Source organism: Mesorhizobium sp. M0018 (genome assembly GCF_040323955.1).
Lineage (GTDB): Bacteria > Pseudomonadota > Alphaproteobacteria > Rhizobiales > Rhizobiaceae > Mesorhizobium.
On the sequence record NZ_JAMYVL010000001.1, the window covers coordinates 55,301 to 111,965 of the forward strand.

Below are 56,665 nucleotides of genomic sequence, written 5' to 3' on the forward strand. Positions count from 1 at the left end.
GGTTTTTTCCGCGCCCCCGTCCTGCTTTCCGGCGCCACCGAGGCGCTGCTGATCGACGGCGGCTTCACCTATCCGGACGGCCGCGCGCTGGCCGAAGAGATCAAGGCCAGCGGCAAGAAACTGACCACGATCTATGTCAGCCAGTCGGACCCGGACTACTATTTCGGCCTGAAGCCGGTGCGTGAGGCATTCCCCGAGGCCAAGGTCGTCGCCGCCTCGGACACGGTTGCCGCGATCAAGGCGTCGGTCAAGAAGAAGCTCGATGTATGGGGACCCCAACTGAAGGAGAACGGTCCGCAGACGCTGGCCGACATCGTCCTGCCCGATGCGTTTGACGGTCCGTCACTGACTGTGGATGGTGAGACGGTGGAGTTCGTCGCCGCCGAGGGCCTCGCTAATCGCCGCTATCTCTGGGCGCCCTCGCTGAACGCGGTGTTTGGCGGCGTCCTGGTCTTCGCCGGCGTTCATGTTTGGACCGCCGACACCCCGACCAGGGAATCACGCGCGGTCTGGATTGCCAATCTCGACAAGATCGCAGCGCGCAAACCGACCGTCGTCGTGCCGGGGCACATGACGCCTGAGTCGCCGGTCGACATCTCCGCTGTCGAATACACCAAGACCTATCTTCTGGCCTTCGAGCAGGAACTCGCCAAGGCCGCGGACGCCGCGGCGCTGAAGAGCGCGATGGAGGCCCGCTTCCCAGGCCTCGGCATGGGCGTCGCCCTCGACATCGGCTCGAAGGTCGCGAAGGGCGAGATGAAGTGGGGCTGAGATGAGCGCCAATTCGATCTGATCCGGAGGACCTATGAAGGGTCCTCCGAGGAGAACGGCGGCGATCTGCTGGCCGTGCTCGCGCGTCCGAAGTCGAATAGACCGAGGCGGAACGCCTTCCCTGTGCCGGCATGGACGCCCTGATGAATGTGTCTTCCAGTGCTTGGCCACCGAGCGGACCGGCTATCGCGCCGACGTGCACGGCTATCTCGCCGACGGCGACCGGGTACCGGCCTTTGAAACGGCTCGACCGCAAGATCGGGCCTTTCCGCACGGCAGCGGCATGGGGCCCTTCAGTAACGCGGACACCAGGATGCCGGCCGACTTCGTCCGGCGCGGCGTGAAGCACCTCCGCCGTTGCGGCAAAGATGCTTATCATGTTAAGGATGACGTGGCGCTGCCGCTGCGTCACAATCCCGCGACAAGACGGGAACAACGAGAATGTGGAGGAGACTATGATCGCCCACCACGTGAGCGTCGCCGACGGCGAGGCTTTCCTATCTGCGTCGCGGATGCTGTTCGGCCCGATCACCCAGCGTTTCTCACGCGGCGAGGCGCCGTCGCTGCCGAAGCTCGTTTCCGTGCATCTCGGCTCCTGCCGGCTTTCCGAGATCAAGGCCAAGTCGCATCTGGTCGTCAGCGACCGTACCTTCTGGCGCAGCTTCGATCCCGACGCGATCAAGATCCTGATGCAGCTCAGCGGTCACAGCCGCTTCGAGCAGCAGGAGGTCGCGGTCGATCTCGGCCCACGCGCTGCGATCATCTATGATCCAATGCGCAGCTATTCGCTGCAAAACCTGTCGGATGTTGACCAGCTCATCCTGCAGGTGCCGCGCTCGACCTTCGGCGACGGGACGCTGGCGCGGCTCTCGGCGCCGGTGCCGTTGCCCGGCAACGACGACAGCCTCACCCATATCGTTTCCGGTCTGATGCAGATGGCGATCGGCACCGCTCACAAGCTCGACGAGGCCGGCTGCCGCCGTGTCGGAGAAAGCTTGATACAACTCGTCAACGGACTGATCCAGGCAAAGCCGACGGCGCCGGACTTCCGCCGCTCGCCGCTGGAAGCGCTGCGCGAACGCATCGTCGCCTATATCGACGCCAACCTGGCGCGCTCAAACCTGTCGGCCGAGGACATAGCCCGCCACATGGGCTGCTCCCGCCGCTATCTGCACCGCGCCTTCGAAGGCGAAGGCACCACACTGGAGCGGTTCGTGTGGGATAGGCGGCTGGAGCGCAGCAAGCAGGAGCTGCTGTCGCCCGCCCGCGCCTCAGCCTCCATCTCGGAAATCGCGTTTGCCTGCGGGTTCAATTCGAGCGCACATTTTTCGCGGGCGTTCAGAAGCAAGTATGACGTGGCGCCGAGAGATTTGCGGGAGCGAGTGCGTATGGTGGTGCATTAGGAAGGTGCTGTTAGCCGTACCTTTATCGGATACAGCAAATTGTTTTGCGCCCGTATGAGGCACATTGTATCCTCACCTTCCATAATTTTTCGAGGGCTCTCACTCCCGACTTGCAGCGCTGACGCTTCAACAGGGCTGTACCCAGACCTCAAGCCGTCCGCGCCCTGCCCGCAAAACTCCGCATCAGCCCCTTCGGCAAGAACAGCATCGCCAAGATGATGGTCAGCCCCGAAATCACCGGGTGGTAATCCGGCACCACGATGCGCGCCAGGTCGAACACCGCGTACATGACGAAGGCGCCGAGGATCGGGCCGAGCAGGGTGCCGGTGCCGCCGACCACCGTCATCATCAGCGGCAAAAGCATCCAGTCGAGGTCGAAGACGGAGTCCGGGCCGACATGGAAGATGTAGTAGGTATAGAGGCTGCCGGCGACGCCGGCGATGAAGGCGCTGCCAGCAAAGGCGGCGACCTTGACCCTCAGCGTATCGATGCCGTTGGCCGAAGCCGCCATCTCGTCGTCGCGCACGGCGATCAGCGCCAGGCCGTAGCGCGAGCGCATCAGCAAGCGGATGGCAAGCGCCGTGCCCACCATCAGGCCGAGCCCGACCAGATAGTGCGGCAAGAGCGTATCGAAGGTGCCGGCGGGCGCCACGACGCCGAAGGCGCCGCCGGTGAAATCACCGCCATTGATGAACATCACCTTGATGATCTCGCCGAAGCCGAGCGTGCCGAGCGCGAAATAGTCGCCGCGCAGCTTTGACAGCAGCGGCAGGCCGATGATGATGGCGGCGACGGCCGCGACCAGCCCGCCCAGCATCATCGTCACCGGGTCGAAATAGTAGATCCGCGGATAGGCGTCATAGAACGTGCCCCAGAGATAATTGCCGCTCCACAGAATGGCGGTGGTGTAGGCGCCGAGCCCGAAGAAGGCATGGTTGCCGAGGCTGATCTGGCCGCCGAAGCCGGCAACGAGGTTCCAGCCTTGCGCCATAGTGGCGTAGATGAAAACGAAGAACAGGAACGAGAAGGCGTAAGAATCGATCGCGCCGGGCAGGAGCGGCACCAGCGCGAGGGCAGCGACCACGGCAATTGCGATCCCAATCCAGAATTGTTCCGGCAAGGCTTTCATCATCATGACGCTCAAGCCTTCTTGTAGGGCCGGCTGAACAGGCCTTCCGGCTTGAACATCAGCACCGCCAGGAACACGCCGTAGGCGATGGCGTTGGTCCAGCCGCCCGAGATGAAATACTGCACATAGGCTTCGATCAGGCCGAGGATGATGCCGCCGGCAAGTGCGCCCGCGACATTGCCGATCCCGCCCAGCGCCAGCGCCACCAGCGCCTTGAGGCTGAAGATGAAGCCGGCGAACGGGTTGAACGGGAAAGTCGTCGCCACCGCGACGCCGGCCGCTCCGGCGAGTCCGATGCCGATCGCGAAGGCGACGGCGTTGACGCGGTGCGGGCTGATGCCCATCAGCGTCGCCGCCTCCATGTCCTCGGAGGCCGCGCGCACCGCCTTACCAACCAATGTCTTGCGCAGGAATAGCACCACCAAGCCGGTACCGGCGAGCGCAATCACGAAGCCCATCGAGCGGGTGAAGGAGGTGCGCACGCCCAAAATCTCGATGCCGCTCGCCGTGTAGGAGGTGACGATGGCCGCGGTGTTGCCGCCCCAGATAACCGTCATCAGGTTCTGGATCAGGAACATCAGACCGACCGCGATCAAGAGTGAGATGTTGCGGTCCTCCGCTGCCGCCGCGCGGCGAAACAGGCCTTGGTAGACCAGCCAGCCGACGACGAGCCCGACGGGCACGACGATCAGCAGCGACGCGAAAGGGTCGATGCCGACGCCGTAGAACAGCGCCCGTACGAAATAGGCGGACAGGATGATCATCGCGCCCTGCGCCAGAAAGATCAGCCGCATGGTGCCGAAGATGAGGCTGAGGCCCACCGCCGCAACGCCGTACATGGCGCCGCCCAGCGCGCCGTTGAGCGACAGCTGCAGCAGGATTTCGGGAGGCGGAATGTTCTGCATCATTGCACCTCCAAGACGCCCATATAGGCCTTCTGGATTTCGGGATCGGCGATGAGCTCGGCACCAGTGCCTTGCATGGCAAGCTCGCCGGTTTTCAGCACGAAGGCATAGTCGGCGACCTTCAGTGCCTGATGGATGTTCTGCTCGACCAGGAGGATGGTGACGCCCTGCTTGTGCAAGGTCTCGATCAGCGCGAACATCTGCTGCACCACGATCGGGCTGAGCCCCAGCGACGGCTCATCGAGGATGAGCAGCGACGGGTCCGACATGGTGGCGCGCGCGATCGCCAGCATCTGCTGCTCGCCGCCGGAGAGCGAACCGGCCTTCTGCCCTGCCCGCTCCTTTAGCCGCGGAAACAGCGTGTAGGCTTTCTCCAGCGACTGCTTGAAGCGCTTCCGCACCTTGGGTTGGAAGGCGCCGAGCTCGAGGTTTTCCAGCACGGTCATCTGCCGGAACAGGCCGCGCCCTTCCGGTACATGCGCGATGCCCATCGCCGCGATCTCCTCCGGCGCCTTGCCGGCCAGCGGCGCGCCGGAGAGGAAGATCTCGCCGCGCTTCGGCTTCAGCAGACCGGAGATGGTCTTCAGCAGCGTCGTCTTGCCCGCGCCGTTGGCGCCGACAATGGCGACGATGCTGCCGGCGTCGACGTGGATCGACACGCCCCACAGCGCTCCGACGTCGCCATAGGCGACTTCCAGATTGGTGACGTCAAGCAGCCGGTTCGCCAAGATAGGCCTCTATCACTTTGCGGTTGGCGACGATCTCGCGCGGCGTGCCGTCGGCGATCTTCTCGCCATGGTCCAGCACGATCACCCGGCTGCATACCTTCATGATGGCATCGACCTTGTGCTCTACCCACAGGATCGAGACCCCCTTGTCTGTGCGCACGCGGCGGATGACATCGACCGTGCGCTGGATCTCGGTCGGGTTCAGCCCCGCCATCGGTTCGTCCAGCAACAGCAGCCCCGGGCTGGAGGCAACGGCTCGCGCGATCTCCAGCAGCCGCCGGTCGGACAACGTCATATGCGCGGTGCGGACATCGCGCTTGGCGGTCAACCCGACCAGTTCAAGTGCCTCCTCGGCGGCTGCCGTCGCATGCTTGACGCGGCCGCCCGAGCCATAGACGGCACCTACCATGATGTTCTCGAAGGCCGTCATGGTCAGGAACGTGCGCACCAGCTGGAAGGTGCGGGCAATGCCGAGCCGGCAGATGCGATGCGGGGCCGTGCCGGTGATGTCCTCGCCACGGAAGCGGATACGGCCCTGGGTTGGGGTGAAGAGCGCGGTAATTACGTTGAACAGTGTCGACTTGCCGGCGCCGTTGGGACCGATCAGCCCGATCAGCTCATTGGCTCCGACGGCGATGTCGATGTTGTTGAGCACGACAAGCCCGCCGAACCGCTTCTGGATCGCCTCGAGGCGAAGCAAGGTTTCGTCAGGCTGCATCGTGTGTTTCCGTTTCTCGAGGGGAAGCTATCCGCGCAATCTATCGAGGTCAGCGCCGCCCTCATCGCCCTGCCGGCCTTCTCCCCGAGTAGGACGGGGAGAAGGGCAGGCGGCAACGTCGGAGCCCGTGCCCTCGCCGCTCAGCGCTTGTCCCAGGCCGGCGCCGGCTTGTAGGTCCAGTTGCCATTCGGGAAGATCAGCTGGTGCTTGCCTTGCCACCATTGCGTGGCAACGCTGGGGATCAGCGCAAAGCCGGTCTGGTCGAATTTGAGATCGCCGACGACGGTGTCCTTGAATTCCTGGTTGAAGACCGCGTCATGCAGCGCGGCGGCATCGGTGGTTCCCGCCTTTTCGATCGCCTGCGCCAGCACCTGCGCATTAGCGTAGAAGGCGCCGACTGTGACGGAGTCCTTCTTGAATTCGGCCTCGTAGCGATCGCCGAGTTCCTTGGCGCCGCGATAGGGATAGCTCGACGACCAGAAACCGTCGGTCATGATGTAGTCCGAATCCGCTCCGAGCGCTTCGTGGAACTCGCCCGTCCAGGTGCCCTTCCAGCCATGCAGATAAGGCACGGAGAAGCCGAGCTCCTTCATCTGGCGCAGCAGCGTCACCGTGTCGGCCGGCGAGCCGAACACCAGCATGGCGTCGACATTGGCGGCCTTGAGCTTGGTGATCAGCGCCGAATAGTCGGTGGCCCCGATCGCCCAGGGATCGTCGACCGCGAAAGTGTAGCCATATTTCTTGGCCGCCGCCTCGAAGGCGCCGCCAAAGCCCTTGCCGTCGGGCGAATCCTCGGTGACAAGTGCCGGGTTCTTCGGCTTCTCATTGGCCGGCAGCTTGTTCCAGATCTCGAATGGCACCTCGGCGCCCGGCCCCGGGTGGAAGAAGAAGAGGGCCGAGTATTTGAGCTTCAACGGCTGCCACTCGAACGGGAACGCCGTCGTGATCATGTAGAACTTCTTGTATTTCTCGGCGACGATGGCACCGGCGATGTTCATCGGCCCGGAATGGGTCGATAGCAGCGCGTCGACCTTCTGCACCTTGATGAGGTTTTCCAGCGCCGAGGCGACCTTGCCTTCCGAGCTTTCGTCGTCGGCGACGACGAGGCGCACCGGCAGCTTCTTGCCGGCCGACTTGAGCATGATGCCGCCGGCCTTGTTGATGTCGGCCACCGCTTGCTCATAGGCCCATTTCTGCTCCTTGCCGTCGCCGGCCAGCGGCCCGGTCAAGGAGATCGGAGCGCCGATGACGATCTCGTCGCCGGCGGCATTCGCGACCCCTGTGCCGCCGGCCGCAAGTGCGGTCGACAGCACCAGGCCCGCCAGCATTGCCTTCAGATTGTTTCCCATTGCATCCTCCCAGGTTGTTTCATCGGCCGGACGCATCGGCGCCCGCCCGCATGCCTCAGACCGTCGCTGCCGCGACCAGCCTGGTATCGGTGAACTGCTCGAAACTCACGGCTTTACCGTCGTCCATCTCCCAGACATGGACGACGCGCGCCGACATTTGCTTGCCGGTCTTCCTGTAGGTGCCCGAATAGGTGCCGATGCCGACGATGGTGGCGCCGCCGTCGACCAGTCTTTCGAGCTTCAGCGTGTAGCCGTCCCACTCCTCGCCGATGCGCTTGAAGACCCCCGCTATGATGGCGTCGGGGCCGACATAGGTGCCGGCATAGGGGAAGCCCGCCATTTCGGTCCAGGCGGTGCGGCTGGTGATTGGCGCCATCATCGCAGATAGGTCCTTGGCATCGGAACCGGCGTAATGGGCCTTGATCGCTTCGTAGTTCTTGTTCATCGCGTTCTCCCGCGCGGTCAGACCGGCGCCTTGCCTTCGTCGTAGACGGTTCTGGATTTCTTCTCGATGTGAGCGCCGGCCGGCTTGTTCTCGACCTTGCCCAGGCTGGTCACGCCGAGGAATTTCCCGGTCGAGCGCATGACGTCCCAATTGTAGAAGAACAGCGAGGCGACCGGGATGATGAACTCGCGGAAGCCGAACACATATTGGTTGTCGGCAAACTTCCAGGTGGTCGCCAGGTCGACGTCGCCATGGCCACGCTGGATGCCGACGAGGTTCTGCCAGGCATAGCGCTCGGAGCTCAGATAAATGTGCTCGTAGACGTGGTTGGGGCTGTATGTGTAGTGCGCGGTGAGCCCGATCAGGTCCCGGGTCGGCGCCGGTTTGATGCCGGTCGGCGCCACGCTGAGGTCGCCGAGCACGCCGGCCGACCAGGTCTGCGCGACGCGCGGCTCGCCGGGCGCTTCGCCTGCTTCACGCACCCGTTCGCGCACCGACAGCACGCGGCGCGTGCTGGTGTTGACGATGTAGGCCTCATCCTCGGTCGGCCGGCCGGCGAAAGTCATGTTGATGAAGAACACGTTGGCGGCGACTTCGAGCGCCTCGTACCAGTCCGCGCCGGCCTCGCTGCCCTCGCTCCACGCCACCGTGTCGGGCGACGTGAAGGCAAGGTCGATTGTGCGCCCCGTGTCGAGCGTGATCTTGAAGGTCTGGCCGCGCAACGCTGATGTCGTCGCCAGCCGGTTGGTGGCGATGCCGGCGGCGAAATCGTCGAAATGCTTCCAGTCCGCCGGCCTGTTCTGGTCGTTCATCGCACTCTCCCAATCAATCGACAAAAGCTAATGTCGGCAGGTCGACGACGGTGGCGCCGCCATCGACGGTCAGGATCGAACCGTTCATCATGGCCGCCTCGCTCGAAGCGACGAAGCAGACGACGTTGGAAACCTCTTCCGGTGTCGCCGGCCGGCCGAGCGGGACGTCCCTGGTCACCAGCCGGTAGGCATCGTCGATCGAGCCAAGTCCGTGCTTCTCGACGATCACCGCCATCTGTTCGTCGGCCATGTCGGTCGAGACCCAACCCGGGCAGATGATGTTGGTGCGCACGCCCTTGCGGCCATAGTCGCGCGCCAGCGATTTGCCGAAGCCGATGCAGGCATGCTTCATGGTGACGTAGCCGGCGGCGTCCGGGCCGGCAAACAGGCCGGCGATCGAGGCAACGACGACGATGTTGCCCTTCCGCGCGATCAGGTCCGGCAGGCATTCGCGGGCGCAGACGAAAGCGGTGTCAAGATTGGTGCGCGTCGCCAGGCTCCAGGTTTCGTCGCTCATCGAAATCGTCGGGCCGACACCATGGCCGCCGGCATTGGCGACGAGGATGTCGACCGGTCCGATTTTTTCATGCACTTCGGCAAGCGCCGCACGCACCGCCTTCGGATCGGCGGCATCGCCCTGCACCACCAGACCGCCAATATCCTTGGTCACAGCTTCCAGCGGCTCGCGCCGCCGGCCCATCAGGACCACCTTGGCGCCGTCGGCCGCCATGCGCCTGGCCACCGCCGCGCCGATCCCGGTGCCGCCGCCGGTAATGAAAGCCGTCTTTCCCGAAAATCGCATTGTTCCATCCCGATTGGTAAGCGCGCCGGCTATGTGCCGATCTTCACTGGGAATAATGCGGCACCGGCCAATCTGCGTCTTGTCCGAGCGAGAACTTTGTTTTGACTGAGTGCGCACTTTGCGCCCTGTCCGATGAAGTGCCGCGCGACCTTGCGCGCGGCACTCGCTCGCCGGATTACTTTTTCACCGCTTCCAAATCCATGACGATGTCGACATCCGGTCCAAGGCCGAAGCCGGCCGCGGCCTTGGCCATCGGGAAGTCGGCCGTACTGACCTTGCCTGTGGCGCTGAACGCCGCCTTGGTCAGCGTCGCATCCCACGGCGCCGGCGCCTCGTTGATCAGCGTCACGTCGAGGGTGATCTCTTTGGACACACCGCTGATGGTGAGATTGCCGGTGACCTTGCCGGTCTTGTCGCTGACCTTCTCTACCTTGGTGCTTTCGAAGGAGATCGCCGGGAATTCGGCGGCGTTGAAGAAGTCGGGGCCTTTCAAATCGCTGTCGCGCTGGTCATAGGCGGTGTGCACCGAGCCGACATCGATCTCGGCCTTGACGCTGCTTTTCGATGGATCGGCCTTGTCCATCACGATGGCGCCCTTTACCGCATCGAACTGGCCATGCGCGATGCCGTAGATGCCGTGCTTTATGGTGAAGGTGATCCAGGCGTGCTGGCCGTCGATCTCGTAAGTGTCGGCATGTGCTGCCGATGCGAATGCGCACACCGAGGCAAAGGCTAACGCGGCCGTCAGTTTTCTCATCGTCACGTAACTCTCCCCATTGTTGGTTGTCGTTCCTTGGCTCAGGAAAAGCCGAGGGCGGCTCCATGCGGCGCCCATAGGATCGCCGTCAGGATGGCCAATATCGCCGGTGTGGCGATCAGCAGACCGGCAATCGGCGGCCGCAACGGCCGGACGCCGGGAACAAGGCCCCGCAGCGGACCGGGCATCAGCATGGCCACGATCAGCGGCAAGGATGAAAGCACCAGCGCGACCGGATTAGCCTTCGGCGCCAGCAGCGCGACCTGGATCTGCACGGTGGCTGCGGCGTAGATAAGCAGCAGTTCAGTGCCCTTGCTCCAGGCAACGGCGGAGCCTCCGCGCAGCACTGTGATGTACTGGACAAGACACCAGCCGCCGGCGAGCGCGGCAAGCGATCCCAGCAATTGCCCGGTGACGATCGAGGCGCCAAGCACCGAGATGATGGCGCCGGCCAGGCAAAAAGCGAGCATCGCCGCCGGCACCAGGAACGGCGCTTCGGCGGACGACGATGGCGAGGACCGCGCCGACAGCAGCATCGCGGCGCCGACGATCGCCAACAGGCCGGCGATGAGGGCGGCGACCATCTGCAGGTCGAGTGAACCGCCGGCCAGGCGGCGCCAGCCAAGCCACAGCAAGGCTACCGCAAGCGCGGCGGCGACAAGCTTGCCCGCAACGGCAGCGCTCAACAGGCGTTCGGGCAACAGGCCCACGACGATGCCGCCAGAGGCGAGATAGATCAGCTTCTGGCTGGCGGCGACCGGCGGCACCACAGGCGGCCCGAGCGTGTCCCAATAGAAGAACAAAATCAAAGCGGCCCACAGCAGAGAAAGCACTGATCCCGGCAGTGCGAACCCTTGCCAACAGCGCCATCACCGTGCCGAGCGCGAGTGGCAGCGCAGCAGTGGTGACCATCGGATTGCCCAGCAACGCACTCAATCGTCGACACCTCTTTGACAACCGGGAAGCCTGCGCAAAACACGCTGCTCGATGCGACTTTGATCTAGGCCAGTCGACTGCGGGGCGTCTTGTCCAAGCGGGAACTTTGTTTTGACTGAGCGTGCACTGGCACCATCAGCCGCTTGAAGCCAGCCGACACGCTCCATAACCCTGATGCAACGTGTTCACCAGCAATCGAGGAGGATGGCGTGAACGAGAGAACCGTGCCGCCGATCAGCACTGCTGCCGCCGCTTTCCTGGCGCGTCCGCACCGGCCCTTGATCAATGGACGCTTTGTTGACGGCTTGGCGGGAAATGGCCTCGCTGTCGATGATTCCGCCTCCGGCGAGATCGTCGCGCATGTGCCCGAGAGCGGTCCCGAACTGGTCGACCAGGCGGTGCGTGCTGCGCGTGCAGCCCTTGAAGGCCCGTGGGCCTCAATGCGGCCGGTCGACCGCCAGAACCTGATGCTGAAGCTCGCCGACGCCATCGAGGCCGATGCCGATCTCTTGGCCGAGATCGAAAGCATCGAGAACGGCAAGTCGCTAGGTGTCGCCCGCATGCTTAGCGCCGGCGGCAGCGTCGACTGGCTGCGCTATTATGCCGGGTGGGCGACCAAGATCGAGGGCTCGACCTTCCAGGTGTCCATTCCGGTGCCGCCTGGCGCCAGGCATCAAGCGATGACCATAATGGAACCGGTCGGCGTCGTCGGCGCCATCGTGCCGTGGAATTTCCCGTTGCTGATCGGCATGTGGAAGATCGCGCCGGCGCTCGCCTGCGGCTGCACCGTGGTGTTGAAGCCGCCGCAGGAGACGCCGCTCGGCCTGCTCAGGCTCGCAGAACTGATCAAGGCGTCAGGCTTCCCGCCCGGCGTCATCAACATCGTGACCGGCAGCGGCAGCGTCACCGGCGAGGCGCTGATCCGTCATCCCGGCATCGACAAATTGACCTTCACCGGTTCGACGGAAGTGGGAAAACGCGTCGGCCACGCGGCCGTCGACCATGTCGCCCGCTTCACGCTGGAGCTCGGGTCGAAATCGCCGATGATCCTGCTTGCCGACATGGAAGAGGGCATTGAGCCCCTGGTCGCCGGGCTCGGCATGTTTTTCAACCAGGGCCAGGTCTGCACCTCGGCCTCGCGGCTGCTGATCGAAAAGTCTATCTATGACCGCACGCTGGCGCGGCTGGCCGAGATCGCCGATGGCATGACACTGGGCGCCGGCCGCGATGCCGAAGCCCAGATCAACCCACTGGTCTCGGCCAAGCATCGAAGGAGCGTCGAGGGCTTTGTCGAGCGCAGCCTGGCGGCCGGCGGCGAACGCGTCAGCGGCGCGCGGTCGGTACCGGCCAGGGGCCATTATGTCGCGCCGACCATCCTGCACAATATCAGGCCCGACATGGAGATCGCGCGTGAGGAGGTGTTCGGTCCGGTGGTAGCGGCGATGCCGGTCGCCGATCTCGACGAGGCGATCCATATCGCCAACGACACGCGCTATGGCCTGTCGGCCTCGATCTGGACCCGCGACATGGGCAAGGCGATGACCGCCGTCCACGGCCTCAAGGCCGGCACGGTGTGGGTCAATTCGCATAACACGCTGGACCCTGCGGCACCCTTCGGCGGCTTCAAGCAGTCCGGCATCGGCCGCGAACACGGCCGCGCGGCGATCGACGGCTATCTCGAGACCAAGACCGTCATCATGCGCTACGCCTGACGCCATGAACGCTGCGTACGACTACATCATCGCCGGCGCCGGCTCGGCCGGCTGCACGCTGGCCAACCGCTTGGTCAATACCGGCCAGCGCGTGTTGATCGTCGAAGCCGGGCCGGCCGACAATTCGCGCTTCATCGACATGCCCGCCACCTTCGCCAAGGTGATCGGCACGGCGCGCAGCTGGATCTACGAATCCGATCCCGAACCCAGCGTCGGCGGCCGCCGGCTACCGGTGCCGCAGGGCCGCACGCTGGGCGGCGGGTCGTCGATCAATGCCATGCTCTATGTCAGGGGCCAGCCGCAGGACTATGATGACTGGCGCGACCTTGGCTGTCCCGGCTGGGGCTGGGACGAGGTGCTGCCGGTGTTCAGGCGGCTGGAGCGCAACGAGCGGCTGGCCGGCGATCGCCACGGCACCACCGGACCGCTGCCCGTCTCCGATCCCCGCCATCGCCATCCGCTGTCTCTGGCCTATGTCAGGGCCGCGCAACAGGCCGGCTATCCCTTCAATGACGACTTCAACGGGGACAGGCAGGAAGGCGTCGGCTTTTACCAGACGACGACCGCGAATGGCGAAAGACAATCGGCGGCAAAGGTGTTCCTGAAGCCGTTGGCAGGCAATGCCAACCTCACCGTCGTCACCGATGCGCTTGTCACCGGCGTGACATTGGAAAACGGTGCGGCAAGCGGCCTCGCCTACACCACATCGGACGGACAGACCCATACAGCGACGGCGGAAGCCGAAGTGATCCTCACATCAGGCGCGCTGGCGACGCCGAAGCTGATGATGCTGTCGGGACTGGGGCCAGCCGAACATCTGACCGCGCTGGGCATTCCCGTCATCCGCGACATGCCCGCGGTCGGCCGCGACCTGCAGGATCACGTCGCGGCTCCCGTCTATGCGCTGACGCGCCAGCCGATCTCGCTGCTTGGTGAGGACCGTGGCCTGCGGGCGCTGCGCCACGGCCTGCAGTACCTCATGTTCCGCACCGGCCTGCTCACCTCGAATGTGGTCGAGAGCGGCGGCTTCTTCGACGCCGATGGCGATGGCCGTCCCGATATCCAGTTCCACGTCCTGCCGGTGATGATCGAGAGCGCCGAACACGGCTCGATCGAGCGGCACGGCATGGAGATCAATCCTTGTGTGCTCAGGCCGAAGTCGCGCGGCACGGTCAGGCTGCGCTCGCGCGATGCTGCCGATCCGATCCGCTTCACCACCGGCTTCCTGTCCGATCCGGACGATCTCGCCTTGCTGCTGGCCGGCATGAAGATCGCCCGCACCATCCTGCGCCAGCCGGCGCTGCAGGCCATGGTGGCGGAGGAGCTTTCGCCGGGCGCGGCCGCGGATCTTCCTGACCAGGCGATCGTCGGCCACATCCTCGAACACGCCAAGACGGTCTACCACCCATCGGGAACCTGCCGGATGGGCAATGACGACAGTGCCGTGGTCGATCCGCGGTTGCGCGTCCGCGGCGTGCCGCGCCTGCGGATCTGCGATGCCTCGGTCATGCCCAGGCTCATCAGTGGCAACACCAACGCGCCGGTGATCATGATCGCCGACCGCTGTGCCGATTTCATCCTCGGCAGCGCTTAGCGAGAAACGGTCAGCCGAGAGAAATCCAGGCCGTTTTGAGATCGGTGTATTTGTCCAGCGCATGCATCGACTTGTCGCGACCGAAGCCGGACTGCTTGACGCCGCCGAGCGGCACGGTGATGTCGGCGCCGCCATAGGTGTTGACGTGGACGACGCCGGCATTGATGTTGCGCACCATACGATGCGCCGTGGAGAGGTTGGCGGTCCACACCGCCGAGGCAAGGCCATAGACCGTCGAATTGGCAAGCCGCACCGCCTCTTCCTCGGTCTCGAAGCGCATCACGCCGAGCACCGGCCCAAACACCTCCTCGCGGGCGAGTTGCATCTCTTGCGTCACGTTCTCGAAGATCGTCGGCGCCATGTAGCTGCCGCCGGTTTCGGCCAGGATCCGTCCGCCGCCGGTGACCAGACGGGCGCCTTCAGCTGTCGCCCGTTCGACGAAGCCGAGATTCTTGTCCAGCTGCTCGGCGCTTGATACCGCACCGACGTCGCTCGTCAGATTGAGCGGATCGCCGACCTTCAGCCGCGTGGTCGCTGCGAGGAGCTCGTCCATGAAGCGGTCGTAGACCGACGCCTGGACGAGCAGGCGCGAGCCGGCAACGCAGACCTGGCCGGAATTGCGAAAAATGCCGTTGGCCGAGACGATTGCGGCCTGTTTCAGGTCCGGGGCGTCGGCAAAGACGATGTTGGGCGACTTGCCGCCGAGTTCGAGGAAGACGCGCTTCAGATTGGAACGCGCCGCATACTCAAGCAGATGCCGGCCGACCGGCCCCGAGCCGGTGAAGGCTATGGCGTCGACATCCATGTGCAGGCCGAGCGCCTCGCCGGCAACCGCGCCACGGCCGGTAACGACGTTAAACACACCGGCGGGAAGCCCGGCTTCGGCAGCGAGCTCAGCCAGCCGCAGAAGCGTCAGCGAAGCGACCTCGGGCGGCTTGACGACGATGGAATTGCCGGCAGCCAGCGCCGGCGCGATCTTCCAGGCGCCGATCATCAATGGGAAATTCCAGGGTACGATGACGCCGACAACGCCGAGCGGCTCCTTGTGGATCAGCCCGAGCACATTCTCGGCCGTCGGCGCGATCTCGCCATAGACCTTGTCGATAGCCTCCGCGTAGTAGCGGATGGTGCCCGCGGCCGATAACGGCTCGGCCTTGTAGGCCATGCCGATCTCGGTGCCGTTGTCGCGGACGCCAAGCACCGCCAGTTCATCGACATGCTTTTCGACCAGCTCGGCTAACTTCGTCAGAATCTTCTTGCGGAAGGCGGGGGCGGCGCGCGACCACGAGCCCTTCTCAAACGCCTTGCGCGCCGACGCCACGGCGCGATCGACATCGACGGCGTTGCCGTCGGCGATGCTGGCGAACGGGCGGCCATCGATCGGCGAGATCACGGGCAGCGTGGCGCCACTTGCACCTGCGGTCTGCGCACCATCGATGAAGAGGTTTCGCACGCCGACCTCGGCCTTGCGCAGCATATCGATGGTGTTCTGGTTGATCATTGGGTACCGGCTCCGAAGGCGACATGCAGGGTGGTTGGCGCGCGAAATTCCCAGCCCCGGAACACCGGTTCCTTGCCTGGCACCAGCCGCAGATCCGGAAACCGTTCCAGCAGAAGCCTTACCGCGAGGCACATCTGCTCGCGCGCAAAAAACCGACCCGAACAGAAGTGATGGCCAAAGCCGAAGGCAGCGTGGTTGCCTTCATCACGAAGGATGTCGAAACGGTCGGGATCGGAGAACCGGATTTCGTCGCGGCTGGCCGAGGAGACGAGCGCGGCGACTGGCGCGCCCGCCGGGATCGTCACGCCGCCGAGCTCGACCGCGCGCGTCGTCTGGCGCGTCTGCGTGCCGATCGGCGCGACCCATCGCAGACCCTCGTCGACCGCCTTCGGCACCAAGGTTTCCAGATCGTCCAGCACCTGCCGCATCTGCTCGGGATGCGAAAGCAGGCCGGCAAGTATGGAGCCGGCGCCATGGCCGGGCTCCTGCATGCCACCGAGCAGGATGACCTTGATGCTCGGCATCACGAAGTCGATGGCGCGGGTCGCACCCTGCGGCATGCCGTCATGCAGTATGTGCGACAGGGCGGAGTCGTCAGGCGCGTGGACAAGCCTCTCCAGCGTCGGCAGGATGGCGGCGCCAACCTCGGCGCTGATCGCATCGGCGATTTCCTGGCGCTTCGGATCGTTCTCGAAATTGATGGCGCCCTGGGCAAGGCCATAGAACCAGCGCCGCAAGGTCGGCATGTCGATGTCGGCCAGCCCGAGCGAGCGCGCCAGGCTGAGCGTCGACACCGGCTCGAAATACTCGGCCATCAGTTCCGCCGCACCCTGCTCGGCGATCCGGTCGAGATAGGGTCCGGCGATCGAGCGCACGAGATCCCCGGCATAGGAAGCGACGGTGCGCGGCCGGTATTTCGGGTCGACGCCCTGGCGCAGATCCTTGTGGACGTCTCCGTCGGTGGTCAGGATGGTCGGCTTGCCGAAGGAGCGTTCGACCGGGGATGTCCCGACAACCGCGGAGAAGATGTCGGGCGACTTCGCGACCGTTTCGACATCCTTCCAGCGGATGACGAACCAGAGGTTGACCGCCGGCACGAAAGCGACCGGCGCGTTGCGCCTCAGTTCAGCATAGATCGGATACGGATCGGCTTCCAGCGCCTCAACGGTGATGCTCTCGGCAAAGCTCAACGCCGCTACTCCCCTAGGGTGAAGAAGGGGGCGGCGTCATGCGCCGCCCCTCTTGATCTCAGTCCTTCAAAGGCTGTCCAAGCTCGGCGAAGGCCACCGGATCCCGGCTCTTCAACGCGCTCGCCAGCACAAGGCCAACCACGGCCGCGATCAGCACCAGCGCCGGCAGGAACACGCCGAGGAACCCGCCAGCACCGGACAGGCCGCCGAAATTGATGACGATCAGGTAGATGATGATGACGAAGGCGATGAAGGTCAGCCCCGGCAGGATTGTGGTCTTCACCGCGTTCTCCTGACTGGACGGGTTGGCACGGAAGAACATCACGACGGCGAGCGAGGCCACCGCCATCATCACGATGACGCCGAGAGTGGCAACGTTGGTCAGCCACGAAAACAGCGCCAGCACCGGGTCAAGGCCAAGCACGGCGAAGAGCCCGACGACGACAGCGGCAAGCACGCTCTGGATGACCGAGGCGACATGCGGGCTCTGGTGCGTCGAATGGGTCACGCCGATGGTCCGCGGCAGGAGCTTCTCGCGGCCGGAAACATAGATGTAGCGGGCGACCGCATTGTGGAACGCCAGTACGCCGGCAAACAGGCTCGACACGAACAGGATGCTCATGGCGTGCGAGAGCATCGTTCCGGCGTAGCGGTCGGACAGGCCGAACAGGAACGTGGTCGGATCCTGAAGCCCCTGCAGCGCCGGCAGCAGCTTGTCAACGCCGGCACCGACCGCCATCAGCCATGCGGTGACCATGTAGAAGACGCCGATCAGGATGACGGAGAAATATGTCGCCCGCGGAATGGTGACCTTGGGGTCGCGCGCCTCCTCGGCATAGATCGTCGTTGCCTCGAAGCCGATGAACGCGGCAAAGCAGAACAGGATGGCGATCGCCGGCGCGCCGCTGGTGATCTGGCTCCAACTGAACGGCGCCGCTGACAGTCCACTATCGCCTCCGGTCTTGACGATCGCCATGTCGAGGATCAGCACCACGACGTATTCGGCAAGCACCAGAACGGTCAGGATCTTGGCCGACAGGTCGACCTGCCTGTAGCCGAGCACGGCGACGATGGCGATGGCGACGAAACTCCACGCCCACCAGGGCAAGTTGATGCCCCAGCCGGCGAACAGCCCGGCGGTCGCGGCACCGAGAAGGCCCATGACGCCGATCTGCATGGCATTGTAGGACAGGATTGCGATCAGCGCCGTGGCGCCGCCGGCGAGACCGCCGAGCCCGCGCGCCGCATACGCATAGAAGGCGCCTGCATTGCCGACATGGCGCGACATGGCGACATAGCCGACCGCGAACAACAGCAGCAGCAGCGTCACGATCAGATAGGTGCCGGCAAAGCCCGCGCCATTGCCCATCAGCATGCCGAGCGGCGTGCCGCCAGCCACAGCCGTCAGAGGCGCCGCTGCCGAGATCACCATGAAGGTGATGGCGCCAACGCCAAGGCTGTTCTTCCTCAGCCGGTTCGCTTCGCCGGCTTCAATTGTCGTCATCTTTCCCTCCAATTCCGCGCTGCGGAAGCCAAGTGTCCCTGAAATGTCGAGGCCCTGTTTCGGGCCGCCTTGTCGTTTCATTATTTGCAACGACATTTCGAATATAGACTTGCAAAGGAACCGGCTTCCTGTCAAGTTAATTCGCACGTTAAGTATCAGATGGAGGATCAGATACGCATGGGTACGGTGAGCAAGGCCATCACGCTGCTGGAAATGCTCGGTCGCGGCGAGCCCGAGACGGCGTTGGCTGACCTCGCCCGGCGCGCCGGCCATGACAAGGCAACAACGCGCCGGCTGCTGGTCTCCCTGATAGCGCATGGGCTGGTCGAGCAGGATGAAGCCACGCGTCTTTACCGGCTGGGCGCCGGTGTCGCGCGGCTGGCGCTGATGCGCGAAGCCCAGTTCCCCTTCCTGCGCATGGCGGTGCCGGTGGTCGAGGCGCTGGCGGCGGAAACCAATGAGACGGTGCACCTGTCGGAATATTCGAAGCGCGGCCTGATCACAGTCCATGTCGTCGAATCGACCAGGGCCAATCGCGTCAGCGTGCAACTCGGCGAGGTGCTGCCGATGCATGCGACGGCTTCTGGCATTGCGTTCCTGGCGTTCACGGAAGAGCGTATCCGAGACGCTGTTCTGGCCGGACCGCTGCCGGCCTTCACGCCCCACACAATAGGCGACGCGAAAACACTTGCCGAGCATGTCGCCGCCGCCCGCGCGCGCGGGCACTCGACCGGCTCGCAAGGCTTCGAGGAGGGCGTGCTCAGCGTCGCGGCGCCGATCCTCGGCGCCGACGGTTTTGCCATTGGCATCATCGCCGTCGCGGCGCCTAAGGTGCGGGTCCAGAAGGGCGAGATCGAGCGCTATGGCGCCAGTGTGGCGGCGGCTGCGCGCGTTATCAGCGAGCGGCTTTTCGGACGGCAGGGCCAGCCGGGCCTCAAGCGAGCATGACAACAAATACCCCTGCAAGGAGATTGACTGTGGAGGAGACACGCCGAATCCTGGTTATAGGCACCGGTGACACTAAGGCCGACGAATTGCTCTTCATGCGCGAGCGCATCGAGGCGGTCGGCGGTGTCGCCGTGATGATGGATGTGAGCGTGCTCGGCGATCCGCCCTACCAGCCGGCGCATGACAAGCATGCGGTGGGTCAAGCTGCCGACACGACCATCGAGGCGATCATCGCCAGCGGCGACGAGAATTCGGCGATGACGCTGATGGCGCTCGGCGCCTCGCGGCTTGCCCGCGCGCTCTGCGACAAGGGCGAAATCGACGGCTTCATCGCGCTCGGCGGCTCGATGGGCACAGACCTTGCCCTCGATGTCGCGCTGGCGCTGCCGCTCGGCGTGCCGAAATTCGTCATCTCGACCATTGCCTATTCACATCTGCTGCCACCAGAACGGATCGCCACAGACCTGATGATGATCCTGTGGGCGGGCGGTCTCTATGGCCTCAACAGTGCCTGCAAGGCGGTGCTGTCGCAGGCCTGCGGAGCGGTGGTGGGTGCCGCGCGCGCCGTCGTTAAGCCGGACGCGACGCGGCCCAGGATAGGCATGAGTTCGCTGGGAAAAAGCTGCCTGCACTATATGGTGACGCTGAAGCCGGAGCTGGAGAAGCGCGGCTATGAAGTCATCGTCTTCCACACCACCGGCATGGGCGGCCGGGCGCTTGAGGCGATCGCCGCGCAACGCGGCTTCGTCGCGGTGATGGATTTCAGCCTTCAGGAACTCGCCAACCAGCTGACCGGCTCGGTGGTGAATTCGGGCTCCGACCGGCTGGAAAATGCTGGTCGGCAAGGCATCCCTCAGATCGTGGCACCTGGCGCCGTCGACATGGTGGATTTTCCGACCTGGCAAGCAGTGCCTGCCCGTTTCTTCGAACGGCCGTACCATGCGCACAACCGCCTGCTCGCCTCGGTGACATCAGACGGCGAAACCCGCCAGGAGATCGCGCGCGCCATCGGCGAGAAGCTCGCCGCCGCAACCGGGCCGACCGCCTTCATCCTGCCGGCAGGCGGCATCCAGCAATGGGACCAGGAGGGCGAGCCGCTGCACGAACCGGAGGCGCTGTCGGCCTTTGTCAAGGAGATGCGCTCGAGCGTGCCCGGCAATGCCGAGTTGCACGAGATATCAGGGCACATCAACGACGCCGCCTTCAGCGCCAAGGCACTGGAGATCTTCGACCGCTGGGTCGCCGAAGGCATTGTGCCGCTGGGCGCGCCGGAAGGAACTCAAGCTGCATGAGCGGGCCATCGCCAAAGGCGCTGGTGCTTGATTTCGGCGGCGTCGTCACCCGCACGCTGTTCGAAACGCACGCGTTGACCGAACGCGCATTGGACTTGACGCCCGGCATGCTCGGCTGGCGCGGGCCGTTCGATCCGGCATCCGACCCGCTGTGGCGTTCCATGCAAGCCGACGAGATCAGCGAGCGCGACTACTGGAAGACGCGCACGCGTGAAGTCGGCCGTCTCGTCGGCGAGGACTGGGACGACATGTCGACTTTCGTGCAGCGGGCGCGCGGCGCCGACCCGCAAGCGGTGGTGCGGCCAGAGGCGGAACGAGCGATCCGTGCGGCGCATGAAGCTGGCATCCGGCTCGCCATCCTCTCCAACGAGCTCGACTTGTTCTACGGCAACAGCTTTCGCGAGCGCCTGCCGCTGCTGTCGCTGTTCGAGACCATCATCGACGCCACCTACACGCACATCCTGAAACCCGATCCGCGCGCTTATGCGATGGTGAGCGAAGCACTGCACTTGCCGCCCGCGGCTTGCGTCTTCGTCGACGACCAGAAGCGTAACGTCGACGGCGCGGTCGCCGCCGGCATGCTGGCCGTGCATTTCGACGTCGCCCAACCGGGGCAAGGCTATGCAGCGGCGCTCGGCCATTTCGGCGTTGCGGCCTAAGAATTCAAGAAACGGAGTTCCCACCGATGCGCGACATCAACTTCCTCACCGAGAACAACGCCAAGCCGATCTGGCATCCGATGGCGCATCCGGCCGAGATGCGCGCGACGCCGCCAAAGATCATCATGAAGGGCGAAGGCGTCTCGGTCACCGATGCCGAAGGCCGCACCGTCCTCGATGCAGTCGGGGGCCTGTGGAACGTCAACCTCGGCTACAGCTGCGATCCGATCAAGAAGGCGATCGCAGCACAACTCGACGCCCTGCCCTATTATTCCGGCTTTCGCGGCACCTCGACCGGACCGTCGATCGAGCTTGCCTATGAGCTGTGCGACTGGTTCGCTCCCGAGGGCATGGTACGGACCTTCTTCACCTCCGGCGGCTCGGACTCGGTCGAGACGGCACTGCGGCTGTCGCGGCAATACTGGAAGATCAGGGGCCAGGGCGACCGGACGAAGTTCCTGGCGCTGAAGAAGGGCTATCACGGAACGCATTTCGGCGGCGCCTCGGTCAACGGCAATGCCAATTTCCGGCGCAACTACGAGCCGCTTTTGCCCGGCGTCTTCCACACACCGGCGCCATGGACCTACCGCAATCCGTTCGACGAGACCGATCCGGCGAAGCTGGCGAAACTCTGCGCGCGGGCGATCGAAGACGAGATCGCCTTCCAGGGCGCCGACACGATCGCCGCCTTCATCATGGAGCCAGTGCTCGGCGCCGGCGGTGTGATCGTTCCGCATGAGAGCTTCATGCCGATGGTGCGGGCGATCTGCGACCGTCACGACATCCTGCTCATCGCCGACGAGGTGGTGACCGGCTTCGGTCGCACCGGCGCCTGGTCGGGCTCGCGGCTCTCCGGAGTGAAGCCGGATTTCATGACCATCGCCAAGGCGATCACCTCAGGCTACTTCCCGCTCGGCGCCACGCTGATCAGCGCCAAGGTTGCCGACGTCTTCGAGGCCGACAAGACCAGCTTCGGCTCGATCGGGCACGGCTACACCTATTCCGGCCATCCGGTCGGCTGCGCGGCGGGGCTGGCCACACTCGCCGAGACCAAGCGGCTTGCCGTCAACGAGAATGCGGCGGCGCGCGGTGTCGAGCTCGGCAAGGCGCTGGAGGCGCTGAAGGCGAAGCACGCTTTGGTTGGCGATGTGCGCTACCAAGGGCTGATGGCGGCGCTCGAACTGGTTTCCGACCGTGCCGCCAAGAAGCCGGCCGACAAGAAGACGATGAATGCCGCCGCAGAGGCCGCCTACAAGGCCGGCGTCATGCTGCGCGTCTCCGGCAACACCATCATCCTGTCGCCGCCGCTGGTGATCTCGTCCGCCGATGTGGCAAAGATCGCCGAGGCTCTCGACGCCGGACTGACGGCAGCCGCCTGAGCGACGGTGACGCTCAGTCCTGACCGAGCCGCAGGCGTCGCCACGCCGCCGGCGAGAGGCCGACGGCGGCGCGGAAGAAGCGCGAGAAATAAGCCGGGTCGTTGAACCCGGTCTCATAGGCGATGTCCTCGACCGGGCGCACGGTGAACAGCAGCAGGCGCTTGGCCTCGACCAGCCGCCGCTCACCAACCGCCTGGCGTACGCCCGCGCCGAGCACCTGCCGCGCTGCCTTGTCGAGCAGATGGCGCGTGGTGCCGAGCGCGGCGGCATAGCGCTCGACCGGCCAGTCGTCGCGAAAGTGTCGGTCGATCAGACGCCGCAGCCGGCCGCCCAGCGCCACCGTCGCCGGCACCGCGACAGCATGCGACTGCGCATCAAGGCGGGCGATGCCCGACAATGCCACGGCGATCAGCGGCGGCAGGATTTTCTCCATACCGGGCAACCTGTCGGCATATTCCGCTTGGATCATCGTAACCGTATCACCCAACCTTTCCCAGAGGGCCGTTTCACCGCGTCCGGTGACGAAGACCGGCTGGTCGAGCGGCAGCGCGGACTGCTCAGCGATCGCCGCAAGGGCAGCATCGGCGACCGAGACAACGATGGCGTCGGCGCCCGTCTCGATGCTGAATCCGTGGACCACGCCGCTCGGCATGAAGCTCACCGTCGGCGCCGAAAAACTCCAGGTCTCGTCTTCGATCCGATAAATGCCGCTGCCGCCGGTCCAGAAGGTGATCTGCGCCATTTGCGGGTGCTTGTGCGCGAGAACCTGGCCGCGATGCACGGAGGCACGCGCAAGAACAGTCTCGACATGCAGGAATCCGACGTCGAGCGCACGCGCCGGTTCGCCGTAGACGAAGAATTCGAGAATGGCAGTCTGGCTCATCACGGCGAAAAAATCCAAGTGGTTCTATACTTTCGTCCATAAACCTTTGTCACGACGATCGCTACAGTTGACGCGTTAAAGGAGGATCATGATGCGATCGGAAGATTTCCGGGCCGACACGAAACGGCCGTTTACCGGTGCCGAATATTTGCAGAGCCTGCGCGACGGGCGCGAGGTCTATATCAATGGCGAGCGGATTGCCGACGTCACCACCCATCCGGCGATGCGCAACTCGGCGCGCTCGCTGGCCCGCCTCTACAATGCCTTGCACGATCCGGCGCGGCAGGCGGTGCTGACCTCGCCGACCGACACCGGTTCTGGCGGCTACACGCACAAATATTTCCGCGTCGCCCATTCCGCCGCGGATCTCGCCGCACAGCAGACCGCCATCGCCGACTGGTCGCGCATGTCCTACGGCTGGATGGGGCGCACGCCCGATTACAAGGCAGCACTTATGAACACGCTCGGCGCCAATGCCGAGTGGTACGGCCCGTTCAGGGGAAATGCACTCGCCTGGCACAAACGCGCCCAGGAAGCGGCCCTGTTCATGAACCATGCCATCGTCAACCCGCCGATCGACCGCCACAAGCCGGCCGAGCAGGTGAAGGACGTGTTCGTGCACATCACGAAGGAGAACGACGCCGGCATCTGGGTGTCCGGCGCCAAGGTGGTGGCGACGTCGTCAGCGCTCACCCATTACAATTTCCTGGCGCAGAGCTCGGCGACGGTCACCGAGGACCCGTCATTGTCGGTGATGTTCATCGTGCCTATGAACGCGCCGGGGATAAAGATGTTCTGCCGCGTCTCTTACGAGCAGACGGCCAACACGGTCGGCCATCCCTTCGACTATCCGCTGTCGTCTCGTTTCGACGAGAACGATGCGATCCTGGTGCTGGACAATGTCTTCATCCCCTGGGAGGACGTGCTGGTGCTGCGCGATGCGCAGAAGATCCTCTCCTTCCACCCGGCGTCGGGCTTCATGCACGGCTATTGTTTTCAGGGCTGCACGCGCTTCGCCGTCAAGCTCGACTTCCTCGCAGGCCTGCTGGCGAAGGCGCTGCGCGCGACGGGCGGGGATGCCTTCCGCGGCAACCAGGCGGCCCTCGGCGAAGTAATTGCGCTGCGCCACATGTTCTGGAGCTTTTCCAACGCCATGGCGCACAACCCGATCCCATGGGCGAACGGCGCCGTGCTGCCCAATCTCGAAGCGGCGCTCGCCTATCGCACTTTCATGTCGGAGGCCTATCCGCGCGTTATCGATACGGTGCGCCGAGTCATCGCTTCGGGGCTGATCTACCTGCCGTCCTCGGCAAAGGATTTCGACAATCCGGAGATCGACAAGTACCTTGCCCAGTACGTGCGCGGCTCCAATGACATGGGCCATGTCGAACGCATCAAGATCATGAAGCTGCTGTGGGATGCGACCGGCACCGAGTTCGGCGGCCGCCACGCGCTCTATGAGCTCAACTATGCCGGTGCGCCGGAAGAGGTGCGGCTGCAGGTGCTGAAGGGCGCTGAGCGCGGCGGGCGCCTGAGGGCGATGGAGGAACTGGTCGACACCTGCATGGCCGACTACGACGAAAAGGGCTGGACTGGCGACACCTGGCTGCCGCCGCTGCCGGCTGGCGCAAGCTGAGGTCCCGGCCATGGAGCCACAAGTTGCAAGGCTGGAGTTCCGTGAGGCGATGGCGCGGGTCTGTGCGCCGGTCAACATCGTCACGACTGATGGGCCGGCCGGCCGCGGCGGCTTCACTGCGACCGCCATGTGCAGCGTTTCCGACGATCCGCCGACGCTGCTTGTGTGCATGAACGAGCGCTCGGCGCAGACCGGTCTGTTCCTCGCCAACCAGCGTTTCTGCGTCAACGTGCTGACGCAGTTACACACCCATCTGGCGGCAAAGTTCGCCGGTACGATCCGCGACATGGGCGAGCGCTACAATGCGGCAAGATGGCAGACCATGCCGTCCGGCATGCCGGCGCTGCTCGACGCCATCGTCAGCTTCGATTGCGAGATCGGCGACGTGAACAAGGTTGGCACGCACAATGTGATGTTCGGCCGCGTCGTCGACATCCGCCACGGCAGCGACGAGGCGGCGCTGCTCTATGTCGGCCGCAACTACATGCAGCCGAGCGCACTCGGCAGTTTTGGCGGGTAGAGGCTGTCAAGTCTGGTTTTCGGAAGATTCCGACTGGATCAGGCTTTCGAGCAGGTCGAGCAGGTGCTCATGCTGTTCGGCGCCGTAGCGCTGCTCGATCGCATCGTAGATGGCGATGCGCTCGGGCGACAAATCCTCGATCAGCGCCAGCCCGGCCGGGCTGATTGCGAGCAGCGCCCGGCGACCGTCATCCTTGACCTTGTTGCGGGTGATGAACTGCCGTTCCTCCATCGCCTTGATGATGCGGGTCAGGCTGGGCGGAAGGATCGAGGCGCGATGGGCAAGTTCGGTTGCCTCGAGCGGCCCGGCTTCGGCAAGCACACGCAGCACGCGCCACTGCTGCTCAGTGATGTCGTGGCGGGCAAGCATCGGCCGGAAATGCGCCATGATCACTTCGCGGGCGCGAAGCAGAGCCATGGGCAGGGAGCGGCGGGTGCTGGGCGGTAGCAAGGTCAGGTCTCCAAAAAATTCCAATTCCGGTACGACTCGCACCACACAATGAGACTCGGATCGCAGCTATATCCGCGATTTCGCCGGGGGCGGCAATCCCACCATCGAGAGCTGTATCTGCATAGAGAACGACACTTGACATTCCGCCGTCAAGATGTAATTCACATGTTAATTACAAGGTGGAGGAAACCTTGCCACATATGGCGATCGAATATTCGGCGAATCTCGACGCCAAGGTCGACATCAGCGCGCTTTGCACGCTGGTCGCTCGCACCATCCTCGAAACCGGCCTGTTCGAACATGGCGCGGTGAGGGTACGCGCTTTTCGCGCCGAGGCATACGCGATCGCCGATCGCCTCCCGGAGAACGGGTTCATCGACATGAACTTCCGCATCGGCAAGGGCCGCAGCGCCGAGGAAAAGAAACGCACCGGCGAGGCGATCTTCACTACTGTTTCGGATCATCTCGCATCTCTGTTCACGACGCCGCATTTCGCGCTGTCGCTGGAGATCCGCGAGATCGATGCCGAACTAAGCTGGAAGAAGAATGCCATCCACCCGCGCCTGCGCGGCAAGTGACAGGAACCCATATCATGGCGGCATTGGACGACAATCTGAGAAAGGCCGAGGCCTATCTCGAGCGCTTCAGAAGCGCTGGCGTGCTCAACCAGATCGGCGGCGAAACCGTGCCGGCCGCCGACGGCTCGACATACGAGACGCTGTCGCCAATCGACCTGAAGCCGATCGCCAAGGTGGCACGCGGCAAGGCCGCCGACATCGACCGCGCCGCCAAGGCGGCGAAGGCTGCCTTCCGCGACTGGGCGGCGATATCAGGCGACGCCCGCAAGAAGCAGTTGCACAAAATAGCCGACGCCATCGTCGCGCGGGCCGAGGAAATCGCTTTCGTCGAATGCATGGACACCGGCCAGTCATTGAAGTTCATGGCCAAGGCAGCGCTGCGCGGCGCGGAGAACTTCCGCTTCTACGCCGACCGCGCGCCGGAGGCCCGCGACGGCCACACGATCCGCGCACCGAACCAGGTCAACATGACGACGCGCGTGCCGGTCGGCCCGGTCGGCGTGATCACGCCGTGGAACACACCTTTCATGCTCTCGACCTGGAAGATCGCGCCGGCGCTCGCCGCCGGCTGTACGATCGTCCACAAGCCAGCCGAGTTCTCGCCGCTGACCGCGCGGCTTTTGGTCGAGATCGCCGAGGAGGCCGGCCTGCCGAAGGGCGTGTGGAACCTCGTCAACGGCTTTGGCGAGGACGCCGGCAGAGCGCTGACCGAACACCCCGACATCAAGGCGATCGGCTTCGTCGGCGAAAGCCGCACCGGCTCGATGATCATGAAGCAGGGTGCCGACACGCTGAAGCGCGTGCATTTCGAACTCGGCGGCAAGAACCCGGTCATCGTCTTTGCCGATGCCGATCTGGAGCGGGCGGCCGACGCTGCCGTCTTCATGATCTATTCGCTGAACGGCGAGCGCTGCACCTCGTCCTCACGCCTGCTGGTCGAGGAAAGCATCTACGACAAGTTCACCGCGCTGGTGGCGGAGAAGGCCAAGCGCATCAGGATAGGCCATCCGCTCGACCCCGAAACCGTGGTTGGCCCACTGATCCATCCGGTGCATGAGGAAAAGGTGCTGTCCTATATCGAGATCGGCAAGTCGGAAGGCGCTGTCGTCGCCGCCGGCGGCGGCAAGTTCGCCGGTCCGGGCGGCGGCTGCTATGTCAGCCCGACGCTGTTCGTCGGCGCCACCAACAAGATGCGCATCGCCCAGGAAGAGATATTCGGACCCGTGCTGACCGCCATCTCGTTCAAGGACGAGGCCGAGGCGCTGGCGCTGGCCAACGACACGCAATACGGCCTGACCGGCTATCTCTGGACCTCGGACGTCACCCGCGCCTTCCGCTTCACCGACGCGCTCGACGCCGGCATGATCTGGGTCAATTCGGAGAATGTGCGCCACCTGCCGACGCCGTTCGGCGGCGCCAAGAACTCAGGCATCGGCCGCGACGGCGGCGACTGGTCGTTCGATTTCTACATGGAAACCAAGAACATCGCGTTCGCCACGGCGCCGCATTCCATCCAGAAGCTCGGCGGCTGACCGGAGACCCCAACGATGCCCTTGCCCACACCCAATCTCTACCCGGCATTCAACATCGTGCGGCTCAGCCACGTCGAGCTGGCTGTTACGGACCTCGGTAAGTCGCGCGCGTTCTATGTCGACACGCTCGGCCTGCAGGTGACCGACGAGACCAAGGACGCCATCTATCTGCGCGCCATGGAAGAGCGCGGCCACCATTGCATCGTGCTCAGGAAAGGTGCCGCGCCGGAAGCCCGCGACCTCGGCTTCAAGCTGTTTTCCGACGACGATCTCGACAAGGCCGAGCACTTCTTCAAAGCCAGGGGCCTGCCTGTGAAATGGGTCGAGCGGCCCTACCAGTCGCGTACCTTCCGCACCCGCGACCCGCACGGCATTCCGCTCGAATTCTATTCCAGAATGGAGCGGCTGCCGCCGATCCATCAGAAGTATGCGCTGTATAAGGGCGTCAAGCCGCTGCGCATCGACCACTTCAACTGCTTCTCGCCCAATGTCGATGAATCGGTGGCGTTCTACAACGAGCTCGGCTTCCGCGTGACCGAGTACACGGAGGATGCCGCGACCGGAAGACTTTGGGCGGCATGGACGCACCGCAAGGGCGGTGTCCACGACATCGCCTTCACCAACGGCATTGGCCCACGCCTGCACCACGTCGCCTTCTGGGTGCCGACACCGCTCAACATCATCGATCTGCTCGACCTGATGGCCACCACCGGCTGGCTGCCGAACATCGAGCGCGGCCCCGGCCGGCACGGCATCTCCAACGCCTTCTTCCTCTATATCCGTGATCCCGACAATCACCGCATCGAGATCTATTGCTCGGACTACCAGACGGTAGATCCCGACCTAGAGCCGATCAAATGGGACCTCAAGGACCCGCAGCGCCAGACGCTGTGGGGCGCACCGGCGCCGAAGAGCTGGTTCGAGGAAGGCAGCACCTTTGCCGGCGTCGAGCCGCGCAAGTCCGATCTGGCGGCCTCGCCGATCGTCGCGCCGTGACGTCGGCTAACTGCAGGGGAAACAAATGAGCGCGGCACGTCTCGCCACCTTCACCGTTGGCGGCAAAACGCGCTACGGCGCAATCACCGACAAGGGCGGCGTCGACCTGTCGGCGCGACACGCACAGTGGCCGAGTTTGCGCGAGGTGATAGAGGCCGGCGCACTGCGACGGCTGGCGGAAGAGGCGGACGCTTTCGCCGCCGATTTCCCGCTCGATGCCATCGCCTACGAGATACCCGTCCCCTCGCCCGAAAAGATCATCTGCGTCGGCGTCAACTATCCGGACCGCAACGAGGAGTACAAGGACGGACAGGCCGCACCCTCGAACCCGTCGCTGTTCATCCGCTTCCCGCGCTCCTTCGTCGGCCATGGCACGCCCCTGGTGCGGCCGTCGGAATCGCCGCAGCTCGATTATGAGGGCGAGATCGTCATCGTCATCGGCAAGGGCGGCCGCAGGATCGCCGAGGCGGATGCGCTGGGCCATATCGCAGCACTTTCGCTCTGCAACGAAGGGACCATCCGCGACTGGGTGCGGCATGCCAAGTTCAACGTCACGCAGGGCAAGAACTTCGACCGGACCGGCTCTATCGGCCCCTGGCTTGTGCCGTTCACCGACGAGGCACAGATCGCTGACATCGCGCTGACCACGCGCGTCAATGGCGAGGTTCGCCAGCAGGACCGCACCGGCCGCATGATCTTTTCCTTCCGCAAGATCATCAACTACATCTCGACCTTCACCACGCTGGCGCCGGGCGACGTCATCGTCACCGGCACGCCGACCGGCGCTGGCGCCCGGTTCGACCCGCCAATCTGGCTGAAGCCGGGCGACGTGATCGAGGTCGAGGCCGACGGCATTGGCTTGCTCAGCAACGGCGTCGTCGACGAAGGGACCGGCCGATGATGACGCCAGAACAGGTCGAAGACGCGGCCGCGAGGCTGTTCGAGGCCGAGCGCGACCGCCGCCAGATCAGGCTGCTCAGCCTTGATTTCCCCGGGGCGACGATGGATGACGCCTATCTCGTCCAGGCGGCGCTGGTGAAACGAAAAGTGGCCTCGGGCCTGACGATCAAAGGCTGGAAGATCGGCCTGACCTCCAAGGCGATGCAGTCGGCGCTCGCCATCGACATTCCGGATTCCGGTGTGCTGTTCGACGACATGTTCTTCGATGACGGCGGCACCGTTCCAGCCGGCCGCTTCATCCAGCCGCGCATCGAGGCCGAGATCGCCTTCGTCATGAAGGCGTCGCTGGCCGGTCCGGACGTGTCGATCGACGACGTGCTCGACGCCACCGACTACATCACGCCGGCGCTGGAGATCCTCGACACCCGTATCGAGCGCGTCAACAAGGAGAGCGGCAGGATACGGACCTTCTTCGACACCATCTCCGACAATGCCGCCAATGCCGGCGTCGTCGTCGGCGGCCGTCGTGCCGGACCGCGCGAGGCCGACCTGCGCTGGATCGGCGCCATCCTGTCGCGCAATGGCGAGGTCGAAGAGACCGGGCTCGGCGCCGGGGTGCTCGATCATCCGGCGAAGGGCATCGCCTGGCTGGCCAACCGGCTGCATCAGTACGGCATGCAGATATCCGCCGGACAGGCCGTGCTGTCGGGCTCGTTCATCCGGCCCGTGGAGTGTCGCCACAGTGACACTATCGCTGCCGATTTCGGACCCTATGGAGCGATCCGCATCACCTTTGCCCGCTAGCGGCAATTCCTCCATAGCCCGCTGACCCGACTTGCCGGCGGCGTGCTGAAACAGAACCCGGAAGAGCCCGAAAGGGTGTCGGCACTCCTTGCCAGCCTTCAAAGTATCGGCGCCGAAATCCGGGTGCCGCGCGAACAACCGTTCGATGCCATCGCTTTGCTGGACGATCAGGATTAACTCGACTTCCATCGCTAGCCGCGTTCCTGAAAGGCTTTATTACGCGATAGACCACGATCCGCTGACGCGCTTTTGTGCTCCTGTTTCAATCCGAGCCGCTGTCCCGAGCCGCTGTGCAGTTTTGGGCAACATGCGTTTGATCGACAAACCCGTGGCCAGAAGCCGAGGGGTTCCTTGTCGGGACGGCCGGCGCTATCGATTCGAGCGGCCGAGCGCTGTGGACGCAATCATGGTCACCACGACGAAGGGAACGGCGAGCGAGGTATGGCCGAGGATGAGGCCGGGAAGGGTCGCGGTCAGGCCGGCCATCGAGAAGACGAAATACATGCCGACGCCGACGATGACCACCGGCGCGATCATCGGCACCAGCAGCAAGGCGGAGATCGTGCGCCGACCTGGCAGATTAGGCGCCGCGAGGCCGAGCGCGGCCATGGTGCCTAGCGGCGTCGCCAAAAGTGTCGTCGAGACAGCCAGAACCAGGCTGTTGCGCAGGGCATCCATCCAGGTCTGCATCGAGAAGAACTCGCGGTACCATTTCAGCGACCAGCCGGTGATGGGAAAGGTGAAATCGCCGCTGCTCTTGAACGAGAACAGCACGATGATGATCAGCGGCGCCATGAGGAAAGCCAGCACCATCATGGCCGTCAGCCCGAGGCCGAAGCGGCCAAGCCGGCTGGTGGTGGTTGATCGCGGGGAGGACATCCGGGCCTCGCAGACCGGCGCCGCTGCGGCTGAGCAGGGCGTTCTGGATGGCATAAAGCGAGAGCGTGACGACCAGCATTGTTCTTTCTCGGCGGCGTCGTCGGCGCTGTGGGTTTCAAGCATGTCGGCTTCGCGGCGACGTTGTTTCTGGCGGCCATTCTCCTCGTGCTGGCCTCCATGCCAGTCCTGGAGGACGTCTCCGTTCGCATGAGGCGGCTTTGGCAGTAGCGCTGCAGAGCTTTGCCGCATGCCAGATTTGGCAGCACATTCGCGAAGGCGCTGTTCCTGGATTTCGGCAGCTATCTGTTTTGGCCGATCCTGAAGCACGAACACGATGAGATCGGCCCAACGACAAGAGCAAGCGAACTCAGCCATACCCACTCATAGCGTAGAGTGAGGTCGAAGAGATAGCCGACGCGCCCGCGGCGGCTCCAATCGAGTGGCCGGCCGAGATAAGGGCCCATTGCCAGCCCCATCACGCGCAAATCCGAGATGGCTGGCGACAAGACTGGCCGTGACGGGAATGGCCGCATGGCTTTGGTTCGAGGCAGGGCGTATCGCCCGGTTTTCTACAGCCTCAAGACAGATGCGTCACGCATCACTAATTGAATGCGCCGCATTTTAATATATGCTGCAAGACGTAGAGATAATATCTCAAAGCTGATCAAAAGGGGGACGCGACCGTGATAACTGCTCCACAGTTGCGTGCCGCGAGGGCGCTCCTTGGCATCGACCAGCGCAGGCTTGCCGAATTGTCCGGTCTTTCCGTGCCGACAATTCAACGCATGGAAGCCAGCGAGTCGATTATTCGGGGTAACGTCGATTCTCTCATGAAGCTGATCGGGGCACTTGACCTCGCCGGTGTGGAATTGATCGCTGAAGGCGCCTCCAGCCAAATCGGTGGGCGCGGCGTGCGACTGAAAGCGGATTTTGACCCCGCCAAAATCCTTGGCGGAGTCGATACGGATGCCAAACTCCCCGTGAGGAGCGTGGCGTGATTTCGGGGGCCGCGGTCCTCCTGTGGGGCGTCGCTGCGCTCCTGGGGACTGCGGTGCTTGCGATTGCGGAAAGCCGCAGATCCGACTCGGGAACACGCCTGATCTACGGCTTGACGCTAGGTATATCGGCGGCCGTGCTCATGGTTCTCGCGAGCCGCATCGCCGACAATCCCGTCACCCCGTCGACTGTGGTGTTGCCTCTTGGATTGCCATGGATTGGCGCTCATTTCCGTTTGGATGCGCTGTCGACTTTCTTCCTCATCGTCGTCAACTTCGGCGGCTCCATGGCCAGTCTTTATGGCCTCGGCTACGGCAGGCATGAGTCTGCGCCGCATCGGGTGCTGCCGTTCTTCCCGGCTTTCCTAGCCGGAATGAACCTTGTCGTGGTGGCCGACGACGCCTTCACTTTCCTGCTTTCCTGGGAATTCATGTCGCTCGCCTCCTGGGCGCTCGTCATGGCGCACCATCGCAAGCAGGACAATGCGCGGGCGGGCTACATCTATCTCGTGATGGCGAGCTTCGGCACACTCGCGCTGCTGCTTGCGTTCGGCCTGCTCGCCGGATCCGATGGAACCTACACATTCGACGCGATGCGAGCCGCCGATCCCACCCCGTTCGCCGCTGCTTTCGTCCTGGTTCTCATGCTGCTGGGCGCCGGCTCCAAGGCCGGACTCGTCCCGCTGCACGTCTGGCTGCCACTCGCCCATCCGGCCGCGCCAAGCCACGTCTCGGCTCTGATGAGCGGCGTGATGACCAAGGTCGCAGTCTATGGCTTCATACGCGTTATTTTCGATCTGCTCGGTGAGCCGGCATGGTGGTCGGGCGTTGCCGTGCTTTTCCTTGGCGGGCTGACGGCGGTTCTCGGCATCCTCTACGCGCTGATGGAAAAGGACCTGAAGCGACTGCTTGCCTATAGCACCATTGAAAACATCGGCGTCATCTTCGTAAGCCTTGGTCTCGCGCTCGCTTTCAAGGCGAACGCCATGCCATCGGCTGCAGCGCTGGCGCTCACCGCCGCGCTGTTCCACGTCCTCAACCATTCCTTTTTCAAGAGCCTGCTGTTTTTCGGCGCGGGCGCCGTGCTGACGGCAACCGGAGAGCGGGATATGGAGAAGCTGGGCGGTCTCATCCACCGCATGCCCTTTACAAGTTTTGCCTTTCTCGTCGGTTGCGTCGCGATCTCGGCACTTCCACCCTTCAACGGCTTCGTCTCCGAATGGCTGGCCTTTCAGGCCATATTGCAGAGCCCCGATCTGCCACAATGGGGACTGAAGGTCATGGTGCCCGCCGTTGGCGGTCTGCTGGCGCTGTCAGCGGCACTGGCCGCGGCCTGCTTTGTAAAGGCGTTCGGGATTGCATTCCTCGGCCGGCCACGCTCGGCCGCGGTGGAACTGGCGCATGAGGTCGACCGCTACTCGCTGGCGGCAATGTTCATTCTCGCTGCCCTTTGTCTCCTGGCCGGCATTCTGCCCGGTCTTGTGATAGACGGCCTCTCATCGGTGACACTGCCACTGATCGGCAGTCGGATGCCTGTGCAGGTGGCCCAGCCCTGGCTGTCTATCGTGCCGATTGCAGCGAGCCGCAGTTCCTACAACGGCCTGTTGGTGTTCCTGTTCATCGCCTTTTCCGCATCCGCTGCGGCATATGTGATCCATCGCTTTGCATCACATGCACTCCGTCGGGGTCCCGCCTGGGGTTGTGGCTTCCCGGATGTGGTCCCGAGCTCGCAGTACACGGCCGTCAGCTTCGCGCAGCCTATCCGCCGCGTCTTCGGCACGTTCGTATTCCGTGCAAGGGAAACCGTCGAAATGCCGGCACCTGGCGAGACCGGTCCGGCTCGTCTGAATGTCGAAATGCATGATGTGATCTGGGAGACGCTGTACCTGCCTATCGGCCGGGCCCTCGACTTTGCGACCGACCACCTCAACCATCTGCAGTTCCTGACGATCAGGCGCTACCTGACCCTCGTCTTTCTCTTTCTCATTGTCCTGCTCCTGGTGCTCGCACTATGGCCGTGATTCTCGAGTTGGCCGTTCAAGGCGCGCAGATGGCGCTGGTGCTTTTGCTGGCGCCGCTCCTGACCGGATTCGTGCGCAAGGTGAAGGCACGGCTCTTGCGCCGCCAGGGTCCTTCCCTGATCCAACCTTACCGCGATCTCTTGCGGCTGATGCGCAAGGAAGTCGTTCTGGCGGACAACGCATCCTGGCTGTTTCGCGTGACGCCCTATCTGATCTTTGCCACCACCTGGGTCGGCGCGGCGCTCATCCCGACATTCGCCGCCGGCCTCACATTCAGTTGGACCGCCGATCTCATAGCCATTGTCGCACTGCTGGGAAGCGCCCGGTTCTTCCTGGCGCTGGCAGGCATGGACGTCGGCACGAGCTTCGGCGGCATCGGCTCGAGCCGCGAGGTGATGATCGCTTCGCTGGCCGAACCCGCCATGCTGCTCATCGTGTTCAGCCTGGCGCTCGTCGCGGGTGCTACGCAACTCTCAACGGTCGCCGCCTTCATGGGGTCACCGGAGGTTGGCTTGCGGGTGTCGCTCGGGATGTCGCTCATCGCCCTCGTGATGGTGGCGATCGCCGAAAACGCCCGCATACCCGTGGACAACCCATCGACCCATCTGGAACTCACCATGGTTCATGAGGCGATGGTGCTGGAATATTCCGGTCGCCATCTGGCGATGATCGAGTTTGCCGCCTTCCTCAAGCTTCTGCTCTATGTGTCGCTGATTTCCTGCGTCTTCCTACCTTGGGGACTGGCGAGCGCCGGTGCAGGACTGGAATCCCTTGCTCCGGGTGTCGTCGCCTATGTCGGCAAGCTTGCCGTCTGTGGCGTTCTCCTCGCCGTGTTTGAGACTGCCATCGCCAAGATGCGCGTCTTCCGCGTCCCGGATTTCCTCGGGGCAGCGCTGATGCTGGCCCTGCTCGGCACGCTCCTGCTGTTCGTCTCGCGGAGCCTCTGATGAACGGCCTCACCTTCGACATCGCTCACCTGCTCGCCGGCGGCCTGGTGCTGGTCAGTTTCATGATGCTGTATCAGGATCGCCTCTTTGCTCTGATCAACGTTTTTGCGCTTCATGCAATCGTGCTGGCCCTGTCCGTAGCTTGGCAGGCATACATTCAGGACGCGCATCATCTCTACGTCACGGCGGCAATCGCCCTCGTCTTCAAGGCGATCGTCATTCCTGTCGGGCTTCATCGCATCATTCAGCGGCTCGGCATCCATCGTGACGTCGAGACCGCCGTCGGCATCGGTACGACGATGCTTGCGGGGATAGGCCTGGTGACCTTGTCCATGGTCCTGATGCTGCGCGTCACTCCCGAGGCTGATCCCCTCGCCCGCGAGGACCTGGCTTTCGCGCTGTCCATCATTTTGCTGGGGCTGCTGGTGATGGTCACCCGCCGCAACGCCGTCAGCCAAGTTGTCGGATTCATGTCGCTCGAGAACGGTCTGGTCCTCGCCGCCACGGGGGCCAAGGGCATGCCTCTGGTCGTCGAGATCAGTGTCGCCTTCTCGATCCTTATCGCCTTCATCGTCATCGGAGTCTTCCTGTTCCGCATCCGCGAGAGGTTCGACTCGGTGGATGTCGGCGCGCTCGACGACTACAGGGGAGAACACCGTTGACCGCGTTTTCCCTCGATGCGGTGGCCGCCATTTTGCTGATACCGGTCTTCGCGGCCGCACTTCTGGCGGCGCTGCCGAAATACCGGATATCGGCGGGCGTCAATGTCGCGGCGAGCTTGCTGACCTTGCTCGCCGCACTGTCGCTTCTTGTCACCGACCGCCCGCAGCCTGGGCAGTATCTGCTCGTCGACGATCTCAATATCGTCTTCATCGTGCTCAACACATTCGTCGGCTTCACCACCAGCGTCTTCAGCGCTTCCTACATTGCCCACGAACTGGAGAGCGGGCGGCTGACAGTCCCGAACTTGCGGTTTTATCACGCAATGTACCAGGTCATGATGTTCGGCATGAACCTGGCGTTCGTGTCGAACAATATTGGCTTGATGTGGGTGGCGGTGGAGCTTGCCACGCTGACCACCGTGCTCATGGTCGGCATCTACCGCACGCACGAAGCGCTGGAGGCAGCCTGGAAATATTTCATTCTGGGCAGCGTCGGCATCGCGCTCGCACTGTTCGGTACCATCCTCGTCTACATGGCTGCACAGCCGGTTGTTGGCGAGGGGACGAATGCGATGGTCTGGACGGTGCTCATCGCTCACGCCGCGCGCTTCGATCCGGCTCTGCTCAATGTCGCCTTCATCTTTCTGCTGCTCGGCTACGGGACGAAGGTCGGCCTTGCGCCCTTACATGCCTGGCTGCCAGACGCGCATGCTGAGGGTCCAACGCCGATTTCCGCAGTGCTGTCGGGCTTGCTGTTAAACGTCGCACTCTATGCCGTGCTGCGCTTCAAGCTATTGCTCGCGGCAAGCCCGGAAGCGATCGCTCCTGGGCCATTGATGATCACGATGGGACTGACGTCGCTTGTCTTCGCGGCCTTCATGCTCTACCGCCGCCGCGACATCAAACGCCTGTTCGCGTACTCCTCGATCGAGCACATGGGCATCATCGTGTTCGCCTTCGGCATAGGAGGCCCGCTCGCCAATTTTGCCGGGCTGCTGCACATGGTCATGCACAGCCTGACCAAGTCGGCGATCTTTTTCACGGTCGGCCACATTGCCCAGGTCAAGGGGACACAGAACATCGCCGAAATCCGGGGACTGACGGAAACACATCCTGCCCTTGGCTGGGCGCTCGTCATCGGCGTCGTTGCCATTGCCGGCCTCCCTCCGCTCGGTATCTTCATGAGCGAATTCCTGGTCGTGAGTTCGACATTTGCAAGACACCCTCTTTTGGCGATGCCCTTGGTTTTCGGGATTCTGCTCGCTTTCGGCGCCCTGCTGCTTCGACTGACCGGCGTCGCTTTCGGCGAACCGCGCGGCAGCACTGCACCCGCCGAGGCGTCCTACATTCCAATGTATTCCCACTTGGCGTTGGTGTTTGCCGCCGGCATCTATCTGCCGCCACCGCTGGTCACATGGTTCCAGCACGTCGCAAGTATCCTGGGGTGAGCAGAGGAGAGAAAGAGCATGCCCGCGCTGATCGACCTCATCCTTGCTGGCCAACGTGTCGAAAATCATTTCCCGTGGTCACGCGCCGTGGTGACTCCGAAAAAATGGGGCTTTGCCGTCGAGCAACTGGCCGAGGGCCACTGGAGCTTGCTCGGCCTATGGGGTGAGCCAGGCGCCGTCCACATGGCACTTCTCGATGAAAGCGCCGGGGACATCGGCGTCGTCAGCCTGGAATGCCCCAGTGGCCGCTACCCATCGGTCGGCCGGCTGCATCCGCCCGCATTGCGGCTCGAACGTGCGGCTGCTGACCTGTTCGGGCTCCTGCCACAAGGCGCGCCTGATACGAGACGGTGGCTTGATCATGGCCATTGGGGTGTCAGCTATCCGTTGAGTACCCGCGTCCGGACGTCTGCCGCGACAGCCTTCCCGTACAGTTTCCTGCCTGCCGAGGGGGAGAGCCTGCATCAGATCCCGGTCGGGCCCGTGCATGCCGGCATCATCGAGCCGGGCCATTTCCGGTTCACGGCGAGCGGTGAAACGGTCGTCCGGCTGGAGCAGCGCCTCGGATACGCGCACAAGGGTATAGAAGGCCTGATGGCGGGGTCCGACATCGACCGTGCAGCCAAATTGGCGGGCAGAACCTCTGGCGACAGTACCGTGGCATACTCCCTCGCTTTTGCCCGCGCGGTCGAGGCGGCGCTGGGTGTCCAGGTTCCCCCACGCGCGGTCTGGCTGCGAGCGCTCATGGCCGAGTTGGAGCGCCTGGCCAATCATCTGGGCGACATCGGCGCTATCTGCAATGATGCCGCCTTCGCGCTCATGCATGCCCACTGTGGGGTGCTGCGTGAGCGCGTATTGCGGGCAAGCGATGCTGCCTTCGGTCATCGTTTGATGCGCGACTGCATCGTGCCCGGAGGCGTGGCAAGCTTCCTGAGCGATGAGGGCACGACAGCGCTCAGGTCCCTGATCGCAGAGATCAGGCAGCGGTTTCCCGCGCTGGTCGAGCTCTACGACAACACGGCGTCGCTGCAGGATCGGACTGTCGCAACTGGCCGGCTGAAGGTGGAACTCGCTCGTCAATATCGCGCCGGAGGCTACGTTGGCCGGGCCTCCGGTCGGGACTTCGATGCCCGACGCAATCTCGCTTATCCACCCTATGGCGAACTCGCCTTCGATGTACCTCTCCTCCAGGAAGGCGATGTGAACGCCCGTGTATGGATTCGTATCCACGAGGTCGAACAGAGCCTGTCCCTGATCGAACAAGTCCTGCGACAACTGCCAGAGGGGCCGATCCGCGTCGATTTCGCGCAGACAAACCGATCGCATGAAGGCATGGCGCTCGTCGAAGGTTTCCGCGGCGACATTCTGGCCTGGCTGCGCATTGGCAAGGGCGGCTTGGTCGAGCGCTGTCACCTCCGTGATCCGTCATGGTTTCAATGGCCGCTCCTTGAAGCGGCGATCGAAGGAAACATCGTTGCCGACTTTCCGCTGTGCAACAAATCGTTCAACTGCTCTTATTCGGGCCATGATCTCTGAAGGCACGCTGTCATGCGCAAGCTTCTTTTTGAAAGCCTGATACGCCCCCCTCTCACCGAGCGTCCGCCGTTGGCAAGCAGCACGGCAGTCGACGAACTCGCACGCGCGCTCGATGGGGCTGCTCACAAACGATTGGGGCGAAGCCTGTCGATCCGGGCGGTCGATGCCGGTTCCTGCAACGGCTGCGAACTTGAGATGCACGCGCTGAACAACGCCTTCTATGACATCGAGCGTTTTGGGATCCGGTTCGTCGCATCACCGCGCCATGCCGATGTACTGCTCGTCACCGGGCCGGTCACAAAAAACATGCGCGAGGCATTGAAGCGGACCTACGACGCAACACCCAACCCAAAATGGGTGGTCGCACTGGGAGATTGCGCAGGCAATGGCGGCTGTTTCGCCGGCAGCTATGCGGTGGTGCGCGGAGTGTCCGAGGCCTTGCCTGTCGATCTGCACATTCCAGGTTGTCCGCCGCCGCCAATCGAAATTCTGAAAGGCCTGCTCGCCTTGCTTGAGGGCGTGAATTCCAAGACTGGTGCTGCCCGAAGGTGACTATGTAGAGGCTTTGCCAAGGTTGGCCTTGTCGCTGCATAGATCCAACCAATGCGTAGCCGTGAGTTTAAGGGCATCAGCCAACCTCTGTCCCAAAATTGGAAGGCGCTCGGCGGCGAGAACGGCTAGTCTAAAACGCCTGCTTTTTCGCCGGCAGCCCAGCGCTTTCGATCGAAGGGGAACCCGTTCCCTAGTCCGAAATGGTTACTTGCGCTGCAGCTAATGTAGTTACAATCTTGTGCAGTCGGAAGCTGCATGGGCCGGCCAGGCGCGAATACCGCCTTCGCCGGCGTCTTAAGGCAGTCGACCACATTTTTGCGGTGCTCTAAGGGGGAAACAATGAGATTGACGATTGTTTGCGCGGCAATTGTGATTGCCGTATCCACCGCCGCCGTTGCGCACGAGAAAAAGAGAGTGGTCAGTACAGAAGTAACGTCGGCCGGCGCCGACCTGTCGGGCAGCACGATCAAGAAAAACAGGGAAACAAAATTGGATTGCAGTTCAACCGGAACTGTCTCCAGCGCGATTTCGAAAGACAAATCGGAGCCGCGCCTGGGCTATGAAACAGTTAATCCTGCAATCATATCGATCTATTAGCTGAGGAAATAGCAGGCAGGTCTATCGGCGCTCAGGCTTCGGGAGCAGGGCACGAACCGACTCGCGACCATTGCCTGCGGACCATATTCAAGCATCGATCAAGTCGGACGCCGCCGCGAAATCAGCCGTTAATCGCTTGGTGGCGGCGCTCGGCCTCATTGCGCATGCCTGCGCTCAATGTTTGATGCGGTCACGCATTGCGTACCAAAGCATGCCGAGCACATAGAGCGGGCCGCGCAGCGCCGTACCGCCGGGGAACGGCAGCGGGCTTAGGGTCGAAAACAGATCGAGCCGCGAAGCATCCGCGGTGATCGCCTCAGCGAGCAGCTTGCCCGACAACGTCGACAGGATCACCCCCTTGCCCGAATAGCCATGCGCAAAATAGACGTCGCCATAGCGACCGACATGCGGCAGGCGCGATGTCGTCACCGAGACCAGCCCGCCCCAGGCGTGATCGATGCGGCGGCCGCGCAATTGCGGAAAGGTCTCTTCCATGTGCGGCCGCACGAAGCCGGCAATGTCGGCGGGCGGCGACGGCGTATAGCGCTCGCCGCCGCCGAACAGCAGGCGTCCATCCGCCGACAGCCGGTAGTAATTGACGACGAAGCGCGTGTCGGAGACGGCCACATTGCTTGGGACGACGTCGGTCGTGTCGCCCAGCGGCTCGGTGGCGATGATGTAGTTGCCGACCGGCATGATGCGGCTGTTGACGCGCGGCTCAAGCCCGTGGAGCAGCGCATCGCCGGCCAGTACGACATGCCTGGCCCGGACCGAGCCTTTGGCCGTCGAAACCCGGGGGGAAGGTTCCCGCTCCAGCCGCAGCGCCACCGAATTCTCGTGGATGGTGACGCCCGCCGCAGCCGCGGCGCGAGCAAGACCGAGCGTGTAGTTCAGCGGATGCATATGGCCACCGAGCTTCTCGTACATCGCGCCGTGATAAGGTGTGTTCACCATTCCGCGCGCCTGCGCTGCCGACAGCATCTCGACATCATGAAAGTTCATCACCGTAGAAAGGCACTCGGCCTCTTCTTCGAGGTCGCGCAGGTCGGAACCGTTGACCGCACCGGCCAGATGGCCGGTGAGCCTGAGGTCGCAATCGATGGCATGGCGCTCGATCAGACCGAGCACGAGGGCCCGCGCCTCGAAGGCGAGATCGAACAGCGCCCTCCCCCGTTCCGGCCCATATAGGTTGACCAGCCCCTTGGCGCCCTTGCGCAGGCCGGGGATCATCTGGCCGCCATTGCGCCCCGACGCCCCCCAGCCGATCTTGCCGCCTTCGAGCAGCACCACCTTCAGGCCGCGTTCGGCTGCATGAAAGGCTGCGGAGAGGCCGGTACAACCGCCGCCGACCACCACCAGATCGGCGTCGACGTCGCCCTGCAGCGCCGGATGGTCCGGAGCCGGATTGGCCGTCGCGACATAGTAGGATTTGCCGATATCCAGGCCGGAGTTGAAGCCCCCAGAATTGAAGCCCATCATCACACCTTGAGCAGCAGATGGTCGCGTTCCCAAGAGGTGACGACGCTCTGGAACAGGTCGAGCTCAACGCTCTTGACGCGCAAATAGGTCTGGAAGAAATCCTCGCCGAGCACCGCCCGAACCGGATCGCACGCAGCGAAGCGGTCGAGCGCCTCTTCCATGGTTTTGGGCAGCGTGCTCCTGCTGCGATAGGCATTGCCCGGCGCTTCCGTCGAACGAGCGATCTTCTCCTCGACGCCGAGATAACCGCAAAGCAGCGAGCCGGCTATCGCCAGATAGGGGTTGGCATCGGCGCCGGGCAGCCGATTTTCCACGCGCCGCGCGGTGCGCCCGCCGGCCGGCACACGCAGACCGCAGGAGCGGTTGTCGTGCGACCACTCGATGTTGGCGGGTGCACTGTGGTTCGGCCGGATGCGGCGGAACGAATTCACGTTCGGCGCAAACAGCGGCATCACCTCGGGAATGTATTTCTGCAGGCCGCCGATGAAATGCCCGAACATCTCGGTGTCGGCGCCGTCACGCCCGGCAAACAGCGTGTTGCCGGCCTCGTCGACGACAGACATATGGAGATGCATTGAGCTGCCGGCTTGTGCGGCTATCGGTTTGGCCATGAAGGTCGCCTGCATGCCACCTTCCTGCGCGGCCTGGCGCGTCATTCGCTTGAACAGCAACACCTTGTCTGCCAGCGGCAGCGCGTCGCCATGCAGGAAATTGATCTCCAGTTGGGCCGTGCCCGATTCATGGATGAGCGTGTCGAGCGGCAGTCCGGCTGCCGCAGCATAGCCATACAGGCGCCGGATCACCGGCTCGAATTGCTCCAGTGCCGCCATGTCATAGGGATGCTGCACGCTTTCGGAGCGGCCATTGCGCCCGACCGGCGCCATCACCGGCCTGTCGGGATCGGGATTGGGCGCGGTGAGATAAAATTCAAGCTCCGGCGCCACCACCGCCCGCCAGCCGCGCTGGCGATATAGATCGAGCACGGCCCGCAACACGTGCCGCGGCGAAGCCATCCACGGCCGGTCGTCCATGTGGAACGCATCGGCGAAGACATAGGCCTTGCCTGGCCCGCCACCGGGCGCCAGACAGAGTGTTGCGACATCCGGCACCATCCGCATGTCGGGGTCCTGGTAGGCGAACCCCTCGTCGACGGAACCGGAATAGCGGCCGTCGATGCTGACCAGGAACGCGCTGCTCGGCAGATAGAGTGCTCGGTCCTCGATCGCCTTGAGGAACTTGGCCGCTGGCAGGGCCTTGCCGCGCAGCACGCCGTTCATGTCGGGCACCAGGCACTCGACCTCGCTGACAGCGTGAGCGGCCAACCAGTCTTTCGGGTCGTTGGTGCCGTTCATGGTCGAGGCATCCGTTGTTGTGGTGTCAAGCATCAGGTCGGGTCCTTGCGAGAGCGAGAATGGCTTCGGCAGCCACGTCCGTTCCGGGTGTCAGCGCCATATGCACTGCATTCTCCCGGAGGCGTGCGCGCATTGCAGCATCGGCCATCAGGCCGAGAATGCTTCGCTCCAATTCGTCTTCCGTCCAGCCATCGCGGCTGATGTGGCGCCCGACGCCGGTTTCCTCGGCACGTTGCGCATTGTCATGCCCGTCCCAGCAATAGGGCATGACCAGCGACGGCACACCGAAACGCAGTGCTTCGCAAAAGCTGTTGTTGCCACCATGATGAATGAAGAGGTCGCATTTCGCCACGACCGAAGGCTGTGGAAACCAGGCATCGAGATAGACATTGTCCGGAACGGCGCGATAGCTGTCGCGCAGACCTCCGGCGTTGACAATGAAGCGGGCCGGCAGCCTGTCGAAAACGGCGAGCATCCGCTGGATCAGGCCGACATCCATGGCGCCAAGACTACCGAAACTGACATAAACCAGCGGTCCGCCATCGCGCGGAAAAACCGGCACGTCGAACGGCCCTTCCGAGCGAACGCAGCCTTCGAGATAGACGAAGCTGGCAGGGTCGAGCGGCTCGGCGCGCTGCCTTCGCACAATCGTTGGGGTCAGCAGCAGATTGAGGGCGGGCGAAGGTTCCAGAAAAAGACCCGTCGGCAAGGGCGCAAGACCGGCGTCGGTCCGAAGCCGATTGAAGCGGTCATGGGCTGGAGCGACCGCTGCCAGGTAGCGCGCCTCGAACGCCGCGCGGCTCGGGTCGTCGGCGGCGAGACCGGACAGATAGGGTGGCACATTGGCATCTGGAAGCTCAGTTTCGGCGCAGGAGACGACGCGCACCCACGGGCAGCCGGCGGTCGCCAATGCCGGGAACATGACGACGTTGTCGAGCACCACGGCGTCCGGCTTCAGCCGCGCCAGCAATTGGCGCAGTGGCGCCTCGGCGTTGACCGCAGTGTCTACAATTGCTTGCCAGGTCGGGGCAACGTAGGTTTCGAGCTGATCGATGGGGCTCAGCCTGAAATGCGGCAGATGACGGCGCACGAAGGCCTGCCAGTAGCTCTGGCGTTCGCGGTCGGTCAACGGGTCATCAGTCGGCAACTGGTATTCCTGAAACCCATAGTCGGCGAACACGCCAGAAAAGCCGGCATGGCAGATGAACACCGGGCGGGCGCCACGAGCGCGCAGGGCCTGCGCTATGCCAACGCAATTCAGCGCAGCGCCGAAGCTCGCTTCCGGAAACAGTGCGATGGTCGGGCTGCCTTTGCGCATGATCCACGTTATTCCGGCCGGCTGATCATGCCGAACAGCGCGGGCGCCCCGCGACTAGCCGCCTGCGGTCGCTGGCTGCGTGAAAGCCGCAGATGGACCCGAAGCAGATCGGCTGCAACCTCGTACTGCTGGCTCTCCAGATGGTCGAGTATGGTCAGATGCTCGCGCAATGATTGCTTCAGCCGGAAGACATTGACGCCGGCATACGTTCCCGGCAGCCGGCGCAGCCGGAGATGATCGGCCAACGCCTCGGCGACGAAGCGGTTGGCGGAGCCACCGGCGATCATCCCGTGAAAATCGATGTCCAGCCGTTGGAACTCTCTGGAATCGAATGCCGCGTCGGGAAGAGCCAGCAGCATTTCCATGCCCTGTCGCAAGGCTGCCGCGCGCGTCCCATCCAGTCGGAACCCAGGCTCCAGAAGGGCGGCGGGTTCCAGCAACAGCCGGAATTCATAGCTCTCCCCTTGTGCGCCAAGATCGTCCGGCGCTCTCCTGAAAAGCCAGGACTGCCCCGGCGCGCGGTCCAGAAGATTTTCCTCGGCCAGTTTCTTCAGCGATTTTAGTACCGTCCTGCGCTCGGCATTATACCGTCGCATCAGCGCTCCGACGGTGACCGTCTGGTCCAGCCGGCGCGCCGAGCGGTCTCGCAGGATCATGTCGGCAAGTTCATCCTCCTCGGCGCTCGGCAGGTCGGCGGCGACGGTCGCCTGGCTCGTGAGGTCTACCGCCAAGCGATAGCCGGACTCAGCCTCCCATCGAACCACGCCTTTTTCAGTGAGCAGACGCAGCGCGGCCCGCACCGGAGTTCGGGATACGTTGCAGAGCGAAGCGATCTGCTGCTCCGGGAGATGAGCGCCGGGTTCAAAGCCGCGTTTCCGGGCCACATCGAGAATGCGCTGTGCAAGGTCGAGATGGTTGGTGCGGGGACGTCGAGCTGCAACTTGCATGGCAATTCTCGTGAAGGATTTGGCGGCTGAGGTTTGGCCGATTGCCCTTGCGGATGCGATCGGCCGGGATTCACCGTAGTTTGACAAATTATGGATTGACGTACTTTTTTCTGCAATAGTACTGTGAGATCAATCGGCAATAAAAAGACCGGGGAACAGGATCAAAGCGGCTACGGCTGCAGGCGCTGGTCCGACGACTAGTTCGATGATCAACCAGAATGGGAGTCTGTCATGACCACCACCCACCTGCGGCACCGTCCGTTAAGGAAGTCCTTGATCGCACTTGGCCTTGGCCTGGCGCTGTCAGCGCCGGCGGCTGCCTCCGACCTCGTTATCTCCAACTGGGACGGCTACATGGCGCCGGATGCCATGAAAGCTTTCAAGGCGGCGACCGGTGTCTCCGGTGAAGTCGTGGTTCACGCCACTAACGAGGAGATCATGGGCAAGCTCGTCGCGTCCGGCGGCAAGGGCTATGACGTGGTCTTCGTCTCCTCGCCCTTCGCCGAAGTGTTGAACAAGCTCGGCCTGATCGAGGCGATCGACCATGCCAAGATCCCTAACCTCGCTAATCTCTATCCCGAGGCGGCGAAGCTGCCGCACGACGCCGGCAACAATTTTTCCGTGCCCTACACTTGGGGCACCACCGGCCTTTGCTACCGTTCGGATCTGGTGAAGGCGGAGCCGGTCAGCTGGAACGACCTTCTCGCCCCGTCCGATGCGCTCAAGGGCAAGACGACGATGCTGGCGACCGACCGCTGGCTGCTTGCCGCCGGCCAACTCGCCAAGGGCTATTCGGTGAACGAGACCGATCCGGCAAAGCTCGGCGAAGTCAAGGACCTGCTGATCTCGGCCAAGAAGACCTTGCTGGCCTATGACGACACGACCTTTTATTCAAAGCTGGTCTCGGGCGAGGCGCTGATGGTTCAGGCCTGGGATGGCTGGTGCAATTACGGGATCGCCGAGAATCCACAAATTAAATACACCATACCGAAAGAAGGCTCGGATCTCTGGGTCGATACGATGGTCGTGATGAAGGCATCGGCCAACAAGGACGCCGCCTTCCAGTTCATCAACTTCATGCTGGACGCCAAGAACCACGCCTGGGCGGCCCAGAACATCGACTACAAGGTACCGAACAAGCCGGCTATGGAAAGCCTGCCGGCGGATTTTCTCGCCAAATTTCCCAATATGAGCATGCCGGTGGCAGAGTTGGTCAAGTTCGAGCAGTTGCGCGATGTCGGCGATGCCCAACGCGACTACTCGAAGATCGTCAGCGAAATCAAGGCCGCGCAATAACCGACATCAAAATCAGAGATCCCGGTCGACGGCGGGGTTTCGCCGCCGACCGTTGAATGCGGTACCGCAATCTTGTCCCAAACAAGACTTCGCTCATTCTTGCTGATGACGCCGGCGCTGGCCTGGCTCACCGCCTTGATGGTCGTGCCATGCGCGCTGGTGCTGGCGCTCGCCTTCTTCCGGCGCGGCATCTATGGCGGCATCGATTACACTTTCACGCTGGAGAATTTCGGGCTGGTGTTCGACCCGCTCTATGCCGGCATCTTCCTCAATTCGGCGCGCATTGCCGGCACGGCAACCCTGGTCGCGGTGGTGATCGGCTATGCCGCCGCCTATGCGATCGCGGCAGCACCCCGGCAACTGCAGCCGGTGTTTCTGTTCTTTGCCGTCTTGCCCTTCTGGTCCAACTACCTGATCCGTACCTATGCCTGGATCGTGCTGCTCAACCGCGAAGGGCTGATCACACAACTGCTGCGCTGGTTCGGCTACACCGGCGAGCCGCCGTCGATGCTTTATACCGAAGGCGCCGTCATCGCCGGTCTGGTCTACAACTATCTGCCCTTCGTCATCCTGGCCTGCTACGCGCCGCTGTCGCGGCTCAATCCGGAGCTCGCAGAGGCCTCGCGCGATCTCGGCGCGTCGGCCGTGACCACATTTCGCCGGGTCATCCTGCCACTGACCGTGCCGGGTATCGCCGCCGGCGCTGTTTTCGTCTTCGTGCTGTCGATCGGCAATTTCGTGACCCCTGCTCTGCTCGGCGGTGGGCGCTTCCAGATGATCGGCAATGTCGTCTACGAGCAGTTCCTGACCGCCAATGACTGGCCCTTCGGTGCGGCACTGGCAATGGTGCTGATCGCCATCATGCTGCTGGTGCTGACGGCGCAGGCCCTGGCTGCTGATCGCGCCTCGGGCCGTGCCGCCGAAGCGAGAGGAGGCGCCGATGGGTGAGCGCTCCCTCGCCACGAGGCGCGCGCTCTGGCTCGTGCTTTCACTGGTCCTGGCCTTCCTCTACATCCCGATCGCCGTGCTGGTGGCGCTGTCGTTCAACCAAGGCGGGCTGCCGACCGTCTGGTCGGGCTTTTCGCTGAAATGGTATGTCTCGCTAATCGGAAACGCCGCAATCCTTTCTGCCGCGCTCAACACATTGATCGTGGCGCTTGTCTCGACCGCCATCGCCACGCTGCTCGGCACGCTGCTGGCGATCGGCGTCGAAATACGCCGGCAATACGGCAAAGGTCTCGAGGCGCTGATCTTTGCGCCGATGATCATTCCCGACATCGTGCTGGCGATCGCGCTGCTCAGCTTCTTCTCGATGCTTGATCTCACCTTGGGCCTGCACACCATCATCCTCGCCCATGTCGTCTTCAATCTCGCCTTCGTCTGCTCCGTGGTGCGCGCGCGGCTGAAAAGCTTCGACTGGTCGATCGTCGAGGCCTCTGCCGATCTCGGTGCTTCCGCGCTCACCACATTTCGGCGGGTGATGTTGCCGGTGATCCTGCCTGCCGTCGTCGCCGGCGCGCTGCTCGCCTTCACCCTTTCGGTCGACGAATTCATCATCGCCTTCTTCACCGCCGGCGCCGGCCGCGCCTCGACCACGCTGCCGATGCAGATCTATTCGATGATTCGCTTCGGCATCACGCCGGAGATCAATGCCTTGGCGACTATCGTCATGGCGGTCTCAATCACCGCGCTGACCCTGTCGCAGCGGCTCAACCGTGGGGTGATCGGCCAATGAACGAGCCCCGCACGCTGCTGGCGATCGACAACGTGTCGAAGAAGTTCGGCCGGGTGACGGCGGTCGACGGCGTTTCGCTGGATATCCGCGAGAACGAGTTCTTCGCCTTGCTTGGACCTTCGGGCTGCGGCAAGACAACGCTGCTGCGCATGTTGGCCGGCTTTGAGACGCCCAATGACGGGCGCATCCTGCTCGACGGCCGTGACATCGCCAGGACCCCGCCCAATAAGCGGCCGGTCAATCTGATGTTCCAGTCCTATGCGCTGTTTCCGCATATGAGCGTCAGGGCGAATGTTTCCTACGGCCTCGAAATGGAACGCTTGCCTGCAAAGGAAATCCGCTCCCGTGTCGACGCCATTTTGGCGACGACCGAACTCGTTGCCTTCGCCGACCGCAAGCCGGAGCAATTGTCTGGCGGGCAGAAGCAGCGCGTCGCGCTTGCCCGAGCGCTGGTCAAGCGACCACGGCTGCTTCTGCTCGACGAACCGCTTGGTGCACTCGACAAGAAATTGCGCGGGGCCATGCAACTGGAGCTGAAGCGGCTGCAGCACGAGGTCGGCATCACCTTCGTCATCGTCACCCATGATCAGGAGGAATCGCTCGTCATGGCCGACCGTATGGCAGTGCTCAGGGACGGCAAGCTGCTGCAATGCGATACACCCCATGCGGTCTACGAGCACCCGGGGGACCGTTTCGTCGCCGACTTCATCGGCGTCATGAATTTCGTACCGGGCAAAGCCGCCGGCGACGGCGTGCTGGCAAGCAACGGCGTGCGGATCGCCGGCGATGTTCCCGCAACAATTTCGCCCGGCGCTGCGGCGCTAGCTTCAGTGCGGCCCGAACGCATCCGGCTGTTCCCATCGGCAGAAACGGCCAACCGTATCTTCGGCGCGGTCGAGGCGCTGGCCTATCAGGGACTCGATCTGCAGCTGCACGTCCGCACCGCCCTGTCGCCAAAGCCGTTCCTGGTGCGCGTCACCGCCGACGCCGCCGACCGCCGCCCGGTCTCGTCGGGCGATACAGTCGAGCTCGGCTGGGATGCGGCTGACGTCAGAATTTTCGCGGATTGATCGAAGGAGAACCTCTCATGACGCAGAAGACGATCGCGTTCTTTCCGGAGGCCGCCTATGGCCCCGCGCTCAATTCCGTCGGCATAGCCCAGGCGATCGAGGCGCGCGGCCACAGAGCGGTGTTCCTGTCGGACCCCGGTTTCGTCGACGTCTACAAGGGCTATGGCTTCGAGGCTCATCCGGTGAACCTGTCCGAGCCGATGCCGCCGGAACAGATGGCCAAGTTCTGGGAAGACTTCATCAACGGCCACATCCCGAACTTCCGCAAATCGCCCTACGACCAGGTCGACAATTACGTGAAGGATTGCTGGACGGCGATCGTCGACAGCGCCAAATGGGCTGAGAAGGATCTGCCTGGCGTGCTTGCGACGATCAAGCCTGATGTCATCTGCGTCGACAACGTCATCCTGTTCCCGGCAATCAAGCAGTATGGCAAGCCCTGGGTGCGCGTCATCTCCTGCTCGGAAAACGAGATCGAGGACGAGGACATCCCGCCACATCTGTCCGGCTGCGGCGAGAACGACCACGCCTGCCATCGGCGTTACCGCGACCATTTCAACGCCGTCATCAAGCCGATCCATGACAACTTCAATGCGTTTTTGAAAGCGAACAACGAAGCGCCGTATCCGATCGGCCAGTTTTTCGAGGCCTCGCCGTACCTCAATCTGCTGCTTTATCCCGAGGCGGCGAAGTTCATGCGCCGCTATCCGCTCGACCCGGCAAAATTCCAATATCTGGAAGGCTGCGTGCGGCAGGAGAAGCCCTACACCGTGCCGGTTTTTGCGAAGAATAATGACGGGCCGCTGCTCTATGTTTCCTTCGGCAGCCTTGGCGCCGGCGATGTCGATCTGCTGAAGCGCATCGTCGCAACGTTGGGCAAGACGCGCTACCGGGCGCTGGTCAATGTCGGCGGCTACAAGGAGCAGTACGCGCAAGTGCCCGAAAACGTCATCGTCGAGAGCTGGTTCCCGCAGCCCTCGGTCATCCCGCAGGTCGATGCGGTGATCCATCATGGCGGCAACAACTCGTTCACCGAGTGCCTGTATTTCGGCAAGCCGGCGATCATCATGCCCTACGTCTGGGACGGCCACGACAATGCGACGCGGGTCGAGGAGACCGGCCACGGCTTCGGCATGCCGCGCTACGACTGGAGCGACGCCGAGCTCATCGCCAGGATCGAAACCTGCCTGACCGACCCGGCAATCAAGGCCAAGCTGGCCAAGACGTCGGCCCAGATGCAGTCGCAGAACGGCCCGGAGAAAGCGGCTGCTTTGCTGGAGAAATTACTGTGATCTCAGCCCCACACCTCCAGCAAGCCTCGACCCGCACCGACCTCGTCGACTGGGGCACCCAGCCCGACGCGCTGGAAGGCGCTTCGCACTCCACCGGCAGGCTGGTGCACAAGGGGCCGAACAACCAGCCGGAATCCGGCATCTGGGTCTGCACACCCGGTCGCTGGCGGCTGGCGATTCCGCGCGACGAATTGTGCCATTTCGTTGCCGGCCGCGCGACCTACAGATCGGACGACGGCGAGGTGATCGAGGTATCCGCCGCCACGGTTGTCATGTTCCCGGCCGGTTGGACCGGCGAATGCACCGTCCACGAGACCATCCGCAACGTTTACATGCTGGCCTAAAGCCGGCCACTGGAGCTCCCGACATGCCGACACCGATCATGAAATCGCCGCTCGCCCTCACCGACCTGGTCGACTGGGGCGTCATCCCCACCCTGATCGAGGGCGAATCCCGCACTTCCGGCAAGCTGCTGCACAAGGGGCCGGAGGGCCGCTCCGAATGCGGACTGTGGGTCTGCACGCCGGGCAAATGGCGCTGCCACGTCACCCGCGACGAGTTCTGCCATTTCCTCGAGGGACGCTGCACCTATGTCCACGAATCCGGCGAGGTGATCGAGATCGAACCGGACACCGCAGCGTTCTTTCCGCAGGACTGGAAGGGCGTCTGCACCGTCCACGAGACCATCAAGAAAGTTTACATGATCCGCTGAACCTTCTCGATAATTCTACCCTACCGGACACCTGACGCCGTTTTCTCCGCTTCCGATGCTCACGGACTTTAATGTCCGCTCCGCTTCGGTTCTCGAAAACCACGCCGCCTGTCTCGGCAGGGTGAATTCTCAAAAAGTTTCCGTGCACACGGGAGGACAGAATGGACTTTTCACCTGACCGGCCGACCTTCTTCGTCAATCCGGATTATCGGCCAATGACCGGTGCGGCAAAACCGGTGATCGATCCGGCGACGCTCGAAACCGTCGGCGCGATCACCGCAGCCAGCAACGGCGAGATCGACGCCGTGCTCACCGCAGCGACCAAGGCGCAAACGGCCTGGAAAAAGCTCGACGCCAAGAGCCGTGCCCGGCATCTGCACGCCGTCGCGAACGCCATCGAAGCGGCCGACTTCACGCGCTGCGCCGAGCTGATGGTGCACGAGATGGGCAAACCCTATCCGGAGGCGATCGGCGAGATCGCCAATTGCGCGCCGATCTTCCGCTATTACGCCGAAATGGCGCGTGACGACGCCGGCAAGATCGCCGGCACGACGCAGGCCGGTTCGTTCCAGTATGCCCGCTACGAGCCCTACGGCACGTCGGTGCACATCATGCCTTACAATTTTCCGATCCTGTTGATGTGCTGGACCGTCGCCGCCTCGCTTGCCGCCGGCAATGCCTGCGTGATCAAGCCCGCCGAAGCGACAACATTGTCGACGCTGGATTATATAACCGTGTTTCGCTCCCTGCCGGAGGGCCTGGTTTCCTGCATGCCAGGCGGAGCAGCAACGGCGCAGGCGCTGATCGCCTCGGACCGCACGCATGCGGTTGCTTTCACCGGTTCGGTCGCCGCCGGCAAGGCTGTCGCCGTCGCATGTGCAGAGCGCATGAAGCCTTGCGTCATCGAGGCCGGCGGCAGCGATCCCCTGATCATCAGCCAACACGCCCCACTGGACGTGGCGGCTGCCGGCAGCGTCACGGCTGCCTTCCATCTCACTGGCCAGGTCTGCACTTCGGCCGAACGGTTCTTCGTGGTTGATGCCGTTCACGACCGCTTCGTCGATCTGTTTGCCGAGAAAACGCGCGCGCTGCGTATCGGCAACGGCCTCGACAAAACCGAGATCGGACCGCTGGTCAGCGAGGCCGCGCGTGCGAAGGTCATCCGGCTGGTCGACGGTGCGATCCGCAGCGGTGCCAAAGCGATCACCGGCGGACGCATTCCGCCGGCACATAATGTAGGCTGGTTCTACGAGCCGACCATCCTGACCGGCATCACCGCCGATATGGCAATCGTGCGCGAAGAGTGTTTCGGGCCGGTCGCCGCAATCTGCCGGGTCAAGGATTTCAACGAGGCGATAGAGCTTGCCAACGACAGCCCCTTCGGTCTCGGCGCCTCGGTCTTCACCACCGATCTTGCCGAAGCGCATGAGGCCGCGGAGCGGCTCGAGGCCGGCATGGTCTGGGTCAACAATCCGCTGATAGACAATGACGCGTTGCCGTTCGGGGGCTGGAAGGCTTCGGGCCTCGGCCGCGAGCTCGGCCGCCAGGGTCTGGATGCATTCCGCCGCTCGAAGATGGTCATCATCGACCACAGACCGGAGATTCAGGGCTGGTGGTATCCCTATCCTGACAGCTGGTTCCGCGAGGCAGGCGGGCGCAAGCATGTTTGACACGACTATCTTCGGGCGTGCTGCTAGCTAAGTGTTTAGGATATCCGCCTCCGCCGAATGCAGCCATATCGGGCGTGGCGCTGTAGCCGAAGGCTGGTGAGATCGGAATCAGAAAGGCCACCTGCGCTCAACGGCCATTCGCCCGGCGGACCCGCCAGATGACATTACCGACGTCGTCGGCGACGAGCAGTGCGCCAGTCTGATCGATAGCGACGCCGACCGGCCTGCCCATCGCCTCGTCATTACGCCCGATGAAGCCAGTGAGCACGTCTTCCGGAGGACCGCTCGGTTTGCCACCATGGAACGGCACGAAGATGACCTTGTAGCCGCTATGCACGCTTCTATTCCACGAGCCGTGCTGGCCGACGAAGGCGCCGTTGCCGTAGGCCGGACCGAGCCGCGCGCCTTTGGAGAAGGTCAGTCCCAGCGAGGCGGTATGAGAGCCCAGGGCGTAATCGGGCTTGATCGCTGCCGCCACGAGATCGGGGCGCTGCGGCTTGACGCGTTCGTCGACGTTCTGTCCGTAGTAGCTGTAGGGCCAACCGTAGAAAGCGCCGTCACGAACCGAGGTCATGTAATCCGGCACAAGGTCGTCGCCGATCTCGTCACGCTCGTTCACGGCGACCCAAAGCTGGCCAGTCTCAGGATTCCAGGAGAGCCCGTTCGGGTTGCGCAGGCCCGAGGCGAAGACCCGAATGCGGCGGGTAGACCGATCCACTTGAAGGACAGCGGCGCGGTTCTTCTCGGCGGCTATGCCGTTTTCTCCAACGTTGCTGTTGGAACCAACGGTGACATAGAGCTTGCGTCCATCCGGAGTTGCGATCACGTCCTTGGTCCAATGATGGTTGAGGTCCCCGGCCGGCAAGTCGATGATCTTTTCCGGCGACGTGCTGACTCGGGTCTGGCCATTGGAGTAGGGGAAAGCGACGAGCGCGTCGGTATTCGCGACAAAGAGTTTGCCTTTGGACAGCGTCATGCCGAAGGGCGAATTGAGGCCTTCCGCGAACGTCGTGCGCACATCCGCAATGCCGTCGCCATCGGTGTCGCGCAGGAGCGTGATGCGGTTGGCGCTTTTGGTCGCGGCGCCAGCCCGCTTCATAGCCAGGTCCATGAAGACCTTTCTAAGACTGAAGCCTTCATCATGCTTGGCAGGGGCATTGGTTTCAGCAACCAGCACGTCGCCGTTCGGAAGCACATGTAGCCAGCGCGGATGGTCGAGGCCGGTGGCGAAGGCGTTCACCGTCAGCCCCTTCGCCGGGGTCGGCATACCTTCTTTCTGCCAGCCTTTCGCCTCGGCGATGTTAACAGTCGGGATCAGCGTCGGTCTTGGTTTCGGTAAAGTGGGGTTGGGGCCATAGCCGGTTATTGCCCCGGTTTTTTGCGCCGGAATCCCAGCGCAGCTTGCCATGACGGTGCCCAACACCGCTACGAGTACGCTTCCTCGGAAGCCGGCATGCATCGGACGTCCTCCGCATGGATCTGTGTCGCGCTCTTTGTGCAAACGGAAGTCAGTGGCTTATTCTTCCAATTGCTTCGAAACAGCGGCGCTCGTGATCCTAGGAACCAGGAATTCGCGACAGATCTGCTCTCGGTAGAAATATGGCGCGAGAAGATTGTGGCAACCGCGCGAATATCTGTCGCGCGATATGAATCTCACATTCGTGTCGCGCGAAATCGATACGGCTTGCGCTTTTCGGTATCGAGTTGCTCATGGGCCAACATGCGTTCGAATGGAAGGAGACCGTGAACGGCGGGACCCACAATGACCCACCGATTGCGCCAGCTGGTGAAACAGCTGTTGTTGCTGCTTAGCAAGACGCTGCCAATCTGCTAAAGTCTGCGGTGGGAGGAGACGGATATCCAATCGCTGCCGATAGCACATCCAAGTGTAGCGAAGGCGACACCCGGCGCATCACTTCCGCTCGCCTATTCCCTCGCGACGCTCTGCTGGCTCCTGTCGGCCGGCGTCTATATCGCCGCCAAGTGGGTTGCCCCCGAGATGCCGCCTTGGGCGCTCTGCTTCTGGCGGCTGACGCTCGCGTGCGCGATCCTGCTGCCGATCGTCCATCGTCATCACGGGGCAATGCTCGTGCTGATCCAATCCCGGGTGATCGAGGTGCTGGTCATCGGCACTATCGGGCTAACCTTGTGTCAGGGCATGATCTACACAGGCCTCAACTACACCAACGCGACAACCGCCGGCATCATCATGGCGCTGTCGCCGATCATGACCATGGTGCTTGCCCGCTTCGTGCTCGGCGAGCCCCTCGGTGTCTGGAAAGCGCTTGGAGCGCTGGTCGCTCTGGCCGGGATGGTGGTGATCGTGGCGCGCGGCGACCTTGCCGCGCTGATGCAGCTGCAGTTCAATTCCGGCGAGTTGTGGATCGTCGGCAGCGCGTTTTGTTGGGGCCTCTACACCGTGCTGCTGCGTCGCGCCAAATTCGCTATCGAGCTTCTGCCGATGGTGGTCCTGCTGCTGGGAGCCGGCGCGCTGGCCGCACTGCCCTTCTATCTCTGGGAACTGTTTTCCGGGGATCGTTCGGCGCTGCATGCGAACGGCCTTCTGGCTCTCGCCTATGTTGCCGGCCCCGGCGGTGCTCTGATGTACTATCTCTACAACCGTAGCGTCGAGACGCTTGGTGCGGGGCGCGCCAGCATGCTGCTCTATCTCCAGACCGCCTTCGTCGCCGTTCTCGCTTATCTGGTCCTTGGCGAAAGCTTGCACGACTACGATCTCGCCGGCGCCGCCTTCATCATCGCCGGCCTGCTGCTCGCCACCGCGATCAAGCCGAGACAGCGCACGGTGCGTGTCGCGTAGGCAAACATCAGTTCCGCTGCTTCGGCGAGCAGCTCGCAAAATCAGAGCGCCACCCGAAGCAAGCCGGGTCACTGAAGTCGGCTGTTGTGACGCAGCACGAGGCCGACCGCGCCGAGCAATGCGTCGTTCTCCGTGTGCTTGCCAACGATTATCCGCGTGCGCAGCGCAGGCGCCACATCGCGGGACTTGATGAGCGTGTGGCGTTCATATGATGCGATCAGTGGCGCCAGGAGAATGTCGCCCGCCAAGGCCATGCGGCCGCCGATGATGATGAGCGGCGGATTGAGAACCGAACCGATCAGGCCAAGGCCACGGCCGGCGAACTCGGCGGTGTCCTCGATCATCCGCAGCGCCCTCACGTCGCCCTGCTCGGCCATCATGATCACGTCGTCCATCGTGACCGGCCGCCGCACGATGCGCGAAATCTGCTCGAGCGGTCGGGCAAAGCTGGCATAGAGCTCCAGGCATCCTCGATTACCGCACCGGCAAAGGTCGCCGCCGGGATC

General features: G+C 63.4%; 55 protein-coding genes (2 of these 55 cut by a window edge). 33 read left to right on the forward strand and 22 right to left on the reverse strand.

Going from position 1 to position 56,665, the window contains the following annotated elements; genetic code table 11:
• Both NKJ81_RS00295 and NKJ81_RS00300 read left to right on the forward strand, forming a co-directional pair.
• A protein-coding gene (locus NKJ81_RS00295; RefSeq protein WP_352539269.1) for an MBL fold metallo-hydrolase crosses the window boundary here: on the forward strand, positions 1-771 show its 3' portion. The gene continues 129 nt to the left of window position 1, outside the view; 771 of the gene's 900 nt are visible here — the last part of the coding sequence; the start codon falls outside the window, past its left edge; the stop codon is at positions 769-771.
• A gap of 455 nt (positions 772-1,226) precedes the next feature.
• Positions 1,227-2,174 carry a helix-turn-helix domain-containing protein gene (locus NKJ81_RS00300; protein ID WP_352539270.1) on the forward strand — a complete coding sequence of 316 codons (948 nt, stop codon included), beginning with the start codon at positions 1,227-1,229 and terminating at the stop codon, positions 2,172-2,174.
• Positions 2,175-2,322: 148 nt separating this feature from the next.
• On the opposite strand, the gene NKJ81_RS00305 is transcribed toward NKJ81_RS00300, so the two are convergent.
• The 10 genes from NKJ81_RS00305 to NKJ81_RS00350 form a co-directional block, all read right to left on the reverse strand.
• Complete coding sequence (locus NKJ81_RS00305) at positions 2,323-3,309, reverse strand: branched-chain amino acid ABC transporter permease (protein WP_352469659.1); 987 nt, start codon at positions 3,307-3,309, stop codon at positions 2,323-2,325.
• 5 nt (positions 3,310-3,314) lie between these two features.
• Positions 3,315-4,211, reverse strand: coding sequence for a branched-chain amino acid ABC transporter permease (locus NKJ81_RS00310; RefSeq protein ID WP_352469658.1), 897 nt, complete (start codon positions 4,209-4,211; stop codon positions 3,315-3,317).
• Positions 4,208-4,936 (reverse strand): ABC transporter ATP-binding protein, encoded by a 729-nt coding sequence (locus NKJ81_RS00315; RefSeq protein ID WP_502893727.1) that lies wholly within the window; start codon positions 4,934-4,936, stop codon positions 4,208-4,210. The genes NKJ81_RS00310 and NKJ81_RS00315 overlap by 4 nt, the downstream gene beginning before the upstream one ends.
• The gene (locus tag NKJ81_RS00320; RefSeq protein ID WP_352539271.1) at positions 4,917-5,654 is read right to left on the reverse strand and encodes an ABC transporter ATP-binding protein; all 738 of its coding nucleotides are present in this window, start codon (positions 5,652-5,654) and stop codon (positions 4,917-4,919) included. The genes NKJ81_RS00315 and NKJ81_RS00320 overlap by 20 nt, the downstream gene beginning before the upstream one ends.
• Before the next feature lie 140 nt (positions 5,655-5,794).
• Complete coding sequence (locus tag NKJ81_RS00325) at positions 5,795-7,003, reverse strand: amino acid ABC transporter substrate-binding protein (RefSeq protein ID WP_352539272.1); 1,209 nt, start codon at positions 7,001-7,003, stop codon at positions 5,795-5,797.
• A 55-nt stretch (positions 7,004-7,058) separates the two neighbouring features.
• Positions 7,059-7,448 carry a nuclear transport factor 2 family protein gene (locus tag NKJ81_RS00330; RefSeq protein ID WP_352469655.1) on the reverse strand — a complete coding sequence of 130 codons (390 nt, stop codon included), beginning with the start codon at positions 7,446-7,448 and terminating at the stop codon, positions 7,059-7,061.
• Positions 7,449-7,465: 17 nt separating this feature from the next.
• On the reverse strand, positions 7,466-8,260 hold the full coding sequence (locus NKJ81_RS00335; protein ID WP_352539273.1) for a MoaF C-terminal domain-containing protein: 795 nt from the start codon (positions 8,258-8,260) through the stop codon (positions 7,466-7,468).
• 13 nt (positions 8,261-8,273) lie between these two features.
• A complete protein-coding gene (locus tag NKJ81_RS00340; RefSeq protein WP_352469653.1) occupies positions 8,274-9,062 on the reverse strand; it encodes an SDR family NAD(P)-dependent oxidoreductase in 789 nt (262 codons plus the stop codon).
• A 175-nt stretch (positions 9,063-9,237) separates the two neighbouring features.
• A complete protein-coding gene (locus tag NKJ81_RS00345) occupies positions 9,238-9,819 on the reverse strand; it encodes a YceI family protein (protein WP_352539477.1) in 582 nt (193 codons plus the stop codon).
• 41 nt (positions 9,820-9,860) lie between these two features.
• On the reverse strand, positions 9,861-10,652 hold the full coding sequence (locus NKJ81_RS00350; protein ID WP_352539274.1) for a hypothetical protein: 792 nt from the start codon (positions 10,650-10,652) through the stop codon (positions 9,861-9,863).
• A gap of 312 nt (positions 10,653-10,964) precedes the next feature.
• On the opposite strand from NKJ81_RS00350, the gene NKJ81_RS00355 reads away from it, so the two are divergent.
• Positions 10,965-12,467, forward strand: coding sequence for an aldehyde dehydrogenase family protein (locus NKJ81_RS00355; protein WP_352539275.1), 1,503 nt, complete (start codon positions 10,965-10,967; stop codon positions 12,465-12,467).
• Positions 12,468-12,471: 4 nt separating this feature from the next.
• Entirely contained in the window at positions 12,472-14,061 is a 1,590-nt protein-coding gene (locus NKJ81_RS00360; RefSeq protein WP_352469649.1) for a GMC family oxidoreductase, read from the forward strand.
• Between the two features lie 10 nt (positions 14,062-14,071).
• Here the strand turns inward: NKJ81_RS00360 and NKJ81_RS00365 are convergent, their stop codons facing one another.
• From NKJ81_RS00365 to NKJ81_RS00375, 3 genes are read right to left on the reverse strand one after another with little or no spacing between them, the layout of a single operon-like run.
• On the reverse strand, positions 14,072-15,562 hold the full coding sequence (locus tag NKJ81_RS00365; RefSeq protein ID WP_352539276.1) for an aldehyde dehydrogenase: 1,491 nt from the start codon (positions 15,560-15,562) through the stop codon (positions 14,072-14,074).
• Positions 15,559-16,752, reverse strand: coding sequence for a cytochrome P450 (locus tag NKJ81_RS00370; protein WP_352539277.1), 1,194 nt, complete (start codon positions 16,750-16,752; stop codon positions 15,559-15,561). Before NKJ81_RS00370 ends, NKJ81_RS00365 begins: the two co-directional genes overlap by 4 nt.
• 58 nt (positions 16,753-16,810) lie before the next feature.
• On the reverse strand, positions 16,811-18,256 hold the full coding sequence (locus tag NKJ81_RS00375; protein ID WP_352469646.1) for an APC family permease: 1,446 nt from the start codon (positions 18,254-18,256) through the stop codon (positions 16,811-16,813).
• A gap of 177 nt (positions 18,257-18,433) precedes the next feature.
• Here NKJ81_RS00375 and NKJ81_RS00380 point away from each other — a divergent pair, with 177 nt between their 5' ends.
• Genes NKJ81_RS00380 through NKJ81_RS00395 form a run of 4 tightly spaced genes read left to right on the forward strand, consistent with a single transcriptional unit; the run spans position 18,434 to position 22,534 of the window.
• A complete protein-coding gene (locus NKJ81_RS00380) occupies positions 18,434-19,204 on the forward strand; it encodes an IclR family transcriptional regulator (protein ID WP_352539278.1) in 771 nt (256 codons plus the stop codon).
• Entirely contained in the window at positions 19,201-20,496 is a 1,296-nt protein-coding gene (locus NKJ81_RS00385) for a Tm-1-like ATP-binding domain-containing protein (protein ID WP_352539279.1), read from the forward strand. The genes NKJ81_RS00380 and NKJ81_RS00385 overlap by 4 nt, the downstream gene beginning before the upstream one ends.
• Complete coding sequence (locus NKJ81_RS00390; RefSeq protein WP_352469643.1) at positions 20,493-21,155, forward strand: HAD family hydrolase; 663 nt, start codon at positions 20,493-20,495, stop codon at positions 21,153-21,155. The genes NKJ81_RS00385 and NKJ81_RS00390 overlap by 4 nt, the downstream gene beginning before the upstream one ends.
• A 26-nt stretch (positions 21,156-21,181) precedes the next feature.
• Positions 21,182-22,534: an aspartate aminotransferase family protein gene (locus tag NKJ81_RS00395; protein ID WP_352503133.1), complete on the forward strand. Its 1,353-nt coding sequence runs from the start codon at positions 21,182-21,184 to the stop codon at positions 22,532-22,534.
• 13 nt (positions 22,535-22,547) lie between these two features.
• On the opposite strand, the gene NKJ81_RS00400 is transcribed toward NKJ81_RS00395, so the two are convergent.
• A complete protein-coding gene (locus tag NKJ81_RS00400) occupies positions 22,548-23,417 on the reverse strand; it encodes a helix-turn-helix domain-containing protein (RefSeq protein ID WP_352539280.1) in 870 nt (289 codons plus the stop codon).
• Positions 23,418-23,508: 91 nt separating this feature from the next.
• Here NKJ81_RS00400 and NKJ81_RS00405 point away from each other — a divergent pair, with 91 nt between their 5' ends.
• A complete protein-coding gene (locus NKJ81_RS00405; protein WP_352539478.1) occupies positions 23,509-25,053 on the forward strand; it encodes a 4-hydroxyphenylacetate 3-hydroxylase N-terminal domain-containing protein in 1,545 nt (514 codons plus the stop codon).
• Positions 25,054-25,063: 10 nt separating this feature from the next.
• Complete coding sequence (locus tag NKJ81_RS00410; RefSeq protein WP_027027471.1) at positions 25,064-25,573, forward strand: flavin reductase; 510 nt, start codon at positions 25,064-25,066, stop codon at positions 25,571-25,573.
• A gap of 6 nt (positions 25,574-25,579) precedes the next feature.
• Here the strand turns inward: NKJ81_RS00410 and hpaR are convergent, their stop codons facing one another.
• The gene (gene hpaR / locus NKJ81_RS00415; protein ID WP_352539479.1) at positions 25,580-25,990 is read right to left on the reverse strand and encodes a homoprotocatechuate degradation operon regulator HpaR; all 411 of its coding nucleotides are present in this window, start codon (positions 25,988-25,990) and stop codon (positions 25,580-25,582) included.
• A 224-nt stretch (positions 25,991-26,214) separates the two neighbouring features.
• On the opposite strand from hpaR, the gene NKJ81_RS00420 reads away from it, so the two are divergent.
• From NKJ81_RS00420 to hpaH, 5 genes are read left to right on the forward strand one after another with little or no spacing between them, the layout of a single operon-like run.
• A complete protein-coding gene (locus NKJ81_RS00420) occupies positions 26,215-26,601 on the forward strand; it encodes a 5-carboxymethyl-2-hydroxymuconate Delta-isomerase (protein ID WP_352503132.1) in 387 nt (128 codons plus the stop codon).
• Positions 26,602-26,615: 14 nt separating this feature from the next.
• Positions 26,616-28,133: a 5-carboxymethyl-2-hydroxymuconate semialdehyde dehydrogenase gene (gene hpaE, locus NKJ81_RS00425; RefSeq protein ID WP_352539281.1), complete on the forward strand. Its 1,518-nt coding sequence runs from the start codon at positions 26,616-26,618 to the stop codon at positions 28,131-28,133.
• A 15-nt stretch (positions 28,134-28,148) separates the two neighbouring features.
• A complete protein-coding gene (hpaD, locus tag NKJ81_RS00430) occupies positions 28,149-29,129 on the forward strand; it encodes a 3,4-dihydroxyphenylacetate 2,3-dioxygenase (RefSeq protein WP_352469637.1) in 981 nt (326 codons plus the stop codon).
• A gap of 25 nt (positions 29,130-29,154) precedes the next feature.
• Positions 29,155-30,030, forward strand: coding sequence for a fumarylacetoacetate hydrolase family protein (locus tag NKJ81_RS00435; RefSeq protein WP_352469636.1), 876 nt, complete (start codon positions 29,155-29,157; stop codon positions 30,028-30,030).
• Entirely contained in the window at positions 30,027-30,833 is an 807-nt protein-coding gene (gene hpaH / locus NKJ81_RS00440; RefSeq protein ID WP_352539282.1) for a 2-oxo-hept-4-ene-1,7-dioate hydratase, read from the forward strand. Before NKJ81_RS00435 ends, hpaH begins: the two co-directional genes overlap by 4 nt.
• A 369-nt stretch (positions 30,834-31,202) precedes the next feature.
• On the opposite strand, the gene NKJ81_RS00445 is transcribed toward hpaH, so the two are convergent.
• Positions 31,203-31,712, reverse strand: coding sequence for an ABC transporter permease (locus tag NKJ81_RS00445; RefSeq protein ID WP_352539283.1), 510 nt, complete (start codon positions 31,710-31,712; stop codon positions 31,203-31,205).
• 78 nt (positions 31,713-31,790) lie between these two features.
• Here NKJ81_RS00445 and NKJ81_RS00450 point away from each other — a divergent pair, with 78 nt between their 5' ends.
• The 9 genes from NKJ81_RS00450 to NKJ81_RS00490 all read left to right on the forward strand — a co-directional run bounded on the left by NKJ81_RS00450 (position 31,791) and on the right by NKJ81_RS00490 (position 40,470).
• Complete coding sequence (locus NKJ81_RS00450; protein WP_352469632.1) at positions 31,791-31,940, forward strand: hypothetical protein; 150 nt, start codon at positions 31,791-31,793, stop codon at positions 31,938-31,940.
• A 455-nt stretch (positions 31,941-32,395) separates the two neighbouring features.
• Positions 32,396-32,710: a helix-turn-helix domain-containing protein gene (locus NKJ81_RS00455; RefSeq protein WP_023675522.1), complete on the forward strand. Its 315-nt coding sequence runs from the start codon at positions 32,396-32,398 to the stop codon at positions 32,708-32,710.
• On the forward strand, positions 32,707-34,728 hold the full coding sequence (gene hyfB, locus NKJ81_RS00460; protein ID WP_502904263.1) for a hydrogenase 4 subunit B: 2,022 nt from the start codon (positions 32,707-32,709) through the stop codon (positions 34,726-34,728). Before NKJ81_RS00455 ends, hyfB begins: the two co-directional genes overlap by 4 nt.
• Positions 34,719-35,675 carry a respiratory chain complex I subunit 1 family protein gene (locus NKJ81_RS00465; protein WP_023675520.1) on the forward strand — a complete coding sequence of 319 codons (957 nt, stop codon included), beginning with the start codon at positions 34,719-34,721 and terminating at the stop codon, positions 35,673-35,675. Before hyfB ends, NKJ81_RS00465 begins: the two co-directional genes overlap by 10 nt.
• The gene (locus NKJ81_RS00470) at positions 35,675-36,337 is read left to right on the forward strand and encodes a hydrogenase-4 component E (RefSeq protein WP_023675519.1); all 663 of its coding nucleotides are present in this window, start codon (positions 35,675-35,677) and stop codon (positions 36,335-36,337) included. The genes NKJ81_RS00465 and NKJ81_RS00470 overlap by 1 nt, the downstream gene beginning before the upstream one ends.
• Positions 36,334-37,785: a hydrogenase 4 subunit F gene (locus NKJ81_RS00475; protein ID WP_023675518.1), complete on the forward strand. Its 1,452-nt coding sequence runs from the start codon at positions 36,334-36,336 to the stop codon at positions 37,783-37,785. Before NKJ81_RS00470 ends, NKJ81_RS00475 begins: the two co-directional genes overlap by 4 nt.
• Before the next feature lie 18 nt (positions 37,786-37,803).
• Positions 37,804-39,321 carry a hydrogenase large subunit gene (locus tag NKJ81_RS00480; protein ID WP_352539284.1) on the forward strand — a complete coding sequence of 506 codons (1,518 nt, stop codon included), beginning with the start codon at positions 37,804-37,806 and terminating at the stop codon, positions 39,319-39,321.
• A gap of 12 nt (positions 39,322-39,333) precedes the next feature.
• A complete protein-coding gene (locus NKJ81_RS00485; RefSeq protein ID WP_352452927.1) occupies positions 39,334-39,873 on the forward strand; it encodes an NADH-quinone oxidoreductase subunit B family protein in 540 nt (179 codons plus the stop codon).
• A gap of 339 nt (positions 39,874-40,212) precedes the next feature.
• Positions 40,213-40,470 (forward strand): hypothetical protein, encoded by a 258-nt coding sequence (locus tag NKJ81_RS00490; protein ID WP_352539285.1) that lies wholly within the window; start codon positions 40,213-40,215, stop codon positions 40,468-40,470.
• A 174-nt stretch (positions 40,471-40,644) separates the two neighbouring features.
• Here the strand turns inward: NKJ81_RS00490 and NKJ81_RS00495 are convergent, their stop codons facing one another.
• The 4 genes from NKJ81_RS00495 to NKJ81_RS00510 are packed head-to-tail and all read right to left on the reverse strand — an operon-like array spanning position 40,645 to position 45,566.
• Positions 40,645-41,949: an NAD(P)/FAD-dependent oxidoreductase gene (locus NKJ81_RS00495; RefSeq protein WP_352539286.1), complete on the reverse strand. Its 1,305-nt coding sequence runs from the start codon at positions 41,947-41,949 to the stop codon at positions 40,645-40,647.
• Positions 41,949-43,334, reverse strand: a complete 1,386-nt coding sequence (locus NKJ81_RS00500; protein WP_352539287.1) for a glutamine synthetase family protein — start codon at positions 43,332-43,334, stop codon at positions 41,949-41,951. Before NKJ81_RS00500 ends, NKJ81_RS00495 begins: the two co-directional genes overlap by 1 nt.
• Positions 43,327-44,622 carry a nucleotide disphospho-sugar-binding domain-containing protein gene (locus NKJ81_RS00505; RefSeq protein ID WP_352539481.1) on the reverse strand — a complete coding sequence of 432 codons (1,296 nt, stop codon included), beginning with the start codon at positions 44,620-44,622 and terminating at the stop codon, positions 43,327-43,329. Before NKJ81_RS00505 ends, NKJ81_RS00500 begins: the two co-directional genes overlap by 8 nt.
• Positions 44,623-44,627: 5 nt before the next feature.
• Positions 44,628-45,566 (reverse strand): GntR family transcriptional regulator, encoded by a 939-nt coding sequence (locus NKJ81_RS00510; RefSeq protein ID WP_352539288.1) that lies wholly within the window; start codon positions 45,564-45,566, stop codon positions 44,628-44,630.
• Between the two features lie 231 nt (positions 45,567-45,797).
• Between NKJ81_RS00510 and NKJ81_RS00515 the strand changes: the two genes are divergently transcribed.
• The 8 genes from NKJ81_RS00515 (at position 45,798) to NKJ81_RS00550 (ending at position 53,341) form a co-directional block, all read left to right on the forward strand.
• Positions 45,798-46,862, forward strand: a complete 1,065-nt coding sequence (locus NKJ81_RS00515; protein ID WP_352539289.1) for a polyamine ABC transporter substrate-binding protein — start codon at positions 45,798-45,800, stop codon at positions 46,860-46,862.
• A gap of 105 nt (positions 46,863-46,967) precedes the next feature.
• Positions 46,968-47,810, forward strand: coding sequence for an ABC transporter permease (locus tag NKJ81_RS00520; protein WP_352539482.1), 843 nt, complete (start codon positions 46,968-46,970; stop codon positions 47,808-47,810).
• Entirely contained in the window at positions 47,803-48,597 is a 795-nt protein-coding gene (locus NKJ81_RS00525) for an ABC transporter permease (RefSeq protein WP_352539290.1), read from the forward strand. The genes NKJ81_RS00520 and NKJ81_RS00525 overlap by 8 nt, the downstream gene beginning before the upstream one ends.
• Positions 48,594-49,667 (forward strand): ABC transporter ATP-binding protein, encoded by a 1,074-nt coding sequence (locus tag NKJ81_RS00530; RefSeq protein WP_352539291.1) that lies wholly within the window; start codon positions 48,594-48,596, stop codon positions 49,665-49,667. Before NKJ81_RS00525 ends, NKJ81_RS00530 begins: the two co-directional genes overlap by 4 nt.
• Before the next feature lie 17 nt (positions 49,668-49,684).
• Positions 49,685-50,959: a glycosyltransferase gene (locus NKJ81_RS00535; RefSeq protein WP_352539292.1), complete on the forward strand. Its 1,275-nt coding sequence runs from the start codon at positions 49,685-49,687 to the stop codon at positions 50,957-50,959.
• A complete protein-coding gene (locus NKJ81_RS00540; protein WP_352539293.1) occupies positions 50,956-51,303 on the forward strand; it encodes a cupin domain-containing protein in 348 nt (115 codons plus the stop codon). Before NKJ81_RS00535 ends, NKJ81_RS00540 begins: the two co-directional genes overlap by 4 nt.
• A 23-nt stretch (positions 51,304-51,326) precedes the next feature.
• Positions 51,327-51,671, forward strand: a complete 345-nt coding sequence (locus NKJ81_RS00545) for a cupin domain-containing protein (RefSeq protein WP_352452935.1) — start codon at positions 51,327-51,329, stop codon at positions 51,669-51,671.
• A gap of 161 nt (positions 51,672-51,832) precedes the next feature.
• Positions 51,833-53,341, forward strand: coding sequence for an aldehyde dehydrogenase family protein (locus NKJ81_RS00550; RefSeq protein WP_352539294.1), 1,509 nt, complete (start codon positions 51,833-51,835; stop codon positions 53,339-53,341).
• A 127-nt stretch (positions 53,342-53,468) separates the two neighbouring features.
• On the opposite strand, the gene NKJ81_RS00555 is transcribed toward NKJ81_RS00550, so the two are convergent.
• Positions 53,469-54,800: a PQQ-dependent sugar dehydrogenase gene (locus NKJ81_RS00555; protein ID WP_352539295.1), complete on the reverse strand. Its 1,332-nt coding sequence runs from the start codon at positions 54,798-54,800 to the stop codon at positions 53,469-53,471.
• A 399-nt stretch (positions 54,801-55,199) separates the two neighbouring features.
• Here NKJ81_RS00555 and NKJ81_RS00560 point away from each other — a divergent pair, with 399 nt between their 5' ends.
• A complete protein-coding gene (locus NKJ81_RS00560; RefSeq protein ID WP_352539483.1) occupies positions 55,200-56,159 on the forward strand; it encodes a DMT family transporter in 960 nt (319 codons plus the stop codon).
• 68 nt (positions 56,160-56,227) lie between these two features.
• Here NKJ81_RS00560 and NKJ81_RS00565 read toward each other — a convergent pair whose 3' ends face one another.
• On the reverse strand, positions 56,228-56,665 hold the 3' portion of the coding sequence (locus NKJ81_RS00565) for an ROK family transcriptional regulator (RefSeq protein ID WP_352539296.1). It continues 759 nt past the right edge of the window; 438 of the gene's 1,197 nt are visible here — the last part of the coding sequence; the start codon falls outside the window, past its right edge — the gene reads right to left on this strand; its stop codon occupies positions 56,228-56,230.

Bases quoted from the DNA above. Each gene is read 5' to 3' on its own strand.
- NKJ81_RS00495 (WP_352539286.1), bottom strand. From the start codon at position 41,949: ATGATGGGCTTCAATTCTGGGGGCTTCAACTCCGGCCTGGATATCGGC.
- NKJ81_RS00550 (WP_352539294.1), top strand. From the start codon at position 51,833: ATGGACTTTTCACCTGACCGGCCGACCTTCTTCGTCAATCCGGATTAT.
- NKJ81_RS00515 (WP_352539289.1), top strand. From the start codon at position 45,798: ATGACCACCACCCACCTGCGGCACCGTCCGTTAAGGAAGTCCTTGATC.
- NKJ81_RS00490 (WP_352539285.1), top strand. From the start codon at position 40,213: ATGAGATTGACGATTGTTTGCGCGGCAATTGTGATTGCCGTATCCACC.
- NKJ81_RS00325 (WP_352539272.1), bottom strand. From the start codon at position 7,003: ATGGGAAACAATCTGAAGGCAATGCTGGCGGGCCTGGTGCTGTCGACC.
- NKJ81_RS00520 (WP_352539482.1), top strand. From the start codon at position 46,968: ATGACGCCGGCGCTGGCCTGGCTCACCGCCTTGATGGTCGTGCCATGC.
- NKJ81_RS00330 (WP_352469655.1), bottom strand. From the start codon at position 7,448: ATGAACAAGAACTACGAAGCGATCAAGGCCCATTACGCCGGTTCCGAT.
- NKJ81_RS00375 (WP_352469646.1), bottom strand. From the start codon at position 18,256: ATGACGACAATTGAAGCCGGCGAAGCGAACCGGCTGAGGAAGAACAGC.
- hpaR (WP_352539479.1), bottom strand. From the start codon at position 25,990: ATGGCTCTGCTTCGCGCCCGCGAAGTGATCATGGCGCATTTCCGGCCG.
- NKJ81_RS00365 (WP_352539276.1), bottom strand. From the start codon at position 15,562: ATGATCAACCAGAACACCATCGATATGCTGCGCAAGGCCGAGGTCGGC.
- NKJ81_RS00360 (WP_352469649.1), top strand. From the start codon at position 12,472: ATGAACGCTGCGTACGACTACATCATCGCCGGCGCCGGCTCGGCCGGC.
- NKJ81_RS00340 (WP_352469653.1), bottom strand. From the start codon at position 9,062: ATGCGATTTTCGGGAAAGACGGCTTTCATTACCGGCGGCGGCACCGGG.
- NKJ81_RS00435 (WP_352469636.1), top strand. From the start codon at position 29,155: ATGAGCGCGGCACGTCTCGCCACCTTCACCGTTGGCGGCAAAACGCGC.
- NKJ81_RS00395 (WP_352503133.1), top strand. From the start codon at position 21,182: ATGCGCGACATCAACTTCCTCACCGAGAACAACGCCAAGCCGATCTGG.
- NKJ81_RS00445 (WP_352539283.1), bottom strand. From the start codon at position 31,712: ATGTCCTCCCCGCGATCAACCACCACCAGCCGGCTTGGCCGCTTCGGC.
- NKJ81_RS00500 (WP_352539287.1), bottom strand. From the start codon at position 43,334: ATGCTTGACACCACAACAACGGATGCCTCGACCATGAACGGCACCAAC.
- NKJ81_RS00305 (WP_352469659.1), bottom strand. From the start codon at position 3,309: ATGATGATGAAAGCCTTGCCGGAACAATTCTGGATTGGGATCGCAATT.
- NKJ81_RS00525 (WP_352539290.1), top strand. From the start codon at position 47,803: ATGGGTGAGCGCTCCCTCGCCACGAGGCGCGCGCTCTGGCTCGTGCTT.
- NKJ81_RS00310 (WP_352469658.1), bottom strand. From the start codon at position 4,211: ATGATGCAGAACATTCCGCCTCCCGAAATCCTGCTGCAGCTGTCGCTC.
- NKJ81_RS00400 (WP_352539280.1), bottom strand. From the start codon at position 23,417: ATGAGCCAGACTGCCATTCTCGAATTCTTCGTCTACGGCGAACCGGCG.
- NKJ81_RS00485 (WP_352452927.1), top strand. From the start codon at position 39,334: ATGCGCAAGCTTCTTTTTGAAAGCCTGATACGCCCCCCTCTCACCGAG.
- NKJ81_RS00405 (WP_352539478.1), top strand. From the start codon at position 23,509: ATGCGATCGGAAGATTTCCGGGCCGACACGAAACGGCCGTTTACCGGT.
- hpaD (WP_352469637.1), top strand. From the start codon at position 28,149: ATGCCCTTGCCCACACCCAATCTCTACCCGGCATTCAACATCGTGCGG.
- NKJ81_RS00545 (WP_352452935.1), top strand. From the start codon at position 51,327: ATGCCGACACCGATCATGAAATCGCCGCTCGCCCTCACCGACCTGGTC.
- NKJ81_RS00530 (WP_352539291.1), top strand. From the start codon at position 48,594: ATGAACGAGCCCCGCACGCTGCTGGCGATCGACAACGTGTCGAAGAAG.
- NKJ81_RS00345 (WP_352539477.1), bottom strand. From the start codon at position 9,819: ATGAGAAAACTGACGGCCGCGTTAGCCTTTGCCTCGGTGTGCGCATTC.
- NKJ81_RS00555 (WP_352539295.1), bottom strand. From the start codon at position 54,800: ATGCATGCCGGCTTCCGAGGAAGCGTACTCGTAGCGGTGTTGGGCACC.
- hpaE (WP_352539281.1), top strand. From the start codon at position 26,616: ATGGCGGCATTGGACGACAATCTGAGAAAGGCCGAGGCCTATCTCGAG.
- NKJ81_RS00535 (WP_352539292.1), top strand. From the start codon at position 49,685: ATGACGCAGAAGACGATCGCGTTCTTTCCGGAGGCCGCCTATGGCCCC.
- NKJ81_RS00465 (WP_023675520.1), top strand. From the start codon at position 34,719: ATGGCCGTGATTCTCGAGTTGGCCGTTCAAGGCGCGCAGATGGCGCTG.
- NKJ81_RS00380 (WP_352539278.1), top strand. From the start codon at position 18,434: ATGGGTACGGTGAGCAAGGCCATCACGCTGCTGGAAATGCTCGGTCGC.
- NKJ81_RS00510 (WP_352539288.1), bottom strand. From the start codon at position 45,566: ATGCAAGTTGCAGCTCGACGTCCCCGCACCAACCATCTCGACCTTGCA.
- NKJ81_RS00390 (WP_352469643.1), top strand. From the start codon at position 20,493: ATGAGCGGGCCATCGCCAAAGGCGCTGGTGCTTGATTTCGGCGGCGTC.
- NKJ81_RS00300 (WP_352539270.1), top strand. From the start codon at position 1,227: ATGATCGCCCACCACGTGAGCGTCGCCGACGGCGAGGCTTTCCTATCT.
- NKJ81_RS00385 (WP_352539279.1), top strand. From the start codon at position 19,201: ATGACAACAAATACCCCTGCAAGGAGATTGACTGTGGAGGAGACACGC.
- NKJ81_RS00335 (WP_352539273.1), bottom strand. From the start codon at position 8,260: ATGAACGACCAGAACAGGCCGGCGGACTGGAAGCATTTCGACGATTTC.
- NKJ81_RS00320 (WP_352539271.1), bottom strand. From the start codon at position 5,654: ATGCAGCCTGACGAAACCTTGCTTCGCCTCGAGGCGATCCAGAAGCGG.
- hpaH (WP_352539282.1), top strand. From the start codon at position 30,027: ATGATGACGCCAGAACAGGTCGAAGACGCGGCCGCGAGGCTGTTCGAG.
- NKJ81_RS00480 (WP_352539284.1), top strand. From the start codon at position 37,804: ATGCCCGCGCTGATCGACCTCATCCTTGCTGGCCAACGTGTCGAAAAT.
- NKJ81_RS00470 (WP_023675519.1), top strand. From the start codon at position 35,675: ATGAACGGCCTCACCTTCGACATCGCTCACCTGCTCGCCGGCGGCCTG.
- NKJ81_RS00410 (WP_027027471.1), top strand. From the start codon at position 25,064: ATGGAGCCACAAGTTGCAAGGCTGGAGTTCCGTGAGGCGATGGCGCGG.